General features: G+C 51.7%; 58 protein-coding genes and 1 rRNA gene (1 of these 59 only partly in view). 39 read left to right on the top strand and 20 right to left on the bottom strand.

What is annotated here, in order from left to right; translation table 11 throughout:
- From WG891_RS13905 to WG891_RS13880, 6 genes are all read left to right on the top strand, one after another.
- Window positions 1-296: the final stretch of a YicC/YloC family endoribonuclease gene (locus WG891_RS13905; protein WP_076943941.1), read on the top strand. 568 nt of this gene lie to the left of the window's left edge; the window shows 296 of its 864 coding nt (coding positions 569-864); the start codon falls outside the window, past its left edge; the stop codon is at window positions 294-296.
- Between the two features lie 175 nt (window positions 297-471).
- Complete coding sequence (locus WG891_RS13900) at window positions 472-1,731, top strand: tyrosine-type recombinase/integrase (protein WP_337263264.1); 1,260 nt, start codon at window positions 472-474, stop codon at window positions 1,729-1,731.
- A gap of 31 nt (window positions 1,732-1,762) precedes the next feature.
- Window positions 1,763-2,554: a hypothetical protein gene (locus WG891_RS13895; RefSeq protein WP_337263265.1), complete on the top strand. Its 792-nt coding sequence runs from the start codon at window positions 1,763-1,765 to the stop codon at window positions 2,552-2,554.
- 117 nt (window positions 2,555-2,671) lie between these two features.
- On the top strand, window positions 2,672-2,887 hold the full coding sequence (locus WG891_RS13890; RefSeq protein WP_337263266.1) for a helix-turn-helix transcriptional regulator: 216 nt from the start codon (window positions 2,672-2,674) through the stop codon (window positions 2,885-2,887).
- Window positions 2,887-3,036, top strand: a complete 150-nt coding sequence (locus tag WG891_RS13885) for a hypothetical protein (RefSeq protein WP_337263267.1) — start codon at window positions 2,887-2,889, stop codon at window positions 3,034-3,036. The genes WG891_RS13890 and WG891_RS13885 overlap by 1 nt, the downstream gene beginning before the upstream one ends.
- 14 nt (window positions 3,037-3,050) lie before the next feature.
- A complete protein-coding gene (locus tag WG891_RS13880; RefSeq protein ID WP_337263268.1) occupies window positions 3,051-3,482 on the top strand; it encodes an antA/AntB antirepressor family protein in 432 nt (143 codons plus the stop codon).
- A gap of 63 nt (window positions 3,483-3,545) precedes the next feature.
- Here the strand turns inward: WG891_RS13880 and WG891_RS13875 are convergent, their stop codons facing one another.
- Window positions 3,546-3,734 carry a YlcI/YnfO family protein gene (locus WG891_RS13875; protein WP_337263269.1) on the bottom strand — a complete coding sequence of 63 codons (189 nt, stop codon included), beginning with the start codon at window positions 3,732-3,734 and terminating at the stop codon, window positions 3,546-3,548.
- Window positions 3,735-3,911: 177 nt separating this feature from the next.
- On the opposite strand from WG891_RS13875, the gene WG891_RS13870 reads away from it, so the two are divergent.
- The 12 genes from WG891_RS13870 to WG891_RS13815 all read left to right on the top strand — a co-directional run bounded on the left by WG891_RS13870 (window position 3,912) and on the right by WG891_RS13815 (window position 13,505).
- Window positions 3,912-4,091 (top strand): host cell division inhibitor Icd-like protein, encoded by a 180-nt coding sequence (locus WG891_RS13870; RefSeq protein WP_337263270.1) that lies wholly within the window; start codon window positions 3,912-3,914, stop codon window positions 4,089-4,091.
- Window positions 4,084-4,446, top strand: a complete 363-nt coding sequence (locus tag WG891_RS13865; protein WP_337263271.1) for a hypothetical protein — start codon at window positions 4,084-4,086, stop codon at window positions 4,444-4,446. Before WG891_RS13870 ends, WG891_RS13865 begins: the two co-directional genes overlap by 8 nt.
- A complete protein-coding gene (locus WG891_RS13860) occupies window positions 4,439-4,897 on the top strand; it encodes a hypothetical protein (RefSeq protein WP_337263272.1) in 459 nt (152 codons plus the stop codon). Before WG891_RS13865 ends, WG891_RS13860 begins: the two co-directional genes overlap by 8 nt.
- 15 nt (window positions 4,898-4,912) lie before the next feature.
- Window positions 4,913-5,236 carry a DUF4222 domain-containing protein gene (locus WG891_RS13855; protein WP_337263273.1) on the top strand — a complete coding sequence of 108 codons (324 nt, stop codon included), beginning with the start codon at window positions 4,913-4,915 and terminating at the stop codon, window positions 5,234-5,236.
- Window positions 5,227-7,368, top strand: a complete 2,142-nt coding sequence (locus WG891_RS13850; protein ID WP_443006157.1) for a DUF927 domain-containing protein — start codon at window positions 5,227-5,229, stop codon at window positions 7,366-7,368. The genes WG891_RS13855 and WG891_RS13850 overlap by 10 nt, the downstream gene beginning before the upstream one ends.
- A 324-nt stretch (window positions 7,369-7,692) precedes the next feature.
- Window positions 7,693-8,166 carry a ProQ/FinO family protein gene (locus WG891_RS13845; protein ID WP_337263275.1) on the top strand — a complete coding sequence of 158 codons (474 nt, stop codon included), beginning with the start codon at window positions 7,693-7,695 and terminating at the stop codon, window positions 8,164-8,166.
- Window positions 8,167-8,205: 39 nt separating this feature from the next.
- Window positions 8,206-8,379 carry a hypothetical protein gene (locus WG891_RS13840; RefSeq protein ID WP_167370523.1) on the top strand — a complete coding sequence of 58 codons (174 nt, stop codon included), beginning with the start codon at window positions 8,206-8,208 and terminating at the stop codon, window positions 8,377-8,379.
- A complete protein-coding gene (locus WG891_RS13835; RefSeq protein ID WP_337263276.1) occupies window positions 8,376-8,654 on the top strand; it encodes a hypothetical protein in 279 nt (92 codons plus the stop codon). The genes WG891_RS13840 and WG891_RS13835 overlap by 4 nt, the downstream gene beginning before the upstream one ends.
- A 77-nt stretch (window positions 8,655-8,731) precedes the next feature.
- On the top strand, window positions 8,732-9,253 hold the full coding sequence (locus tag WG891_RS13830) for a hypothetical protein (RefSeq protein WP_337263277.1): 522 nt from the start codon (window positions 8,732-8,734) through the stop codon (window positions 9,251-9,253).
- 370 nt (window positions 9,254-9,623) lie between these two features.
- Window positions 9,624-10,739 (top strand): AAA family ATPase, encoded by a 1,116-nt coding sequence (locus WG891_RS13825; protein ID WP_337263278.1) that lies wholly within the window; start codon window positions 9,624-9,626, stop codon window positions 10,737-10,739.
- On the top strand, window positions 10,732-12,933 hold the full coding sequence (locus tag WG891_RS13820) for a S8 family peptidase (protein WP_337263279.1): 2,202 nt from the start codon (window positions 10,732-10,734) through the stop codon (window positions 12,931-12,933). The genes WG891_RS13825 and WG891_RS13820 overlap by 8 nt, the downstream gene beginning before the upstream one ends.
- Before the next feature lie 344 nt (window positions 12,934-13,277).
- Window positions 13,278-13,505: a hypothetical protein gene (locus tag WG891_RS13815; RefSeq protein WP_337263280.1), complete on the top strand. Its 228-nt coding sequence runs from the start codon at window positions 13,278-13,280 to the stop codon at window positions 13,503-13,505.
- Between the two features lie 54 nt (window positions 13,506-13,559).
- On the opposite strand, the gene WG891_RS13810 is transcribed toward WG891_RS13815, so the two are convergent.
- On the bottom strand, window positions 13,560-13,898 hold the full coding sequence (locus WG891_RS13810) for a hypothetical protein (protein WP_337263281.1): 339 nt from the start codon (window positions 13,896-13,898) through the stop codon (window positions 13,560-13,562).
- Between the two features lie 900 nt (window positions 13,899-14,798).
- On the opposite strand from WG891_RS13810, the gene WG891_RS13805 reads away from it, so the two are divergent.
- Window positions 14,799-14,987 carry a hypothetical protein gene (locus tag WG891_RS13805; RefSeq protein ID WP_337263282.1) on the top strand — a complete coding sequence of 63 codons (189 nt, stop codon included), beginning with the start codon at window positions 14,799-14,801 and terminating at the stop codon, window positions 14,985-14,987.
- A 500-nt stretch (window positions 14,988-15,487) separates the two neighbouring features.
- On the opposite strand, the gene WG891_RS13800 is transcribed toward WG891_RS13805, so the two are convergent.
- Both WG891_RS13800 and WG891_RS13795 read right to left on the bottom strand, forming a co-directional pair.
- Entirely contained in the window at window positions 15,488-15,790 is a 303-nt protein-coding gene (locus tag WG891_RS13800; RefSeq protein ID WP_337263283.1) for a hypothetical protein, read from the bottom strand.
- Window positions 15,791-16,145: 355 nt separating this feature from the next.
- Window positions 16,146-17,009: an SIS domain-containing protein gene (locus tag WG891_RS13795; protein WP_337263284.1), complete on the bottom strand. Its 864-nt coding sequence runs from the start codon at window positions 17,007-17,009 to the stop codon at window positions 16,146-16,148.
- Window positions 17,010-17,215: 206 nt separating this feature from the next.
- Between WG891_RS13795 and murQ the strand changes: the two genes are divergently transcribed.
- The 3 genes from murQ to WG891_RS13780 all read left to right on the top strand — a co-directional run bounded on the left by murQ (window position 17,216) and on the right by WG891_RS13780 (window position 20,873).
- A complete protein-coding gene (murQ, locus tag WG891_RS13790) occupies window positions 17,216-18,142 on the top strand; it encodes an N-acetylmuramic acid 6-phosphate etherase (protein ID WP_337263285.1) in 927 nt (308 codons plus the stop codon).
- Window positions 18,129-19,574 (top strand): PTS N-acetylmuramic acid transporter subunit IIBC, encoded by a 1,446-nt coding sequence (murP, locus tag WG891_RS13785; protein WP_337263286.1) that lies wholly within the window; start codon window positions 18,129-18,131, stop codon window positions 19,572-19,574. The genes murQ and murP overlap by 14 nt, the downstream gene beginning before the upstream one ends.
- 114 nt (window positions 19,575-19,688) lie before the next feature.
- Window positions 19,689-20,873: a NupC/NupG family nucleoside CNT transporter gene (locus tag WG891_RS13780; protein WP_337263287.1), complete on the top strand. Its 1,185-nt coding sequence runs from the start codon at window positions 19,689-19,691 to the stop codon at window positions 20,871-20,873.
- Between the two features lie 44 nt (window positions 20,874-20,917).
- Here the strand turns inward: WG891_RS13780 and WG891_RS13775 are convergent, their stop codons facing one another.
- A complete protein-coding gene (locus tag WG891_RS13775) occupies window positions 20,918-21,355 on the bottom strand; it encodes a DUF3574 domain-containing protein (protein WP_337263288.1) in 438 nt (145 codons plus the stop codon).
- A 239-nt stretch (window positions 21,356-21,594) separates the two neighbouring features.
- Between WG891_RS13775 and WG891_RS13770 the strand changes: the two genes are divergently transcribed.
- Complete coding sequence (locus WG891_RS13770; RefSeq protein WP_337263289.1) at window positions 21,595-22,212, top strand: trimeric intracellular cation channel family protein; 618 nt, start codon at window positions 21,595-21,597, stop codon at window positions 22,210-22,212.
- An 11-nt stretch (window positions 22,213-22,223) separates the two neighbouring features.
- Here WG891_RS13770 and ligB read toward each other — a convergent pair whose 3' ends face one another.
- Entirely contained in the window at window positions 22,224-23,954 is a 1,731-nt protein-coding gene (gene ligB, locus WG891_RS13765) for an NAD-dependent DNA ligase LigB (protein WP_337263290.1), read from the bottom strand.
- Window positions 23,955-24,238: 284 nt separating this feature from the next.
- Between ligB and gmk the strand changes: the two genes are divergently transcribed.
- From gmk to recG, 5 genes are read left to right on the top strand one after another with little or no spacing between them, the layout of a single operon-like run.
- The gene (gene gmk / locus WG891_RS13760) at window positions 24,239-24,862 is read left to right on the top strand and encodes a guanylate kinase (protein ID WP_156293266.1); all 624 of its coding nucleotides are present in this window, start codon (window positions 24,239-24,241) and stop codon (window positions 24,860-24,862) included.
- 54 nt (window positions 24,863-24,916) lie between these two features.
- A complete protein-coding gene (gene rpoZ / locus WG891_RS13755) occupies window positions 24,917-25,192 on the top strand; it encodes a DNA-directed RNA polymerase subunit omega (protein WP_024482945.1) in 276 nt (91 codons plus the stop codon).
- Between the two features lie 18 nt (window positions 25,193-25,210).
- The gene (gene spoT / locus WG891_RS13750) at window positions 25,211-27,325 is read left to right on the top strand and encodes a bifunctional GTP diphosphokinase/guanosine-3',5'-bis pyrophosphate 3'-pyrophosphohydrolase (protein ID WP_337263291.1); all 2,115 of its coding nucleotides are present in this window, start codon (window positions 25,211-25,213) and stop codon (window positions 27,323-27,325) included.
- A 5-nt stretch (window positions 27,326-27,330) separates the two neighbouring features.
- Window positions 27,331-28,029, top strand: coding sequence for a tRNA (guanosine(18)-2'-O)-methyltransferase TrmH (gene trmH / locus WG891_RS13745; protein WP_337263292.1), 699 nt, complete (start codon window positions 27,331-27,333; stop codon window positions 28,027-28,029).
- Window positions 28,026-30,107 (top strand): ATP-dependent DNA helicase RecG, encoded by a 2,082-nt coding sequence (gene recG, locus WG891_RS13740; RefSeq protein ID WP_337263310.1) that lies wholly within the window; start codon window positions 28,026-28,028, stop codon window positions 30,105-30,107. The genes trmH and recG overlap by 4 nt, the downstream gene beginning before the upstream one ends.
- A 36-nt stretch (window positions 30,108-30,143) precedes the next feature.
- On the opposite strand, the gene gltS is transcribed toward recG, so the two are convergent.
- The gene (gene gltS / locus WG891_RS13735; protein ID WP_337263293.1) at window positions 30,144-31,346 is read right to left on the bottom strand and encodes a sodium/glutamate symporter; all 1,203 of its coding nucleotides are present in this window, start codon (window positions 31,344-31,346) and stop codon (window positions 30,144-30,146) included.
- Window positions 31,347-31,417: 71 nt separating this feature from the next.
- Between gltS and WG891_RS13730 the strand changes: the two genes are divergently transcribed.
- The 3 genes from WG891_RS13730 (at window position 31,418) to WG891_RS13720 (ending at window position 34,787) form a co-directional block, all read left to right on the top strand.
- Window positions 31,418-31,603, top strand: a complete 186-nt coding sequence (locus tag WG891_RS13730; RefSeq protein ID WP_337263294.1) for a hypothetical protein — start codon at window positions 31,418-31,420, stop codon at window positions 31,601-31,603.
- A complete protein-coding gene (locus tag WG891_RS13725; protein WP_076943926.1) occupies window positions 31,584-32,978 on the top strand; it encodes a nucleobase:cation symporter-2 family protein in 1,395 nt (464 codons plus the stop codon). Before WG891_RS13730 ends, WG891_RS13725 begins: the two co-directional genes overlap by 20 nt.
- A 144-nt stretch (window positions 32,979-33,122) precedes the next feature.
- On the top strand, window positions 33,123-34,787 hold the full coding sequence (locus tag WG891_RS13720; RefSeq protein ID WP_337263295.1) for an AsmA family protein: 1,665 nt from the start codon (window positions 33,123-33,125) through the stop codon (window positions 34,785-34,787).
- A gap of 155 nt (window positions 34,788-34,942) precedes the next feature.
- Here WG891_RS13720 and fabY read toward each other — a convergent pair whose 3' ends face one another.
- From fabY to typA, 5 genes are all read right to left on the bottom strand, one after another.
- The gene (fabY, locus tag WG891_RS13715) at window positions 34,943-35,881 is read right to left on the bottom strand and encodes a fatty acid biosynthesis protein FabY (RefSeq protein WP_337263296.1); all 939 of its coding nucleotides are present in this window, start codon (window positions 35,879-35,881) and stop codon (window positions 34,943-34,945) included.
- A 104-nt stretch (window positions 35,882-35,985) separates the two neighbouring features.
- A complete protein-coding gene (gene dtd / locus WG891_RS13710) occupies window positions 35,986-36,423 on the bottom strand; it encodes a D-aminoacyl-tRNA deacylase (protein WP_337263297.1) in 438 nt (145 codons plus the stop codon).
- Window positions 36,420-37,298 (bottom strand): virulence factor BrkB family protein, encoded by an 879-nt coding sequence (locus WG891_RS13705; protein WP_337263298.1) that lies wholly within the window; start codon window positions 37,296-37,298, stop codon window positions 36,420-36,422. The genes dtd and WG891_RS13705 overlap by 4 nt, the downstream gene beginning before the upstream one ends.
- A gap of 174 nt (window positions 37,299-37,472) precedes the next feature.
- Complete coding sequence (yihX, locus tag WG891_RS13700) at window positions 37,473-38,063, bottom strand: glucose-1-phosphatase (RefSeq protein ID WP_076943919.1); 591 nt, start codon at window positions 38,061-38,063, stop codon at window positions 37,473-37,475.
- Window positions 38,064-38,229: 166 nt separating this feature from the next.
- Window positions 38,230-40,053 (bottom strand): ribosome-dependent GTPase TypA, encoded by a 1,824-nt coding sequence (typA, locus tag WG891_RS13695; protein ID WP_076943917.1) that lies wholly within the window; start codon window positions 40,051-40,053, stop codon window positions 38,230-38,232.
- A gap of 372 nt (window positions 40,054-40,425) precedes the next feature.
- On the opposite strand from typA, the gene glnA reads away from it, so the two are divergent.
- From glnA to WG891_RS13675, 4 genes are all read left to right on the top strand, one after another.
- Entirely contained in the window at window positions 40,426-41,835 is a 1,410-nt protein-coding gene (gene glnA, locus WG891_RS13690) for a glutamate--ammonia ligase (protein WP_076943916.1), read from the top strand.
- 307 nt (window positions 41,836-42,142) lie between these two features.
- The gene (gene glnL / locus WG891_RS13685; protein ID WP_076943915.1) at window positions 42,143-43,192 is read left to right on the top strand and encodes a nitrogen regulation protein NR(II); all 1,050 of its coding nucleotides are present in this window, start codon (window positions 42,143-42,145) and stop codon (window positions 43,190-43,192) included.
- A gap of 8 nt (window positions 43,193-43,200) precedes the next feature.
- On the top strand, window positions 43,201-44,613 hold the full coding sequence (glnG, locus tag WG891_RS13680; RefSeq protein WP_156293271.1) for a nitrogen regulation protein NR(I): 1,413 nt from the start codon (window positions 43,201-43,203) through the stop codon (window positions 44,611-44,613).
- Window positions 44,614-44,726: 113 nt separating this feature from the next.
- Window positions 44,727-44,849 carry a YshB family small membrane protein gene (locus tag WG891_RS13675; protein WP_143555413.1) on the top strand — a complete coding sequence of 41 codons (123 nt, stop codon included), beginning with the start codon at window positions 44,727-44,729 and terminating at the stop codon, window positions 44,847-44,849.
- Between the two features lie 35 nt (window positions 44,850-44,884).
- On the opposite strand, the gene hemN is transcribed toward WG891_RS13675, so the two are convergent.
- Entirely contained in the window at window positions 44,885-46,258 is a 1,374-nt protein-coding gene (gene hemN / locus WG891_RS13670; RefSeq protein WP_337263299.1) for an oxygen-independent coproporphyrinogen III oxidase, read from the bottom strand.
- Between the two features lie 250 nt (window positions 46,259-46,508).
- Complete coding sequence (gene yihI / locus WG891_RS13665) at window positions 46,509-47,054, bottom strand: Der GTPase-activating protein YihI (RefSeq protein WP_156293273.1); 546 nt, start codon at window positions 47,052-47,054, stop codon at window positions 46,509-46,511.
- A 741-nt stretch (window positions 47,055-47,795) separates the two neighbouring features.
- On the opposite strand from yihI, the gene yihA reads away from it, so the two are divergent.
- Window positions 47,796-48,446: a ribosome biogenesis GTP-binding protein YihA/YsxC gene (yihA, locus tag WG891_RS13660; RefSeq protein WP_337263300.1), complete on the top strand. Its 651-nt coding sequence runs from the start codon at window positions 47,796-47,798 to the stop codon at window positions 48,444-48,446.
- Window positions 48,447-48,710: 264 nt separating this feature from the next.
- Here the strand turns inward: yihA and WG891_RS27050 are convergent, their stop codons facing one another.
- Window positions 48,711-48,758, bottom strand: coding sequence for a spot 42 RNA, inhibition of DNA synthesis (locus WG891_RS27050; RefSeq protein ID WP_071892919.1), 48 nt, complete (start codon window positions 48,756-48,758; stop codon window positions 48,711-48,713).
- A 199-nt stretch (window positions 48,759-48,957) separates the two neighbouring features.
- Window positions 48,958-51,753, bottom strand: coding sequence for a DNA polymerase I (gene polA, locus WG891_RS13655; protein WP_337263301.1), 2,796 nt, complete (start codon window positions 51,751-51,753; stop codon window positions 48,958-48,960).
- Window positions 51,754-52,241: 488 nt separating this feature from the next.
- Between polA and WG891_RS13650 the strand changes: the two genes are divergently transcribed.
- Window positions 52,242-53,138: an acyltransferase gene (locus WG891_RS13650; protein ID WP_337263302.1), complete on the top strand. Its 897-nt coding sequence runs from the start codon at window positions 52,242-52,244 to the stop codon at window positions 53,136-53,138.
- A gap of 41 nt (window positions 53,139-53,179) precedes the next feature.
- Here the strand turns inward: WG891_RS13650 and dsbA are convergent, their stop codons facing one another.
- The 3 genes from dsbA to WG891_RS13635 form a co-directional block, all read right to left on the bottom strand.
- The gene (gene dsbA / locus WG891_RS13645; protein ID WP_337263303.1) at window positions 53,180-53,803 is read right to left on the bottom strand and encodes a thiol:disulfide interchange protein DsbA; all 624 of its coding nucleotides are present in this window, start codon (window positions 53,801-53,803) and stop codon (window positions 53,180-53,182) included.
- Between the two features lie 29 nt (window positions 53,804-53,832).
- Window positions 53,833-54,819, bottom strand: coding sequence for a serine/threonine protein kinase (locus WG891_RS13640; RefSeq protein ID WP_337263304.1), 987 nt, complete (start codon window positions 54,817-54,819; stop codon window positions 53,833-53,835).
- A gap of 94 nt (window positions 54,820-54,913) precedes the next feature.
- Window positions 54,914-55,183, bottom strand: coding sequence for a YihD family protein (locus WG891_RS13635; RefSeq protein ID WP_037400383.1), 270 nt, complete (start codon window positions 55,181-55,183; stop codon window positions 54,914-54,916).
- Window positions 55,184-55,333: 150 nt separating this feature from the next.
- Between WG891_RS13635 and mobA the strand changes: the two genes are divergently transcribed.
- Complete coding sequence (mobA, locus tag WG891_RS13630) at window positions 55,334-55,927, top strand: molybdenum cofactor guanylyltransferase MobA (protein WP_076943903.1); 594 nt, start codon at window positions 55,334-55,336, stop codon at window positions 55,925-55,927.
- Window positions 55,920-56,444 carry a molybdopterin-guanine dinucleotide biosynthesis protein MobB gene (gene mobB / locus WG891_RS13625; RefSeq protein WP_337263305.1) on the top strand — a complete coding sequence of 175 codons (525 nt, stop codon included), beginning with the start codon at window positions 55,920-55,922 and terminating at the stop codon, window positions 56,442-56,444. Before mobA ends, mobB begins: the two co-directional genes overlap by 8 nt.
- Window positions 56,445-56,514: 70 nt before the next feature.
- Here the strand turns inward: mobB and rrf are convergent.
- Window positions 56,515-56,619 (bottom strand): 5S ribosomal RNA (rrf, locus tag WG891_RS13620); the annotation flags it as partial.

Below are 56,619 nucleotides of genomic sequence, written 5' to 3'. Positions count from 1 at the left end.
AAGAAGCACAGGTGCAGTTAGAAAACACCCGTCTGGAGCAAGAGCTGGTGCTGATGGCACAGCGTATCGACGTTGCTGAAGAGCTGGATCGCCTGGAAGCACATGTAAAAGAAACACATAACATCCTGAAGAAGAAAGAAGCCGTTGGCCGCCGCCTCGACTTTATGATGCAGGAGTTCAATCGTGAATCGAACACGCTGGCTTCAAAATCCATTAATGCCGATATCACCACCTCTGCCATTGAGCTGAAAGTACTGATCGAGCAAATGCGCGAACAGATTCAGAATATCGAGTAAATATTCAGGAAGAATCAAGAAGCCGCAAAAAACCAGAGAGCCCGCTAAATAGCGGGCTTTTTTGTTGTTATGAGCTAGCATAAAGAATCAAGAAAGCGCATCATTACCGTGTACATAGTGACATTTATAGGAATGGCTTTATGTACACGCCCTATTCAATATTCAGGTATACACGATGCCAAAGCTAACAGATATGCAGATCCGCGCCTGGATAAAGGCCGGGGAACGTTTTGCAGGCCGCGCAGACGGTGGTGGGTTGTATCTGTGCTTCCCTGAAAACTACACATCCCCCTTCTGGCGCTTCAGGTATAAATTCGCTGGAAAGGCTCGCGCAATGGTTATCGGCTCTTATTCGGAGCTATCACTTGCCAAAGCACGTGAAACCACCAAAGAGCTATCGGCACGGGTTTCTTTGGGGTATGACGTGGCCGGAGAGAAGCAGGAACGCAAATCCGAAGCGCTGAATAAGATGGAGCAGGAGAAACACGCGCTGCGAGTTTCAGCACTGGCCGCTGAATACTTTGAGCGCCAGATCCTGCCACGCTGGAAGCACCCAGACATACTGCGCCGCCGTATCGACAAAGACATAAATCCGTCGATCGGTCACATGAAGGTTGAGGACGTAAAACCCCGCCACATTGATAGCATGCTGAAAAGCATTGTTGACCGTGGAGCGCCAACCATAGCAACGGACGTTCTACGCTGGACGCGCCGCATTTTCGATTACGGCATTAAGCGGCACGCACTGGAGATTAACCCTTGTTCGGCCTTTGAGATTTCCGACGCAGGCGGCAAAGAAGTAGCGCGGGACAGGTGGTTAACCCGTGAAGAACTGATCCGGCTGTTCCAGGCCATGCGCACCGCCAAAGGCTTCAGCAGACAAAACGAACTCACGTTTAAGCTATTGCTGGCGCTGTGTGTGCGCAAGATGGAGCTGTGTGCGGCGCGGTGGGAAGAGTTCGACCTGGACGCGGCCATCTGGCATCTACCAGAAGAACGCAGCAAGAACGGTGACGCTATCGACATCCCATTACCGCCACCAGCGGTTGAATGGTTGAGAGAGCTTCACACGTTCTCATGTAATAGCGCCTGGGTACTGCCAGCCAGGAAGATGCAAAACCGCATGATCCCCCACATCCAAGAAAGCACCCTACCCGTGGCGCTGGCAAAGGTGCGGGCAGAAATGCCGGATGTACCGAACTACACCATTCACGACTTCCGGCGTACCGCACGCACCCATCTTGCAGCGCTGGGGATTGACCCAGTAGTGGCTGAACGTTGCCTGAATCACCGCATAAGGGGCGTTGAGGGCATTTACAACCGGCACCAGTACTTCGATGAGCGCAAAGCTGCGCTGGCACAGTGGGCGGCGTTGCTGGTGGCCTTGGAGCATGGCGAGAAATATAACGTTACGCCGATTAAGAAAGTAAAGTAGCAGGACTGATTTAGCGCAAAAAGGTGATGCGATGGTCAAGATTAAAACAAAAAAACCATGTGAAACTATCTGGAAGAAAAATAAAATAGCCCCTCTAGAATATTGTTCACTTGAACGTGCTGCCCGCCTTTTGGGCTGTGAGGTTGAAGATATTCTTCATTGGCAGGAAACTAATAAAATTAGAATAGCTGAAAGGATTACAGGGGAATTCACAGGGTTTTATCGTTTCGATCTGCCACTTGCCCCTAATGTAACCACAGAAAAAGTTAATCAGCACGTGTATAAAAGAATGCTAAGCATTGGAATTGAAGCAGTTATCACTGAATCGGAAATATCCCGTGACAGGCAATCTTTGATACTAGTTTGTGAAATAAATGGCGTGCTTGATATTTTAGAAAGAATACAGCATAGCAAAAAAGACTATATAGCAAGTTATTTCATGTCTGTACCACAAGAGGATTCAAGGAAAAGACCTCACGCGCTTTTATTAGCATCACCTTCGGGCAATCGACGAGAGGTATCGGATAACTTTCTTATTACCAGGATGAATATTGAGGCCATCCACAATGCTATGCATAACGGTTACTTTGACCACAATATTGAGGTTCCTACCTCTGATGAGGATATGCCGAGGCCTACTGTACATCAATTTACTGTGATGTTCGCTTTGTTAAGGCTTGCTGGTCTCTCCGAGGATGAAATAAGGAATATTTCGCCCAGTGAACTAAACAAAAAGCTTCGAGAAGCAGGGGAAGGTAAGGGGATCAATATCCCTCAACCAGATAAAAAAACCTGGGCAAGCTGGCGGGAAAAATTTCACTAATCGGGGAAAGGTTTAAAAATCCCTGAGACTTTTAAAAAGTCCCCTTCGCTGGCGAAAAATATTCTGGTTGAATTACCCCGTAACGACGCAACAACCACCTACAAAAGGTTACGGGCTATGACAGCAACACAGAAGACGCAAGTCGCAATCCCCACTACAGGCTATATCCGCCGCTTTCGCTTGGCTGAAATGCTGGGCGTTAGCGTTGCCACTATCGACCGCAAAGTTAAAAATGGCACATTGCCGCGCCCGGTTAAATTGGGAGAAAAAATCACGGCTTTCGACGCTGTGGAGATCAATGCCTGGTTAGCTTCACGGCGGGAGATTGCATAATGCAAAAGAAAATCCGCACAGAGGCTGGCATCGTTAAACAGGTTAGCGCCTCTCATCACGCCAAGCCAACGCCGAAGAAGCACAGCACACGCAGCTTTACGCTATTCAGCGATTTGAATGGTCATCCAGACGCACCTGCCGCCGCCTAACGAAGCCTGACAATATGAATATGAAAAATACGGCCAACGCTGGCCGGGGCAAAACTCACCCCAAAGAAAGCCACAGTGTTATTAACGGCATTGACTTTGCCGCAATCGTGCCAATTATTCCGGGCCAGATTGGCGGGCGTAAAACTGGTGTTGCAAGTGCTCGATCATTCCATGAGGCGCTCGGCGTTGGGCGTGTATTTACGAGCTGGTTCAATGTCCGTGTAGCTCAATATGGTTTTGTTGAAGGGGCTGATTATGTTCGTGTTGAAAATTTGAGCGCACCCAAACGGGTGTCCTCAAAATCGCGCCAGCAGATTGAATATGACTACCAGATAACCGCTGATATGGGTAAAGAGTTGGGACAGGATTACCAGCAGCGCAAAACCGAACTGAGCTGCCTCTCTCAACGCTGGATGGCTAAGCGCTTGGGGGCTGGTTATGCATAACCACATTTCCAGCCAGAAAGAAGCATTTGCCCTGGCAGGCATCTGTCACTGTACTGATGGTAGTCAGCCTTTTGGTTCGATCTTTTCGCGCTCTAATCTTTGGCGGCAAGCATCTAAAACCCAGGCAGAAAAATTGGCGTGGGGCTTTTTGGGCTTCTCACGTTCCACACAGGAATCTATTTCGTCGATCAGTTCGTGGGGAAAGCGGATTTTTTTCTGTGCTGACTTCGCGTTGACGGCCTTTGTTGCCATGTTATTCCCTCATGATGTTAATGGCTCACAATACTCTAAAAAGCGGTTGACGTGTACCCCCACCAATAATAAAGTGGGGCCACACCATGACTTTATTCATGGTGTTGAAAACACGAAGCCCGGCAGTGTGGGGACACTAACCGGGCCTCTTACCACCACGTTAGAGGAACTAACGCTATGGCTACGTCAAAGTGTACCTACATCTTTGCGGCGATCAACCGCACCCAAAAGAAAGTTAAACCCATCATGTTACGGGTTACCGCGCTGGATGAACAAACCGCCCGCCGCCGTTATGCACCCGATTATGTCCTGCTGTTCGCTGGCCGTCTGCCGGTGCAAGGGGGTGAGCATGTCTAACCTCGTTGATAAAACCCCGCTCACTGCCGCAGAGTTGGCGTTTCAGTGCCTGGCGCTGACCCATGCCGCCTTATTTTCGGATGAGCCCGCCATAAAAGAGTCGCTGCTGTTCGTCCTGCTGGACAGGGTAGACGCGCTGCATGAGATGTTGCCGGAAAAATGCCCGACCTGTAGCGACCTGCCAGCGGTAGGCGATCGCTATGTGCAAAATGACGATGGAATGACAGCTATTGTTAGACGCTGTGCAGGAAAGCGCGTGGTGTTTTCCTACGAGCCATACCCCGCAGCCAGCCATGATTATTCACTGGAGGCATTCATGCGCGAGTTTACCCGGCAGGGGGGCCGCCATGCGTAACAGTTTCGATATTTCAGCCGAAGCCGCCATCATGGCGTTAGTGAATGCGCTGGTTGAAATCGGCGCGATCGCCAAAGAAGCCGATAAACACGTAGCCTGCAAAACCAAATATTCAGGTGCAATCACCCCGCAGGCACTGGCATGTATTGAATTACGCGCCATCGAGGCGATCAAACAGGTCGGCTCCATGATGGAAGCTGAAATACGGGCAAGCGATGAGGCAGAAATGCGCGGCCTGGTGCCGATGCTGAATGAAAATCAGCCTGACTTTTTAAAGAGGCTGGGTATTTATCCCTCCACAACCGGCCGGGTCATGCTCTACGTAGAAAGCGGCCGCATTACGGCGAATACGCCAATACCGGACGATCACATCACGACGAATTTCGATGGTTTTGTTCATCTGGCGGCTCGCGCCGGCTACCGCGTCGATCCCTTGAAAGCAACCGCATAACCGGAGCTTAAAATCATGAATAAAAAATTAGCCGGCCACCCGCCGGAGGCCAAACTCACCCCAAAAACGGGATCGGTGGATATTACGCCTTACCCTGGCCAGCGCTGGAAGGATAATCGTGGGCAGTGTGTCACGGTGACCGGAGCCAGTGTTTACCAGGTGAAATTTGTCCGTGATGGGTATGAATTTCCCTGCGAAATGCCGACAGCGCGTTTCTGCAGTGAATTCACCCTTGTTGAAACCAGAACGTTCACCGAATGGCGGGATGCGGCAAATCCGTTGGAGAAAACCCGAAAATTGAGAGAAATGATTGCTGCGCGCCGGGAGGGATCGAAATGAGATCCGCACCAAATGTGAAGGCACTCCCGAAGGATAAAAACACCGAGGCGATTATTTTCGTGGGGGCCGATGCTCGCGCCCACGCGCAGCACTGGATCGAGAGTGAAGGCCATCGGCATGGTGACGATGTGCCGCCGATCTACCTGGAGAAAAGGGAGCTGGCGGAGCTGCATAACCTGCGCATTATCGACAAAGGGCGGCGATATGCCCGCGTTTATCTGGCCGGTGATATCGAGCCCATTCAGATTAATGCCGTTGCTGAAAAACTGGCACTGGCGGGTATACAGGAGGCGAAACTCTACAAAGGGATCCCCGATCGGAAACCAGAGAACTGGCGGGAATATTTAGCCAGGCTGCGTGACGAAGCCAAGCGTGGGGAAAGTCTGGTTGAAGAAATGCGCAAGGCGAGTGGAAAACGCGCCCCCGTAGACGAACTGGCCCCCCGCGTAGAATCCCGTTCTGGCGGTCTGTATTGGGTCACGCCCAAAATCGACAAGCAATCCGGCGAGGTGATACACCCCGGCCAATGGTTGTGTGGTCCGGTTAATGTATTGGGTGCCGGTGAAGGTGATGGCATCGATTTTGTGATCCTGCGCTGGCAACCGGTTGGAAATCGCCCGAAACGCACAGAAGCTATCCCGGCGGGGGATATCGGCAATCGTGATGGCTGGTCACGTCTGAGCAACCGGGGGTTGCGTATTACGGCAAAACCTCACTTGAGAGCCATTCTTGCCGATCACCTGACCGACAGCCACAGCGGGGAGTTGTGGAGTGTGGCCACGCTGTCGGGCTGGCAGCACGGCGTTTACATCATGCCTGACGGGGAAATCATCGGTGATGCAAAAAAGCGCGTTGTATTCCATGGTCGCAGCGCCACGGCGTCGGGCTATACCGTAGCAGGCACGGCACAGAGCTGGCGCGACAACGTGGCCGCGCTGGTGGAAGGTAACCCGTCAATGATGCTGGGCGTGGCGGCTGCACTGGTTGCGCCATTGGTCGGGCTGGTGGGTGCCGACGGCTTCGGTGTTCATTTCTTCCAGCAGTCCAGCGCAGGGAAAACCACCACGGCCAACATTGCCAGCAGTCTTTACGGTAACCCCGATATGCTGCGCCTGACGTGGTACGGCACCGCGCTGGGGATTGCCAACGAAGCACAGGCACACCATGACGGGCTACTTGCGCTGGATGAGGTCGGCCAGGGGGCCGATCCCAAATCGGTCGCCACCTCGGCTTACACGCTGTTTAACGGTTCGGGAAAACTGCAGGGCGCTAAAGACGGCGGCAACCGGGAGTTGAAACGCTGGCGAACGGTGGCGATCAGCACCGGCGAAATGGACATTGAAACCTATCTGTTGAGTCACGGCATCAAACCCAAGGCCGGGCAACTGGTGCGTCTGCTGAACGTGCCGATGGAAAAGGCAACGGTATTTCATGGCCTGCCATCAGGCAAGGCTCATGCTGATGCCCTGCGTGATGCATGGACGGCGCACCACGGCGCGGCGGGGCGTGAGTGGGTGCGATGGCTTGCCGACCACCAGCAGGAGGCGCAGGAGGCCGCAAGCGCTGTGCGGGAACGCTGGCGCGGGCTTATTCCCGACAGTTACGGGGAGCAGATCCATCGTGTGGGGGAAAGATTTGCGCTGATGGAAGCGGCGCTGGTGCTGGCAACCCCGATTACCGGTTGGGATGCGCAGGCCTGCCGGGATGCCATCCAGCACAATTTTAATGCCTGGGTAAAAGAATTCGGTACCGGGAACAAGGAGCATCAGCAGATTATCGATCAGGCGGAAGAATTTCTTAATGCGTATGGCATGAGCCGGTTTGCGCCCATTGAATATGATCCGCGCGATTTTCCCATAACCGAACTCATGGGATACCGGGATAACGGGGAACGGTTTGATGATCCCATGCTGTTTTACGTGCTGCCTGCGCCGTTTAAAAAACACGTTGCAGGTACTCACAACAAAGACGTCGCTGCCAGAACACTGCATGAGGCCGGCATGCTCAAAAGGCCCGCCAGCGGTAAAAACTGGCAGATAAGAACGCCGCGCCTGAAGCACCTGAACAATGCCCGCCCGTGGACTTATGTTTTGCTCTTTGCACCGGAATCAGAGGAAAGCGAAACCGAATAGCCTACATGTGCGCGTAAACATACTTATCCCACTTATCCCAGACGTAGGTGATATTAGTTAACTTATTGTTATATATGTCTATGTGCATTCCATTCTGGGATAAAAGTGGGATAAGTCGAGGGCTTTTTGGGACAAGTCGAGGCCATTTTGGGATAAGTCACCCGCTGCCGATGCCTGGGACAACTCAAAAATGGGCCAACTTATCCCAAAATGAGGGTGACTTATCCCAGAAATCAAACAAGAAATCAATTAAATCAATTATTTATGAAGATTGGGATAAGTGGGACAAGCGTTTTTGTATACCTATAGAGGAATTTTTTGAAAATGACGAAAAAGGAGGCCATTCAAAAACCTACTTCATCCGGTACGGGAAAAAAATCCCAGTCCGGCGCGGGTGGCTGGAGGTCGGTCTACATACAGCGTGTGCAGGCCCATTATCCACGGGTATTCAGTCACCGTGAGGTCAAACCGTTAAAGGTCGGGATCCGTGACGACATGTTGGCCGATGCTGCAGCGCGCCGTTTGCCTTTGCCCCCAAAACATCTTGTGCTTGCCTTGAGCAAGTTGACCAAAACACCGCGCTATCTGCGTGCGCTTGTGGCGGGTGGCCCTCGTTATGACCTAAACGGCCAGCCCTGCGGTGAGGTAACTGCAGAAGAACAGGAAAACGCCCGGATGCTATTGGCAAACCTGAAATCACACGGCAAGAAAAAGCGATTTACCGACCAATCAGACGCGATCGCCACACCTGATTATTTCATTTTGTGCAACGTAAACTTTTATCGTTGCGTATTATGAAATAAAATAAACCTGTATGAACATACAGAGAGGTGATACATGGCCTATAACCCCAACTTCAAGCCGGTGCTGCTGACCAAAGAGCAGATGCAGGCGGTAAAGCGCATTCAGGACAGCGAGCGGGCAAAATCCCCGTATCAGGTGGCCCCTACCCTTAACGCGATCGTCCGTGGAATTATCGATAAGGCACTCAAACAGGAAGGATTGGTATGAAAATCAATATTCGGGTTGATAAGCGTCAGTTATGGCAAGGGTACGGCACCAACAAAAACGAGGCATTTCGCCGGGCGTTGGTGGAGGCTATCACTCATCGATTTGGTGGTGAATTGCCGGATGCCATGGGAAAAAAACTTGAAGGATTAACGGTTGAAGTCGGTGACTGTGGTTTCACCCAGGTAGAAAGCAGTTCGGCAAATGTCGATCTGGTGAAACAGGTTGTCAGAGATGTTATCGCCTCCACCGTCAGTCAAGAATCGTGGCGGCGCTGATCCGCTGGCCATCGTCACAAGAAAACGCTTCCGGACGGGCTATTGTCTGGAAGCGTGCACTCCACCAGGAAAAAATCATGCTGATGAGCAAAGCGGCCTATGCCAAATACTGCAGTGTCAGTCGCCAGACTGTCTACGACTGGATAGCCAAAGGCGACGTTGTGATGTCCGGTTCCAAAATTGACGTTGAAGCCACCGAACGGCAGCGGAAAGGTGGTGATGAGTCAGGGCCGGAAATCACCACTACCGACCCGCAGGAAAGCAGAACGCACGAAATGACGTGGGGAGAACTCTGGAAGGCGGTGCAGGCTGGCGACAATAAGACACCACCAGCCACCGATGAGGAAATACAGCAATGTGTGAGGCTTGCCGCTGGGGAGCTTAATTGGACGGTAGAGTTTCTGGAGGATGATGGTATTTATCTGGATGATGGCGACGCAGAGCATTATGTTGTTCGATATGACCTAAAAACCAATGCAGGGGTAGCCATCGGCATCCTCAGGCAAGAATTACGTTACACCGCCAGCTTACGCCCGGATGATTTGGCTGATTGGAGCCAAGAGGGATTGAAGGCCTTGTCCGAGTGGGCGAAAGGGTGATCTTCAGCAGCCTGGCAGGAAAAGTGTGAAGTTGTCCAACGCATTCAGGATTCAGTATACAGTTTTATACATGCCAATTACCGGAATCCCCCGCTTTTACGAAAAAGTGTCAAGTCGTTCGTTTCGTATAGAAAACCCAATACAAAACTCCACTCTCTGGATGAGTTGCTAGGACTTAAATGGGTTCAATATGTGAAAAGGTGACGTGGCCTATATGATAGATATCACACTGTAAAAAAATACAGTAACTACTGACTTGCGCCACCATTATGGCTATAATGCATAAAAATAATCAAATTGGTCATTATTGAAAATTAATTTTTAACATTAAAATCAATAACTTAATTTAATGCTTGTCCAAGGTGAACAAATGGAACTCGATTTGGTCAGTATAATCAGGCTATCCCTTGAAGGTAGTGAGAAAGACTTAAGGCTCTATCTAGCCAAGCATGTTCGATCTCTGAGAAAGAGCGATCCGCAACTGGCATTAAAGATTGAAGAGTTGCTTAAACTAAATCCAGCACGATCTCATGATGTTATGCGTAAAGAGTCGTCTTCGTTCGATTTCCCGAGCAATATAGTTGACGATACTGCACCTCAAACGTTGTTGAAAGTGTCACAGGGGATGTCCAATGCGGACACACCTCTATTGCAGGACAAAGTCAAAAAGCAACTTGAACAAGTTCTGCTGGAGCGAGAAAAAAGCGAACTGCTGGTCCGTCATGGCCTGATGCCGACTAAGTCCTTAATTTTCAGTGGTCCGCCTGGCGTGGGTAAAACCATGACTGCTCAGTGGTTGTCACAAAGACTTGAGCTCCCACTTTATACACTGGACCTGACAACCGTGATGAGTAGCTTCTTAGGTAGGACCGGCAGTAACCTTCGCAGCGTCATTGATTTTGCTAAATCGCACCCGTCCATATTGTTGTTAGATGAAATTGATGCCATAGCCAAAAAACGCACTGATGAATCGGATGTTGGCGAGCTCAAACGTCTCGTCACTATTATGTTACAGGAATTAGAGGACTGGCCTTCCAGCGGTTTGCTGGTCGCTGCAACTAACCACCCGGAGTTACTGGACCCGGCTCTCTGGAGACGCTTTGATCTGGAGGTCACCTTTCAACTACCAGACGATGAGCAAGTTGCAGAAGCCATACGTCTTTTCGCGGGGGATGATTTTGACGTTCTGGCACCTTGGTATGATCTCCTCAAGGAGAGCTTGCTGGGACAGTCGTACAGCAACATAAAGCGCGAAATATCTCAATTGCGCAGACTTTATATTCTTCGCCCAGAGAGTTTTGAAACAGACCTGATTGCACAACTCGATTTTGATGCTGCAGGCAAAACAAAAGCTGAAAAAATCAACTTCGCAGTTAGACTAGTTCGTCAGTATGGACTACCTCAGCAAAAAGCAGCAAAAATCGCTCATGTCAGTAGGGAAACTATTCGAAAGCGCCTTGCGGCAAAGGAGATAATCAATGACTGAAAAGCGTAATTATATCATCGGTAAGGCGGAAGTATTAGCATCTCACACGCCGCCTCCGAAAATAAATCCTAAGTCTGAGCCGATTTACACCTTTCGCGAAGTAATGAGGAGGTTAAAACCTCAATTTGAGCATACTGTCAGTAAGCTGAATGAGTTGGATAATAAGCTCTGCCCTAAAGATTTTGCTGTTGCTGCTATTACTCTTCATCCGTCATACATAGCCAAAGGCCATTTTCCGCGCGCACTTTTTAAAGAAATGGCTATTCGCTCGATCGGCAGCAAAGGCGTGGAAGTACTCCCTGATCGATGGACTCGTACAGGGCGACCGGTAAAGTCACCAACGACAAAAATCTTCGTAGCAGGCAAGCGCACACGGCTAACAGAATTTAGTAAAGAACTGGCTCATTTTACCGAAACAAGTCGGGGTGCTTCCGACTTGTTTCGGGTTTGGAGTATTTCAGAACCTGACAATAGTGAAAAAATTAAACACAACGCTGATGCCTTTGAAGGTTACTGGGAAGTTGGATTACAACTGATGCCGGTGGGAAACAATGAATTTATCAAAACAGCATTCATTAGTTATGCCCACGAACTGGGATTTGAAGTGAAAGAACAAATGGCCATTGAGGTAGGTAACCTCTGGTTCATGCCTGTTGTAGGCTCAGAAAATCAGCTAACCAAGCTTGCGTCTTTCTCGTTCCTGCGTGTAGTCAGGCCATTGCCTGCAATGCGGTCCTTTCGGCCCATTACCCGGGGAGTTCCGGTAGGTGCCAACATAAATCTACCAGATGCTCAGCCCTATGCCTCAGACGTTCGAGTTGCCATTCTGGATGGCGGCCTGCCAGAAAAGCATGTACTGGAACCATGGGTCACCAACTACACGCTTGCTGACTCTGCAGCAGACGATCACCCAGACGGCACTTCTCATGGACTGGGTGTTACCTCTGCATTTCTTTTTGGCCCCCTTTGGCCAGGAGAAAAAGCCAGTCGCCCTTTCTCGTATGTGGACCACCACCGCATCCTCGATAACAACATTGACGGCGAAGATCCTTACGAGCTTTATCGTACCCTGTCAAATCTTGAAGACATTTTGCTGTCCCGTCAGTATGAGTTTCTAAACTTGAGTCTTGGTCCCGCGCTGCCTATTGATGATGATGAAATTCATCCGTGGACGTCACTTATTGATACCTACCTTGCCGACGGCGATACATTCTTAACTATCGCTGCCGGTAATAATGGTGACAGTGAGAGTTCACTTGGCCTTAACCGAATTCAGGTGCCATCAGACTGTGTGAATGCAGTGTCTGTGGGTGCCACCGATCAAATTGAAGCCGGATGGAAACGCGCGCCATACAGTGCTGTCGGCCCTGGACGTTCACCGGGGCTAGTCAAACCCGATCTCGTTGCGTTTGGCGGCACACCGCGCCAGTATTTTCATGTGCCAAGCGCTTTGGATCCTGGCAAACTGGTGCCAACCTGCGGAACCAGCTTTTCGGCCCCTTATTTATTGCGCTACGCAGTGGGTATTCGTGCCATCCTTGGTCATGAGATCTCGCCGCTCGCAATCAAAGCACTACTGATCAATGCAACAGACCGCGCTAACCATGAAAAAGGAGATGTGGGGTGGGGCAAAGTGCCTGATTCAATCAGTCAGGTCATCGAATCACCAGTAGGGACCGCACGAATCCTTTATCAAGGTGAACTTGCCCCCGGAAAATACTTGCGAGTTCCTCTGCCAATCCCTGAGACAGGTATTAACGGCAAAGTGAAAATCCGCGCAACTTGCTGTTTTTCAAGCCCTGTAGATCCCCAGGACACTTCTATGTACACGCGCGCAGGCGTGGAAATTACATTCCGCCCCGATCCAGAAAAAACCCAGTCCTTCTTTAAGCAGAAAACGGTCGCAACGGAAGCTGAACTTCGCGCAGATGCTGGTAAATGGGAATCCGTTCTTAGTGCTGAACTGAATAAAGTTGGCAGTACCTTAATCTGTCCCTGTTTTGAGATTCATTACATGGCACGCGAAGGAGGGGACCAAATTGATGGAACCAAAGCAGCTATTATCCGCTATGCTTTCGTGGTTTCACTCGAATCGCCAAAAACCCCGAATATATTCTCCGGCATCCTCCAGTCTGATGCACGCTTGGTTGAAATACAGCCTCGTATCCCCGTTCCAATCCCGATCACGCTTTAGGCATCAAATGGCCCCATATGGGGCCAGCATTATTTGAGTGGAATTAATAAGTAATTCATGAATATCCCTTGAGCTGAAGACATCGGTAACCTGCAAGAAAAGTGTCAAGTTGATGGCCATACTTGACACTTTCATGGTCGGACTTTACACATTCTCTGCAACCAGCGTCAGCACTGAGGTTAGTCGATATTAGCGGGCGGTTTTTTCACGATTGATGTACAGAAATGATAAGGTTTTTCACGCTTGGTACGCAAAAGTGTCAACCCAACCTAACGAATCCTAACGGTTTATAACGGCTGGGCGGGAATTACCGATTTTCACGGTGGTAGGGCGATGGGCGCATTGTGGCAACGCTGCCGGGCGATCATTACGTTACCGTGGCGCTGGTGACCACCAACCCGAAATATGGTGGCGTTCGCTGGTGGTATGTATGCCCGGCATGTAAAACCCGCAAGGCTACGTTGTATCTTCCCGGCACGTCTTTGCGGTGTCGCCAGTGTGCCAACATCCATTACGCCAGCCAGAGCAAAAGTAAGTCCGTGGCTAGTAATCTCATCAACGCTGATGATTAAAAGCAATGGTAAATAGGGAGACTGATTACCCCCTATTTATTTTTAACGTGATATTTAATCTTTCATAAAACTATCGTACTGTGCTGCCAGATCATTGGCCTCATCACGACAGTGCTCGCAAAGAAGCGAATCGAAATTGCATTCTTCTTCATAGGCTTCAAGCAGCTCCGCCCCAGAAAGTTGAGATGTGCAGGCGTTATGATAACCACCAGGATCAGTAACCCCTTCGCATGGCTGGGTTAAGAAAGGTTTTAAAACAGCCTTTTGTCCATCGCTCAGAGTCTCATAACCATTATCTACAGCGCGTTTTGCAAGACCAGAAACCTTCTTTTCCTCATGACTAAAAATGTCACTTCTCAACTGTATAGCCAAAATATCGTCTTCAACTGCCATAACTATTCCCTCTTTAATCGTATTGATATTTCAATATCTAACTCTTATGGCGAAATATCAACCATGCCATTTCCATTAAATTCTTTTTCGGTTCGATAGAACAAAGGCATATCTTATTCCAGCCCGATATATGCTAAGGCTGGCGCTGGTACGGGCAAAACTACACCTTGCACAAACGAAAGCCGCAATACGTTCAAATAGGAACAAGTAGTAACGCTGCAAGCGTTTCACTGTGTCCGGTCATGCCGCGCCACCAGCCAGCAACGCGTCACCCTGGGCGGAAAAACCGCGCGGCGTCACTGACCACCAAGGAACGCCACCGAAAGCGTAAAATTCAGGACAGGTCAGGACGGAATGAGCACCAGTCGCAGCAGCATAAACAGCAGCTACCCCGCTCACCACATGGCACAGGCTTGCTTTTGGCCCGTTGAAAATGGCTAAGCCCGTCCTGAATGAAACAGGCGTAAATTTTAGACAGGTATAGACAGAATGGAAATCATGCGCGACCGCATCAATAACGGTTAACCCGCTTACTGTCTGGCGCTAGCTCGCTTTGCCCCCTCAAAAACTGGTCAATCTCGTCTTAAATGAATTTGGCCTGATGGCAACGCACCATCAAGATTGAAAACTTTTGGGGTGGTTCGCAGAAGAGAGGTTCGCACTGAGGTTCGCACCGGGACAGTAGTATTTTTAGCGCGAACCTCGATTTATGGATCCTGCCTCATACCGGAGTTTTATTCTGTAAAATGACCATGGCCGCAGCGGGAAAATAACAAAAAACTCTGAGGGGTGGTATCAATGCGAAAGAATCAGCGGGAAAAGGCCGCGCAGCACACGGCAACGATCACCGGCGCAATCACCAAAGCACCCAGGCGCATAAAGACACGAACGGGCCGAGTTATGGCCGCAGCCACAGTGCTGGTGGAGTCGGAAAGGCGTAGCCCGTACCCGATGCAGGTAATCGGTTTTGACCTGCTGGCGCTGGAGTTGATGATCCACCAGCGGGGTGGGCGGTTAACGGTGACCGGTTCGGCGGGTTATCACAATGGCTACCAGATAACAGCGCGTGAGGTGGTGGCCGGTAAGTAGGTTTTACCCTGGACGGCGATGTGACGGTGGGAAGGTGAAAAATAGTCTAAATGGTAGAGCACTCCGTTTTACCGTGTACACATGGGTGTACACAATCGAAAAACGTATTATAAGAAATCCAGTAGCCACAAGGATTTGACACCGATACTCAATGAATAGATTCAATTGCTAGGTAGCAATAAAACCTAAAGCCCGCATTGCACTCAGCGGGCTTTTTTTGTTGCTGTAGGTTAGCATAAAGAATTTTTTATTAATTTTAATAATAAAAAAACCATCTATTAACGCTTGTCGCGAAAAGGCATTATAACTTTTATATCCAGTAATTCATTTCGGGTGCTGATATATCTTTATCATTAACATCATATAAGTGTTACTGCCGTAAGTATAAAATGGCACATGCTTTACATATCATAGGTCATTACTTACCATCGAGTAACCACAGTTAAACGCCTTGGCATAGGCTAATATACAAAAAGTTATTCTCTTTACACACGCCTATTTTATGGGGCAATCAGCGTGCGCAGATACGCCAATGCACTCTGGCTGTAACTCTCGTCTTGGGACAGTTTTGGGATAAGTCCCTGAGCCTCCAGAACCGTACCAATGCGGTGCAATTCTTGGTGCTGTGGGAACACATCGGCGAAAGCATTGAGCAGGATAATTGATGGCATAATCTTGTCAGCACAGGTACCGACGGCTCCAGGCTCATCGCCTCTGGCTGGGCAAGGAAGATTATCCGCATTACGACGCTGGCATGCCTGTAACAAAGTAATTGCCTGCTGAATCTCATGGCTCCATGGCATAAGAACATTCCTCTGAATTTATCTCTATACAAACAAGTGTAAAATAAACTCATAATTAACATGCGTTTATTTTCCATAACAGAATAACAACTTTTAAACCAAGCTGACTTCAGATGACAAGATAAATATTTCTAAGAATCACACATTGATGTAGGTCACATTGCATAACGATAGTTAAGGCCTTTCTATTAACTCATCCTAACCTTTATATACCTTATTTATCTATTAACCCAATAAATCAACTTCATGTGATATGATTTTTATCATTAAATTCATATCATTATAGAACACCGGAACCAACAATAAACAACCAATACTTTATCTCTCAGGCAGCTATTGAGGAGGGTTAAAGCCTCTATTTATTACTCAATTGCTCAACCAGCGTCTGACTCTGCTGAATGAAATGACGGCTCTCCTCGCTGTTCTGCTGCATAAGGCTGACAAACAGCAGGTCGATAATAGTATTCTGCGCCGTTCTGGCGGCGATCGAGGAACTGCGCCAGCGCGTCTCATCAGCGATAGTATCCAGCGTATAGTCAGCCAGTTCCCTTAGGGGATTGTGCTGCAAGGAAGTGATGGCAATCAGTGTGGCCCCCCTTTGCTTGGCGACCTCTGCAGCAATCAGTATTTCCCGGCGCTTACCGGAAAACGAAATGATGATCTGCACATCCGCCGGGCTCAAGGATTGAGCCACCGTGATTTGCACGTGGCTGTCCAATTCATTCATAACCGAGTAGCCAATCTTCATCAGCTTATAAGCGAGATCTTTAGCAATTAGCGAGGAGCCCCCAACCCCGATAATCTGGACGCGTTTAGCGGCCTGAATATGTGACACCACTTGCTGCAACTGGCCAAAATCAAGGCTGTCGGTGGTATCACGCAACGCTTGCTGTTTTTCCAGAAATAACTTCTCGGCGATATCAGGCAGGCTATCATTACTGTTGATGCCATTATGAATGTGCGAACTTTGCAGTTTCTGCTCCGATGCCTGCTGCCCCCACTCCTCAATGAGAGCCATTTTTAAGTGAGTAAAACCTTTCATTCCCAGCTTCTGAGCAAACTTAATGATGCTTGATTGGCTCCCCCCCAGAATCATCGCCAAACTCTGAGAGGAAAGCTGCTTCAGCTTATCGGGGTTCTCTAACACATAATCGGCGATTTTACGCTCGCCAGGGGTGAATAACTCTTTGTTATGAATTATTTTCTGCGTATGTCTCATCGCGGTGGTGACTCACATTGTCAGCAAAAAGCAGCATCTACTTAAGCTATCTTACGCTGCCAGTGCCTAAAAACAACCTGGGTATAAATAGGGGACATGGTAAGTTGATAACGGTCACACAATCACCATAAAAATAAAATATTTGTTGATTTAGTTATTGTTGGAATTAATTATTCCAAAATATTCGAATATACACTGAGAAAACAATGAAAATTGATTTATCTACTCTGGTCACCGAGAGCCGAAACCCAGCAAGTAAGAATATTGATACCTTGTCGACGCTAGAGATGCTCAAAGTGATTAATCTCGAAGACCAAAAGGTTGCTTTCGCGGTAGAGCGCGTGTTGCCACAGGTGGCGCAAGCGGTAGACGCGATAAGCGCTGCCTTTGCCCAAGGTGGCCGCTTGATTTACTGCGGGGCGGGGACTTCAGGGCGTTTGGGCATTTTGGATGCCAGCGAATGCCCGCCAACTTACGGTACGCCACGCGGGCAAGTGATCGGCCTGATCGCGGGGGGGAATACCGCCATTTTACAGGCCGTAGAAAACGCCGAAGATAACGGAGCGCTAGGAGAACAGGATCTGCGCGACCAGCACTTTAACGCCAACGATGTCCTGGTTGGCATCGCCGCCAGTGGGCGCACACCTTATGTTATCGGGGCCATGCGTTATGCCCGCGCTCAAGGTGCTACCGTGGTATCTCTGACCTGTAACCAGAACAGTGAAATGAGTCAGTTGGCCGATATTGCTATTGAGCCGGTGGTAGGGAGCGAAGTGGTTACCGGTTCATCACGCATGAAGGCGGCAACGGCACAAAAACTGGTCCTCAATATGCTGAGCACCGGGGCGATGATCCGCATCGGCAAAGTTTATGGCAATCTGATGGTGGATGTTGAAGCCACCAACGCCAAACTGGTTCAACGCCAGATTAATATCGTCATGCAGGCAACGGCGTGCAGCTATCAGCGTGCCTCCGAAGCCTTAAACGCATGCGATCGCCACTGTAAAACGGCGATCGTCATGATACTGGCCGATCTTTCGGCCACCGAAGCCAGCACAATTTTAAAACACAATAACGGCTTTATCCGCGCAGTCTTATCAGGAACAGGACGTCAATCCGATGGCGAAAATTAATGAAGCAATGATCGAACAAATTTTGGGTCATGTTGGCGGTAGCAATAACATTGCTATTTGCGGTAACTGCATGACAAGGCTGCGCCTGACCCTCAGGGACAGGGAGCGGGTCGACCGCGATGCGCTGAAAAAAATCGCAGGCGTGATGGGGGTTATTGAAGGGGACGATCAGTTGCAAATCGTCCTAGGCCCCGGTAAGGCACAAACGGCGGCTGAAATGATGAACTCTCTGCTGAGCCGCGCAGAGCAGAATACGCCGGATATGCCGAAGGATCTGAATGCGATCGCATCAGAGAATAAAAAGCAGCTCAAATCGAAGCAAAGCAGCGCTGTTCATCAATTTTTCAGCAAGTTTGCCACCATCTTCACCCCGTTGATCCCTGGCTTTATTGCCGCAGGACTGTTGTTAGGGATTGCGACACTGCTCGAACAAAGCATGGTGATTGGCATTGAATCCCCTAATCCCTGGCTGATCAGCACCATTGGTTATATGAAAATATTCAGTAAAGGCCTGTTTGCCTTCTTGAGTATTCTGATCGGCCATAATGCACAAAAAGCCTTTGGCGGCACCGGAGTGAATGGGGCCATTATCGCTTCGCTGTTTGTGCTGGGCTACGTACCCGATGCCAAGGTGGGTTACTACTCCGGTATCGATAACTTCTTTGGCCTGCCAATCGATCCTAGAGGCAGCATAATCGGCGTGCTGATCGCCACGATTATGGGAGCCTGGGTCGAGCGGACAGTACGAAAATTTATTCCCGATAACCTGGATATGATACTGACCTCGGTCATCACCCTGCTGATTATGGGGGCGGTGACGTTCGTGGTCATCATGCCGGTTGGCGGCGAGCTGTTTAAAGGGATGTCATGGCTGTTTTTACACCTAAATGGTAACCCGTTCGGCAGCGCCGTTCTGGCAGGCCTGTTCTTGCTTGCGGTCATGTTTGGCATTCATCAGGGGTTTGTTCCGGTCTATTTCGCCTTGATGGATGCCCAGGGTTTCAACTCACTGTTCCCCATTCTGGCCATGGCTGGCGGCGGCCAAGTTGGAGCCTCGATGGCACTGTTCGCCCGCGCAAAAGCAGGCTCGGTACTGCGCACCCAGATCAAGGGCGCCATCATTCCAGGTATTCTTGGCATTGGTGAGCCACTGATTTATGGCGTGACGTTACCCAGAGTGAAACCTTTTATTACCGCCTGTTTTGGGGGGGCCGTTGGTGGGTTCTTTATTGGGTTGATCGCTTATCTGGGATTGCCCATTGGCCTGAATACCGTCTTTGGTCCTTCTGGTATCGTATCTATTCCGCTGATGACCTCCGCGCAAGGCATTTATGCCGGCATCATGGTCTACGTTGCCGGGCTGTTAGTGTCTTACACCGCTGGTTTTATTTTCACCTGGTTCTTCGGCAGCAAAAATGTTGATTTGAGTTAACAACCAGTGACCGGGGGACGGACCCACTCTCCCCCGGTTACCCTCATGCTGACGAGCGGCAGCAAATTAGGTATAAGTAGCTCTTTTCTAGCCTACATGCTCCTCGGACTGTTTATGTCGCAAATTCTGCACTTTATTTTGGCGTTGGTCGTTATCATCGCCCTCGCGTTATTGACCAGCAACGATCGCAAGAAAATCCGCCCGCGCTATATTATTCAGCTTTTGATGATTCAAGCGGTTCTTGCCTATTTCCTTCTGCATTCGGAAAGCGGTCTGGGCGTGATTAAGCACGTAGCCGGTTTCTTTGAAACCCTGTTATCCTTTGCCGCACAAGGCTCTGACTTCGTGTTCGGTGGCATGAGCAAAGCGGGTTTATCCTTTATCTTCCTCGGCGTTTTGTGCCCGATTATCTTTATCTCTGCCTTGATCGGTATTTTGCAGCATTTCCGTATTTTACCGCTGATTATCCGCGCAGTGGGAACGCTGCTCTCCAAAGTCAACGGGATGGGCAAGTTGGAGTCTTTCAACGCTGTCAGTACCTTGGTGCTTGGTCAATCTGAAAACTTTATTGCTTACAAAGGCATTATTGCGGATATCTCTCCGCGCCGGATGTACACCATGGCCGCCACGGCCATGTCGACAGTATCAATGTCGATCGTCGGCGCTTATATGGTGATGATCGACGCCCAATACGTAGTCGCTGCGTTAATCCTCAACATGTTCAGCACGTTTATCATTCTTTCCATTATCAACCCCTACCAGGTTGAGGATGAACCGGAACTGAAGCTGAACAAGCTGCATGAAGACCAGAGCTTCTTTGAGATGCTGGGGGAATACATCCTGGCGGGTTTCAAAATCGCCATGATTATTGCCGCCATGCTGATCGGGTTTATTGCGCTCATCGCGGCGGTAAACGCCATCTTTGCAGCCATTTTCGGCATCAGCTTCCAGCAGATCCTGGGCTACGTGTTCTATCCGCTGGCCTGGTTGATCGGGATCCCGGCAAGCGATGCGCTGCAGGCCGGTAGCATTATGGCCACCAAACTGGTTGCCAATGAATTTGTCGCGATGATCGAACTGAAAAAAATCGCAGCGGAAATGTCACCACGCGGATTGGGTATTCTCTCAGTCTTCCTGGTCTCCTTCGCCAACTTTGCTTCCATCGGCATCGTTGCCGGTGCCATCAAAGGCCTGAACGAGCAACAAGGCAACGTTGTTTCACGCTTCGGCCTGAAGCTGGTTTACGGCTCAACGCTGGTCAGCCTGCTTTCGGCGGCAGTTGCCGGGCTGGTGCTCTAAACCGAGTTTCCGGCTTGTTGCACCCGCGACAAGCCGGAAACTCATCAAAATGCCACACACACCGGCGTATCAACACGCATCACGGAATCCTGTACAAACTGCTGTTTATAGTGGGTACGCAACGCTTCAATCTTCTGTTCAGCTTCCGTGCCCGGAGTATGAATCAACATCAGCGCTTTGCTGTTTTCTCGCGCTAATTTGCCGTCGTTCCCCAGCCATTGCCCTTTGGCATCAAATACCGATAGCCCATCCTTAAAGCGTGGAGTGACCTGCTGATCGACAAAAGATTGCCACTCCACTGCGCTAATCGTCGGCCCCACAGGGCGATTCAACCCGAAATAGAGCGTGGTTTGCACCATCGGATCACCGGCGTTGCATGGTGATGCCGACTTTGGTGGTGTCGCTTGCTGGGCTGGCGCAACACAGCCGTTCAACATCAAAGCGACTAAAGCAACCGCTGCCAGCATTGAGATGTTTTTCATCGTACTTTCATTTTCCTTCATGTGGTGATTAATCATCATGCGAAATTATCAATGATTATCTAATCCATTCTTCGCATGCTATAAAAATTAAAAGCCAATAAACAAGTCATATAAATATGTGAATCATTAGGTTAACTAATTCGAAGCAAGCTCCTTTAGAAAAATTCAGTAGCCCATTCGCCGCTCGAACATTACCCTCTGGCGATTGCATCCTTGATTTCCCACCTTGTGAAGATCCCATGTTACTGCTCGTTCTTTATATCATTGGCATCACTGCAGAAGCGATGACCGGAGCACTGGCCGCTGGCCGTCGTCAAATGGATATGTTTGGCGTAATCTTTATCGCTTCAGCCACCGCCATTGGCGGCGGTTCAGTGCGCGATATACTGCTGGGGCATTTTCCTCTGAGCTGGGTCAAACATCCCGAATATATTGTCATTGTGGCTATCGCCGCAATTGTCACTACCTGGCTCGCCCCCTTAATGCGCCATTTGCGCCGCCTGTTTCTGGTGTTGGACGCCATCGGGCTGATTGTCTTTTCCATCATCGGTGCACAAGTGGCACTGGATATGGGCCATGGTCCAATCATTGCCGCTATTGCCGCAGTGATTACCGGCGTCTTCGGCGGCATACTGCGTGATATGTTCTGTAACCGCATTCCGCTGGTTTTCCAGAAAGAAATCTATGCTGGCATTGCTTTCGCCGCCGCCTGGCTGTATATCGGCCTGCAACACCTCAACCTGCCACATAACCTGGTGGTAATCATCACGCTGGCTGCCGGCCTTAGCGCCCGTCTGCTGGCTTTGCGCTTTCGCCTCGGCCTGCCGGTATTTAACTATCAGCATCCAGACCATTAATGCACATCAGGTTATTCACCCTGGCTCATATTGGGTAACGGCTCGAACCCGTTGATCCCTTGCTCGGCCAGGGTGTTCGCCAACTCGAGCATCGCAGGCGATTGCAGAAAACTGTGGATTTGCTTAGCCCTTTTAACGCCAATGCCGGCCACTTCCTGCCATTTCTCTGGCGCGAACCGCTGCATTTGTTGCCAATTTTGCGCTTGCGCCCCAGTAACCTGAGCGGATGAAAGCGGTACCCCAAGGGCGATCAGCCAGCGCTCAAAAGGTTGTTGCCGCGCCAGGAGAAACCGCTGATACAGAACCTGTGCGCGCTTATTCCCGATGCCCGGAATGCCGTTTAACTGTTCCGGGGTGAGTACCAGCCAGTCAAGTAAATCATCAACCAGCCCTTGATCGATAAGCGATTGCCACCCGGCTTCATTCAGGCCCCCGATATTTAATCCACGAGCACCGCTCAACCATACCAGACGAGCCAGAAACTGCTGACGACACCCTGCAGGCTGCAAGGTAAAACAGCTCAACGGATGGTAATTCTCAGGATTGGGGGCCGTAGGCGCCTGGCGCTCCGCCGCACGCCACACAACGCCGTTAAGATGCGGAATACCATGCCCCATCAGGCTGATAGCAATATGGTCGCCCGGCGCAATGTCCCATTTTTGCCACAACGACAGTGAACCAACGTTTACGCGCCGGATCCACTTATCATCCATCCGTACCGGATCCAACAGCAACACCACGGCAATTTTTCCGGTACGGCCTACGGCAAACTCAACGTCCGTCACTCTGGCTACCTGCTGAGCGGGCGGGTATTTCCAGGCAACCGCCCAGTCGCCGGGTTTGGCCTGCCAGTAGCGCCCCTCTGGGGCCCGCCCCTGATGGATCACAATACCGTCAGTCACAAACGGCAAAGAATGACGATGCCAGAATGTTCGCCACCGCTCCACTTCATCCAGCGTTTTGACCGGTTTTGAGTATTGTGGAGAAAGTGCAAACCCCATGGCAGTAAGCTGCCGCAAACGTTCTGCCATATCTGGCGGGCCATCGGGCCATGCCCAGACAAACAGACCAAGCTGTTTCAGCTCGGGGGGAAGCTGCTTGCGCATCAGCATTCCGGCAACTTTTGCCCGCGCATTGATCCCACCGACCGTTTGTTGCTGGTGATCGTTCACCATCAGGAACAACTCGCCCTGTAACACCAACTGAGCAGGGGCTTGCGGCAATGCCTGGGGAACCGCAGGAATGGCTTTAACCTTATCCAGCCAGTCTTCGCCTTGCTCCCCGTTGCCCCTACTGATGGCGCTAATCAGTTTCCCCTGCTGATAAACCAGCGTAACGGCCACACCATCAACCTTGGGCTGAACCCACAAATCACGGCGACCTTGCATCCACTGAGCCACCGCAATGCGATCAGGCAATTTACGCAGGCCGGTCTGAGCAACAGGATGCGGCGTTTTACCTGCGGGTAAAGCTTGCCCGGCATCAGCCAATGGTGCCTTACCCGCGCAATGTCGCCAATGTTGCAGTTGCAGCAGTGAGCTGTCGTAAATCTCATCATTAACCAAGCTAAGGCCTTGACGGTAATAAGCTTCATCCCAGCGTTCTAACTGGCTATTTAAAGCCGTTATCTCCAGTTGCAACCTTTCTGGCCGCCAATCCGGGCAGGTTTGAGCCCATGCCACGCTATACAAACACCCTACGGCTACCAGCACATTCCTGATGTGATTGCAGTATCTCGACATCGTGCACCTCCTTGGTACACGGCAGTAAAAACATAAGCTGCAGTATTGGCGATGGTTAAAACGCAAAAGTGCAAAGAGGTTCCAGAAAAGAATGTGCATTTACAGAAAACAGCGAAAATTTCCAGATACACTGCGCAAATCGGTTTTTTTCCTCTGTTTTTAACAGAAAGCGGCGGCCAAAATGCGACCCAACGCTGCATACCGAGCTTTAGCCGTGTATACTGTGCGGAGAAAATACACATCTGCTGTTACTGGCTTATCAACCGCTACCAACGAACATCATCATGGCTCAAGGCACGCTTTATATTGTCTCTGCACCTAGCGGCGCAGGGAAATCAAGCCTGATTCAGGCTTTGTTAAAAACGCAACCGCTGTACGACACGCAGGTTTCGGTTTCACACACCACGCGCGCAAGCCGCCCGGGTGAAAATCATGGCGAGCATTATTTCTTCGTCTCCAAAGACGAGTTTCGCCGTATGATTGAGCAGGATGAGTTTCTTGAGCACGCCGAAGTGTTCGGCAACTATTACGGTACGTCGCGCGCGGCTATTGAGCAGGTGCTATCGACCGGCGTCGATGTTTTTCTGGATATCGACTGGCAAGGGGCGCAACAGATCCGTGCCAAAATGCCGCAGTCACGCAGCATCTTTATCCTGCCGCCCTCCAAGGAAGAATTGGGCCGCCGTTTAAGGGGCCGTGGGCAAGACGCTGATGAAGTGATCGCCAGGCGCATGGCGCAAGCCGTTGCAGAAATGACGCACTACGCAGAGTATGATTATTTAATCGTGAACGATGATTTCGATCTGGCGCTGTCCGATCTGAAAACCATCATTCGCGCCGAACGCCTGCGTTTGGGCCGACAAATGCTGCGGCATGACGCTTTAATCAGCAAACTATTGGCAGACTGAAGACAGTTTCAGTATTATGCCCAGTCTTTTCGTCACCTGTGGAGTAGCACAAATATGGCACGCGTAACTGTTCAAGACGCTGTAGAGAAAATTGGTAACCGTTTTGACCTGGTGTTGGTCGCTGCTCGTCGGGCGCGTCAAATCCAGACCGGTGGTAAAGATGCTCTGGTACCTGAAGAGAATGATAAGTACACCGTTATCGCTCTGCGCGAAATCGAAGAAGGGCTGATCAACAGCCAGATCCTCGATGTGCGTGAGCGCCAGGAGCAGCAAGAGCAGGAAGCCGCAGAGATTCAGGCGGTTACCGCGATTGCTGAAGGTCGTCGTTAATTAGACTGCGAGTCTGCCTTGTACCTGTTTGAAAGCCTGAATCTGCTGATTCAACGTTACTTGCCTGAGGAGCAGATTAAACGCCTCAAACAGGCATACCTTGTTGCACGTGATGCTCACGAGGGACAGACACGCTCCAGCGGTGAGCCCTACATTACTCACCCGGTTGCCGTGGCCTGTATTCTGGCGGAAATGCGTCTCGACTATGAGACGCTGATGGCGGCCCTGCTGCATGACGTCATTGAAGACACCCCGGCCACCTATCAGGATATGGAACAACTGTTTGGCAAGAGCGTTGCCGAACTGGTTGAAGGCGTATCCAAGCTCGACAAGCTGAAATTCCAGAATAAGAAAGAAGCGCAGGCGGAAAACTTCCGCAAGATGATCATGGCGATGGTGCAGGATATCCGCGTCGTGCTGATCAAGCTGGCTGACCGTACCCACAACATGCGCACTCTCGGCTCGCTGCGCCCCGATAAACGGCGGCGTATCGCACGTGAAACGCTGGAAATCTACAGCCCGCTAGCCCACCGCCTGGGTATTCATCATCTGAAAACCGAACTGGAAGAGTTGGGTTTTGAGGCGCTCTATCCGAACCGTTACCGGGTAATCAAAGCCGTGGTGAAAGCCGCGCGTGGTAACCGTAAGGAGATGATCCAGAAGATTCTTTCCGAGATTGAAGGGCGTTTGACCGAAGCGGGGATTCCCTGCCGCGTCAGCGGGCGGGAAAAGCACCTCTATTCCATCTACTGCAAGATGCACCTGAAAGAACAGCGTTTCCATTCCATTATGGATATTTACGCGTTCCGGGTGATCGTGAAAGAAGTCGACACCTGTTACCGGGTTCTTGGGCAGGCGCATAGCCTGTATAAGCCACGCCCAGGGCGGGTGAAAGACTATATCGCCATCCCCAAAGCCAATGGCTATCAGTCGCTGCACACTTCGCTGATCGGCCCGCACGGCGTGCCGGTTGAGGTCCAAATCCGCACCGAAGATATGGATCAGATGGCCGAGATGGGGGTAGCTGCGCACTGGGCCTATAAAGAAAGGGAACCGGGCGAAACCACCGGCACCACCGCACAAATCCGCGCTCAGCGCTGGATGCAGAGCCTCCTGGAGCTGCAACAGAGTGCTGGCAGCTCGTTTGAGTTTATCGAAAGCGTAAAATCCGATCTGTTCCCAGACGAGATTTACGTTTTCACCCCGGAAGGGCGCATTGTTGAACTGCCTGCGGGCGCCACGCCGGTCGACTTTGCCTATGCGGTGCATACCGACATCGGCCATGCCTGCGTTGGCGCACGCGTCGATCGCCAGCCGTATCCACTGTCGCAATCGCTGTCCAGTGGTCAGACGGTGGAAATCATTACCGCGCCAGGTGCACGGCCTAACGCAGCCTGGCTGAACTTTGTTGTCAGTTCAAAAGCGCGCGCCAAAATCCGCCAGATGCTGAAAAACCTCAAGCGTGACGACTCTGTTAGCCTGGGCCGCCGTTTGCTTAACCATGCACTGGGTGGCAGCCGTAAGCTTTCTGAGGTACCGCAGGAAAATATCCAGCACGAACTGGAACGCATGAAGCTGGCCACGCTGGATGATTTGCTGGCAGAAATCGGCCTTGGCAACGCCATGAGCGTGGTCATTGCGAAGAATTTACAGGGCGATCACTCCAGCCTTGGGGTCTCTTCCGGCGTGCGTAATCTGGCCATCAAAGGAGCCGATGGCGTTCTGATTACCTTCGCCAAGTGTTGCCGGCCTATTCCGGGCGATCCCATTATCGCCCACGTCAGCCCAGGCAAAGGGTTGGTGATCCACCATGAATCCTGCCGTAATATCCGCGGCTACCAGAAAGAGCCCGAGAAATTCATGGCGGTAGAGTGGGATATGGAAACCGAGCAGGAATTCATCGCTGAAATCAAAGTGGATATGTTCAATCATCAGGGTGCGCTGGCCAACCTGACGGCGGCTATCAATGCAGCCGAGTCTAATATTCAAAGCCTGAATACCGAAGAGAAAGATGGCCGGGTCTACAGCGCCTTTATCCGCTTAACCACGCGCGATCGCATCCATTTGGCAAACATTATGCGCAAGATCCGTATCATGCCTGATGTGATCAAAGTTAACCGCAACCGAAACTAGCGCTTATGAGCCCCGAACGCTATGCGCGGATTTGTGAAATGCTGGCCACCCGGCAGCCCGATCTGACGGTCTGCCTGGAGCAGGTGCACAAACCGCATAACGTCTCCGCAATTATTCGCACCGCCGACGCGGTTGGCGTGCATCAGGTGCATGCCGTATGGCCAAGCGCGCGGATGCGCACGCTGGTTTCTTCCGCCGCCGGCAGCAACAGCTGGGTGAATGTTAAAACCCACCCGACCATTGCCGATGCTGTCGCACAGATGAAAAGCCAAGGGATGCAAATCTTGGCTACCCACCTTTCCACCCGGGCCGTTGATTTTCGCGCGGTGGACTATACCCGCCCGACCTGTGTGCTGCTGGGGCAGGAAAAAACCGGTATTACCGAACAAGCGCTGGCGCTGGCCGATCAAGACATCATTATCCCGATGATCGGTATGGTGCAATCGCTCAATGTTTCCGTGGCTTCGGCATTAATCCTGTATGAAGCCCAACGTCAGCGGCAAAATGCCGGCATGTACCGCCGCGAGCGCAGTGCACTGAGTGAAGAGGAGCAGCAACGCCTGTTGTTTGAAGGCGGTTATCCGGTGTTGGCCAACGTGGCCAAGCGCAAAGGGCTGCCACGCCCGCATATCGACGAACAGGGCCAAGTGATTGCCGATGCCGAATGGTGGGCAACCATGCAGGCAACTACGGTACGCCGATGAAAGGCCGCCTGCTGGATGCCGTCCCTCTTACAACACTTTCCGGGGTTGGAGCCAGCCAGGCAGCGAAATTAGCCAAAATCGGCCTGAATACGATTCAAGATTTACTGCTGCACCTCCCCCTGCGTTACGAAGATCGCACCCGCCTTTATCCCATCAACGATCTGCTGCCCGGTATTTTTGCCACGGTGGAAGGGGAAGTGCTGCGCAGCGATATCAGTTTTGGCCGCCGCCGCATGCTGACCTGCCAGATCAGCGACGGTACTGGCCTTTTAACCATGCGCTTCTTCAACTTCAACGCAGCGATGAAAAACAGCCTGGCAACTGGCCGCCGCGTAACGGCTTACGGCGAAATCAAACGCGGCAATCACGGCGCCGAAATCATTCACCCTGAATATCGTATACAGGGTGAAAGCAGCGAAGTGGAACTGCAGGAGGCCCTGACGCCGGTCTATCCCACCACCGAAGGGGTCCGCCAGGCCACGCTGCGCAAGTTGACCGATCAGGCACTGGAGTTGCTGAATACCTGCGCCATCGCCGAGTTACTGCCTGCAGAACTGAGCGGTGGCTTGATCAGCCTGCCGCAGGCGCTGCATACCCTGCACCGCCCACCGCCGGATATCCAACTGGCCGATCTGGAGCAGGGTAAACACCCGGCACAAAGACGCCTGATTCTGGAAGAGCTGCTGGCGCATAATCTCAGCATGCTGGCAGTCCGGGCAGGCGCGCAAAGCTACAAAGCATTGTCACTGACGCCAGACGATCGGCTGAAAAACCGCTTTCTTGCCCAATCGCCCTTTGCTCCAACCGGTGCACAAAAGCGGGTGGTGGCCGATATCGAAGCCGATATGCAGAAAGGTTTCCCGATGATGCGCCTGGTGCAGGGGGATGTGGGTTCAGGTAAAACCCTGGTCGCCGCACTGGCCGCCCTACGTGCCATCGCGCACGGTAAACAGGTGGCACTGATGGCTCCGACCGAACTGCTGGCCGAGCAGCACGCCAATAACTTTCGCCAGTGGTTTGAACCACTGGGAATTGAAGTGGGCTGGCTGGCTGGAAAGCAAAAAGGCAAAGCACGCATCGCACAGCAGGACGCGATCGCCAGCGGGCAAGTCTCAATGGTGGTAGGAACACACGCCATCTTCCAGGAACAGGTGCAGTTCAACGGCTTGGCACTGGTAATTATCGATGAGCAGCACCGCTTTGGCGTGCACCAACGGCTAGCCCTGTGGGAAAAGGGCGAAGAACAAGGGTTCCATGCCCATCAGTTGATCATGACCGCCACGCCGATCCCCCGTACGCTGGCTATGACCGCCTATGCCGATCTCGACACTTCCGTTATTGATGAACTGCCTCCGGGCCGCACCCCGGTAACCACCGTGGCGATCCCCGATACGCGCCGCGCCGATATCATTCAGCGCGTAAAAAGCGCCTGCATAGAGGAAAACCGCCAGGCGTATTGGGTTTGTACGCTGATTGAAGAGTCCGATCTGTTGGAAGCTCAGGCAGCAGAAGCCACCTGGGAGGAGCTGAAAACGGCCTTGCCGGAGCTGAAGGTGGCGCTGGTGCATGGCCGCATGAAGGCACAGGAGAAGCAGGCGGTGATGCAGGCCTTTAAGCAGGGTGAATTACAGCTACTGGTGGCTACCACGGTGATCGAAGTGGGCGTGGATGTACCGAATGCCAGCCTGATGATCATCGAGAACCCGGAGCGGCTCGGGTTGGCACAGTTGCACCAGCTACGCGGCCGCGTTGGCCGTGGTGCCGTCGCCTCTCACTGCGTGCTGCTGTATAAAACGCCGCTGAGCAAAACGGCGCAAAAGCGCCTGCAGGTGCTGCGCGACAGTAACGACGGCTTTGTGATCGCCCAGCGTGACCTGGAAATCCGTGGGCCGGGTGAGCTGTTGGGCACGCGCCAAACCGGCAGCGCAGAGTTCAGAGTGGCCGATCTGTTGCGCGATCAGGCGATGATCCCAGAAGTTCAGCGCGTGGCACGCCACATCCACCAGCATTATCCCCAACATGCCCACGCCTTGATTGAGCGCTGGCTGCCTGAAACCGCCCGTTACTCCAACGCCTGATACTTTCCCCCTCCTCATTGAAGAGGGGGAAATCACTCATCCAAACATCGGCAACATCAAGTACAGCTTGATCACGATGGCATTGGCGATATCGATAAAGAACGCCCCCACCATCGGCACCACCAGAAACGACAGGTGCGAAGGGCCAAAGCGATCGGTAATCGCCTGCATATTGGCAATGGCTGTCGGCGTTGCCCCCATACCAAAACCACAGTGCCCCGCCGCCAGCACCGCAGCATCATAGTTTTTGCCCATCACGCGATAGGTCACAAAGATCGCATACAGCGCCATCACCACAGCCTGCACCACCAGGATCGCCAGCATCGGCAATGCCAGAGAAGCCAGTTCCCACAAACGCAGGCTCATCAGCGCCATCGCCAGAAACAGCGACAGGCTGACGTTACCCAACACCGAAACGGCACGTTCGAACACCGTATAAAAACCGGTGGCCGACAGCGTGTTACTGAGGATCACCCCGACAAACAGCACGCAGACAAACGTGGGTAGTTCGAAGGCACTGCCGCTCAGTAATCCAAAAATAAACTTCCCGAGGCTCAGGCAGATAGCGATCATGGCGATGGTTTCGATCATCACCAGTGAAGTGATCAAACGGCCACTTTCCGGTTTTTCAAACCCGCTCGGCTGCACGCTGTCTTCCGGCGTTCCTTCCGGCGTTGAAGAGTGCTTCACCAGATACCGCGCCACCGGGCCACCGATCAGCCCCCCGAGTACCAGGCCAAAAGTCGCGCAAGCTATCGCAACTTCGGTAGCATTCTCAAAGCCATAGCGTTCAATAAACACTTTACTCCAGGCGGCACCGGTGCCATGGCCACCAGAAAGCGTAATCGAACCGGCAATCAAGCCCATCAGCGGATTCAGGCCCAGTATTTTCGCCATGCCGATACCAATGGCGTTTTGCACCAGCAGTAAACCCAGCACCACAAACACAAAGACAAACAGCGCTTTACCCCCTGCACGCAAACGCGCCAGGTTAGCGTTCAAGCCAATGGTGGCGAAAAAAGCCAGCATCAGGGGATCTCTCAGCGACATATCAAAGCTGACTTCCCAATCAACGGTTTTTTTCGCCAGCAGCAGAAGTAATGCCACCAACAAACCGCCCGCAACCGGGGCCGGAATAGTATATTTTCTCAGCCAAGGGATGGAACGGACACATTTGCCCCCGAGGAGCAAAACCAGCGTGGCAGCAACTAAAGTGCCATAGGTATCGAGATGGAACATCTCAAGTACTCCATGTAAGAATCGATATACAATAAATTATAAACCATAAATTTCGTCAGGTTTTTAACTCGATGAGCAGAGAATTATTAGTGGAAGCAACTAATAAAAAAAGAAAAAATGAACAAAAATGTGACCTCCATAAGGTTAGAGCTGACAAAAATATTCGCGCGCAACCGTTTGCTTTTGTGAAGCGGATCATTAAAATGCCTGCTTTGCCGCTTCAGGGAGCGCCACACCATGTCCATTCAATCCGCTGAGCTCGATGCCATACAAAAAACATCAGCAACCGCACCACGCACTAGTGAACTGATTTATCACTTGGAAGATCGCCCGCCGCTGCCGCAGACCCTGTTTGCCGCCGGTCAACATCTGCTGGCAATGTTTGTCGCCGTGATCACCCCAGCCCTGCTGATCTGCCAGGCTCTGGGTTTGCCCGCGCAAGATACACAGCGCATTATCAGTATGTCGCTGTTTGCTTCAGGCCTGGCCTCCATTCTGCAAATCAAAACCTGGGGGCCGGTGGGTTCTGGCCTGCTGTCCATTCAGGGCACCAGCTTTAACTTTGTCTCGCCGCTGATTATGGGCGGGTTGGCGTTGAAAAACGGCGGTGCCGACGTGCCAACCATGATGGCGGCGTTGTTCGGCACGCTGATGGTGGCTTCCTGTACTGAAATTTTGCTCTCCAGGGTGCTGCACCTGGCGCGCCGCATTATTACCCCGCTGGTATCCGGTATTGTGGTGATGATTATCGGCCTGTCGCTGATTCAGGTTGGCCTGACCTCCATCGGCGGTGGCTACGCGGCCATGAACGACCATACCTTTGGTGCCCCGAAAAATCTGTTGCTGGCTGGCGTGGTGCTGGTGGTGATTATCCTGCTCAATCGCCAACGCAACCCTTACCTGCGCGTGGCCTCACTGGTGATCGCCATGGCCGTCGGCTATCTGTTGGCCTGGGCGATGGGCATGCTGCCAGAAACCCAGCCGGTCACCAATACTGCCACGATCAATATCCCAACGCCGCTGTATTACGGCCTGGGCTTTGACTGGAACCTGCTGCTGCCGTTGATGCTGATCTTTATGGTGACCTCGTTGGAAACCATTGGCGATATCACGGCAACCTCCGACGTTTCCGAACAGCCGGTCAGCGGCCCGCTCTATATGAAGCGCCTCAAAGGCGGCGTGCTGGCCAACGGTCTGAACTCCATGCTGTCAGCGGTATTCAACACCTTCCCGAACTCCTGTTTCGGCCAGAACAACGGGGTGATCCAATTAACCGGCGTCGCCAGCCGCTACGTTGGCTTCGTCGTCGCCCTGATGCTGATCGTGCTGGGGCTGTTCCCTGCGGTTGCCGGTATCGTGCTGCACATTCCAGAGCCGGTTCTGGGGGGGGCCACCATTGTGATGTTTGGTACCATTGCCGCCTCTGGTGTACGTATCGTTTCCCGCGAGACGCTGAACCGCCGTGCGATCATGATTATGGCGCTGTCGTTGGCCGTCGGGATGGGCGTTTCCCAGCAGCCACTGATCCTGCAGTTTGCCCCAGACTGGCTGAAAACCCTGTTCTCTTCCGGTATCGCCGCCGGGGGGATCACCGCCATTGTGTTGAACCTGCTGTTCCCGCAGGAAAAATAACCGATTTCACGCAAAATGGTGAAACGGCCGATAGCAGAGCGCTACCGGCCGTTTTTTTATTGTCTTTCAGGCTATTGCACTTGAGCTGGCGGGATAATTGCGGCATAAACAGGGTATCTTTTCTGACCGCTACGGATTTGGACGATGAAATTTATCGGAAAACTGTTGCTGACGTTGTTACTGCTGGCGGTGCTTGCCGTGGTACTGCTATACGTCTTGGGGCAAACGCGCTGGGCTGCGGGCTGGATGAGCCGCTGGATCAGTAACAACAGTGAATACCGCCTATCGGTGGAGAAAATCACCCATTCCTGGAGTAAACCAGGGCAAATCACGCTGGAAGGGGTCGCCTTGGCCCAGGCTAATCAGCCACAGGCGCTGGCCGCCAAGCAGGTTGACTTGGCTTTCAGCTTACGGCAAATCACTGAGCCGCGTTACTTCGGCAGCGTGACGTTGCGCGACGGGATGCTCAACGTAAAACCACAGCAGGGCATGAGTTTGCCGCTACAGGCCGATACGCTGCAACTGAGCAATATGGCATTGCAATCTAACGATGCAGGCTGGCAGTTGGACGCGCAGAAGGTGAATGCGGGAGTGACTCCCTGGCAGCCAAGCGCTGGTCATCTACTGGGGGAAAATAACCAGTTCCAGTTCAGTGCCGGTTTGATGGTATTGAATGGTATTCCCGCCTCGCAAGTGCTGGTACAGGGTGAAATCAAGCAAGATCAATGGATACTGAGCGATTTTGGTGCCGATCTGGCTCAAGGGGATCTGACCGGTGTTGCCAGCCGCGCTGCCGACGGCAGTTGGCTGGTAGAACGCCTGCGCCTGAGTAACGTACGCCTGCAAACCCCGCTGACGCTGGAACAGTTCTGGGAGCACTTCACCACTCTGCCACCGATTACGGTGAAACGCTTTGATCTGATTGATGCACGCCTGGAAGGGAAAGATTGGGCAATTAACGATCTCGATTTATCACTGCAAAGCGTCACGTTCCAACAAGGTGACTGGAGCAGCCAAGATGGAACGCTCAGTTTTAATGCGGGCCATATTATTCACGGCAATTTCCATCTGATCGATCCGATCATCAGTATGCAGCTTTCACCGGCCGGTATCACCATTCAACAGTTCACCACCCGTTGGGAAGGCGGGCTGCTACGCACCTCCGGCAATTGGCTGCGCGCCAATAAGCGGTTGCAGCTTGATGAAGTGGCCATGGCCGCACTGGAGTATACACTGCCCATCAATTGGCGCGCGCTCTGGCTGCAACCGCTGCCGAGCTGGTTAGCGCAAGTGTATATCGGCAAGCTGACGACTAACCGTAACCTGATTATCGATATCAATCCGGATTTCCCTTTCCAGATCACCGCATTGGATGGTTATGGCAGCAATCTGCTACTGGCAAACGACCATCAATGGGGCATCTGGTCCGGTTCGTTGAAGCTCAACGGCAGCGATGCCACCTTCAACAAGGTTGACGTACGTCGCCCTTCTCTGGCGCTGGATGCTGATGCGCAGCAGATCAACGTTACCGAGCTGAGCGCCTTTATGCCTGATGGCCTGCTGGACGCCAAAGCTAACGTCAGCCAGCAACCCGGCAAACCATTCACGCTGTCTTTTGATGGGCGCTCAGTGCCATTAAATACCTTACAGCATTGGGGATGGCAGCCGGTGCCGTTGGAAGGTGAAGGTAACCTGCAATTGCAGTTGAAAGGGATGTTGAACGGAGATGGGTCGTTCAAGTCTTCACTACAGGGCCACCTGCAGGCGACCAGTAAAGAAGGACAAACGCTGGAGCAGCAGTTGCCATAAGCGCAATACCGTTCGTTAAAGCTAACCTGTTAGGTGAGGGGCTCCTCTGCACAACAAGCCCCCTCACCCCGCCCCCTTCCACAGGGAGAAGGAGGCCGCACCTTCAGCCTTTGCTGCATCTTTATGCTGTTTTTCGCTTAGACGAGTATAGCTGGCTACGCTTCAGAACCGCCCTTGTCCAACGGTTCATCCGGTTCGGCAGGCAGCACCATATAGGTGCCCTCAAATATAGCCCCTTTATCCTCATCACCAAACAAATGGACCTCTGCCTGCACCCGTGCCCGGCGGCCGCGGGCCAAACGAGCGAGATCGCCACTGAGTGAGCTGAGATCCGCCACCGCACGCGGGCGGCCGGTGATAGGTTTGCTGTAACGAATATGGGCATCCGCCAGAATAATGGTGCCACCCAGATGGCGCTCACGCAGCAGCAGCCAGATCAATCCCCAGGCGGTCAGCGTCGCCAGCGAAAACAGGCTGCCGGCAAACAGCGTATGATGCGGGTTCTGGTTGCCCACCTCCGGCATGGTGGTGACAAAACGCTGCCCGGTATACTGGCTGATACGCACGCCCATCTTTTCGCTCAGCGGAATATGCTCGTACCAGGCCTGCTGCAGTTGCCCGCACCAGTCAGGGCGATGCAGGATATCATCCAGCGTGGCTACCGGCTTAATCATCAGATAGTGACGGATTGGCGTGGTTTGCGGGGCAGTGATCTCCCCCTGATTAATAAAGCCCAGCTTGGCAAAGAAATCGACGGCATCTTCACGCGCGCTACACACCACCCGCTTCACCCCTTCCTGACGCGCGACCGACTCCAGCGTCATCGCCACCAGCGTGCCCAGGCCTTTGTCTTGCACCGTAGGATCGACCGCCAGAAAGCGGATGGCGGCTTCATTGTCGGCATTGATATACAGCCGCCCAATGGCCACAATCTTGCCATTCTCGTCCACCACCATCTGATGGTGCGCCATGGCGTCGTAGGCATCCTTTTCCGAACCCACTGGCTGATGCAATGGCTTGCGCAGCATTTCCCAGCGAAACTGGTAATACGCTTTCAGTTCTTGTTCTGTTACGGGAACTCGTAGGTGATACATAGACGCCTTCTCTCTCGTGTACTCTACATAATTCGAGTTGCGGCTAGGCGGCAAGTGCACGTAGCCAACAACGCTGAAACTTGAAGTATGACGAGTATTAATGCTTACACTTGCAGCCAGAATGTTACCGGTCCATCGTTCACCAGTGCCACTTTCATATCGGCAGCAAACTCTCCGGTCTGGGTTTCCACCCCGCGCTCACGGCACTGACCAACAAAGTACTGATACAGCCGATCGGCATCGCTCGGCACCGCACCGCGCGAGAAGCTCGGGCGCATACCTTTTTGCGTGTCGGCGACCAGAGTAAACTGCGACACCACCAGCACGCTGCCACCGGCTTGCTGTACGTTGAGGTTCATCTTGTCGTTCTCATCGCCAAAGATGCGGTATCCCAGCACTCGCTCACACAGGCGTTCGGCTTTTTGTTCGTTATCGTCCGCCTCAACCCCCAACAACACTAACAAACCGGGGCCAATCTTGCCTACCGTCTGGCCTTCAACCACTACGCTAGCATTTAACACCCGCTGAATTAACGCAATCATAAATGCTCTTCCTGCTCCCATTTCTGCTGTTGCTGATAGACACGATATTCACTCAACGTAACGGTGATTTCAGCACCGAGTAACACGATACACCAGCTCCAATACACCCACAGGAATAAAATGGGGATCACCGCCAACACGCCATAGATCAGCTGATAAGACGGAAACATGGTGACGTAAAACGCAAAAGCCTTCTTGCCCAGTTCAAACAGCACCCCGGCCACCAGAGCACCGACCAGCGCATCCTTTGGCGGCACCCGCACTGTAGGGACGATACTGTACAGCAGCCAGAAAGATACCCACGACAGGAGCAATGGAAAAACCCGCAGTACTTCATCAATCAGGCCATTAACGCCGGTTTGTGCCAGCCAATTCAGCGACAACAGATAAGAGCTGATCGCCATGCTGGCCCCCACCAACAGCGGCCCCAAGGTCAGCACCATCCAATAAACCGCAAAAGAAAACACGATCGGGCGTTTATTCTTGCTGCGCCAAATGGTGTTCAGCACGGTATCCACCGAGGATATCAGCAACAGCGCGGTAATTATCAGGCCGCAGGTCCCTACCGCCGTCATCTTGTTGGAGTTGGCAACAAACTGCTCGAGGTAACGTTGGATCACGTTACCAGCAGCAGGCATAAAATTAGAGAAAATAAAGCTTTTCAACTGGACGCTGATGTCAGAAAACATCGGGAAAGCAGCAAACAGCGCAAACACCACGGTAATCAGCGGCACCAGAGAAAGCAAAGAAACATAGGCCAGATGGCCTGCCAACATGCTTAAGCCATCGTGATCGATACGTTTCATCAGCAACCGCCCGAAGGTCACTCCGGGTTTAAACGGCGCAGACAGCTTTTTTCGGCGGAAAAACGACATATCCACTCCTTGAGATCGAGCCCTACGCCTTAAGCTTATACCCAAAATAATTCGAGTTGCTTGTAGGCGGCAAGCGCTGGGGAGCCCAGGAGCATAGATAACTATGTGACTGGGGCGACAGCGCGCAGCCAACACCCAAGCAGCTTGAAGTATAACGGGTATAACGCGCGGTGTTTATTGAGCAAAATAAGCCGGAATCACCTGCCGATCGGTCACCTGCACCGCTTTGATACCCAGCGCTTCGGCCGCTGCCACATTGGCGGCAACATCGTCGAAAAACACCGCATGCTCTGGCGGGGTATTTTCCGCAGCCAGCACATGCTGATAAATGCTGGCATCGGGTTTGCGCATACCGATATCTTGCGACAGGTACATATGATCGGCCGCTTCAGCCACCTGCGGGTAGTGCTGCGGCCAGTAGTTGCAGTGCAGGCGGTTGGTATTTGACAACACCACCACGCGATGCCCCTCAGCGCGCAAGCGATGCATGATGTCGATCACCTCCGGGCGCAGGGCGACAAACACCGCCTGCCAGCCGGTGGCGAATTGTTCGAAACTGAGCGCAATCCCCATCTCCTCACAGAGTTTGGCAGCAAAATCTTCGTCGCTGATTTCACCGCGTTCGTGCTGCTGGAAGACTTCGCCCATGCTGAAACGATCGGTCAACATTGCCAGCGGTGTACCGCTCAAATTACTCCACACCCCCAGTACACGTTTGAAATCGATATCGACGATCACATTACCTAAATCAAAGATATACAGCATAGTCCTCTCCTGATGGGCCAGTGAGATTTTACTGTAACGGGAAAAGTTAAGGCTGAACAGGGAACAAAGGTGAAAAGCGCACGACAAGGCGTAGAAACGGGGCTCAGGGGAAGAAAAACTCAGGGCGCCTTAACGCGCCCTAAGCATTGCGGATTAAATCGGTTGATTAACCTTCTTTAGGACCGCGGTTCGCACGCTTACGATCGTTTTCCGTCAGGTGACGCTTACGGATACGGATCGAGATTGGCGTCACTTCTACCAGTTCGTCATCATCGATAAATTCCAGAGCTTGCTCCAGAGACATCTTGATGGCGGGAACCAGGGTAGTCGCTTCGTCAGTACCAGAAGCACGCATGTTGGTCAGCTTTTTACCGGTCAGGCAGTTCACGGTCAGGTCGTTAGAGCGTGAGTGAATCCCGATGATCTGGCCTTCATACACTTCTGCACCGTGGCCCAGGAACAGCTTACCGCGATCTTGCAGGCCGAACAGGGCGAATGCTACCGCTTTACCCTGGCCGTTGGAGATCAGCACGCCGTTCTGACGCTGGCCCACTTCGCCTGGACGCACGTCGTCGTAGTGGCTGAAGGTGGAGTACAGCAGGCCAGTACCGGAAGTCATGGTCATGAATTCGTTACGGAAACCGATCAGGCCACGGCTTGGGATCACATAGTCAAGGCGGACACGGCCCTTGCCATCTGGATCCATGTTTTTCAGGTCGGCTTTACGCTCGCCCATCGCCTGCATCACAGAACCCTGATGCTGCTCTTCGATGTCCAGAGTCACGTTTTCGAATGGCTCCTGCTTGCGGCCATCGATTTCGCGGAAGATGACTTTCGGACGGGAAACCGCCAGTTCGAAACCTTCACGGCGCATGTTTTCGATCAGTACCGACAGGTGAAGCTCACCACGGCCTGAAACGCGGAATGCATCAGCATCTGCCGTTTCTTCCACGCGCAATGCCACGTTGTGTACCAGCTCTTTGTTCAGGCGCTCAAGGATCTGACGTGAAGTCACATACTTGCCTTCTTTACCGCAGAACGGTGAGGTGTTGACGTTAAAGAACATGCTGACGGTCGGCTCATCAACCGACAGAGCAGGCAGTGCTTCTACCGCATTCACATCACAGATGGTATCGGAGATATTCAGTTCGCCCAGACCGGTGATGGCGATGATGTCGCCTGCTTCAGCCACGCTGGCTTCGATGCGCTCCAGACCCATGTGGGTCAGTACCTTACCGATTTTACCGTTGCGGGTTTTACCTTCGCTGTCGATAACCGTGATCTGCTGGTTAGGCTTCACTTTACCGCGCTTGATGCGGCCAATGCCGATAACGCCAACGTAGTTGTTGTAATCGAGTTGGGAAATCTGCATCTGGAACGGGGCATCCAGCTCAACCTTCGGCGCTGACACGTGGTCAACGATCGCCTGGTACAGCGGGGTCATGTCTTCGGCCATATCGTTATGGTCGGAACCCGCGATCCCCAGCAGAGCGGAAGCATAGATGATTGGGAAGTCGAGCTGTTCGTCGGTGGCATCCAGGTTAACGAACAGATCGAAGACCTGATCAACAACCCAGTCAGGACGCGCACCAGGGCGGTCAACCTTATTGATAACCACGATCGGTTTCAGACCGTTAGCAAAGGCTTTCTTGGTCACGAAACGGGTTTGCGGCATTGGGCCATCCATCGCATCCACGACCAGCAGCACCGAGTCGACCATTGACATCACTCGCTCTACCTCACCGCCGAAGTCGGCGTGTCCTGGGGTATCTACGATGTTGATGCGGTAGTCTTTCCAATTAATGGCGGTGTTTTTTGCGAGGATGGTAATCCCACGCTCTTTCTCCAAATCGTTGGAGTCCATTACACGTTCAGTTGCTTCCGCACGCTCTCCGAAAGTACCGGATTGTTGCAGCAATTTGTCAACCAGGGTGGTTTTACCATGGTCAACGTGGGCAATAATGGCGATGTTACGCAAATTTTCGATCACAGCTTTGCCTCAGGCATTAGAAATAGCGCGCTATTGTACACGTATTAAGCGAGGGACTAAACAAGATCACAACACTCTCTTATAAACAACTGTGTACAGGTCAGTTTGTGATCTCATTCACGGTGCAAAAAGCAGCAATCAGTCGCGTTTTGCACCATTTAAGTGCCCCAGGCGGCATTATTTGCACCATACCAGTGCATTGCTCCACCCGTGGTGCATACTACGGGTGGGTAAAACCCGCGCAAAAAGGCGATTATTTCGCTTTTAAAAAGTTGGCACAGTTTTCGCTTTAGTCTACACAAGGCGAAATCAAGCCAGTTTCCACAGATTCGTTCCACGACGACGACAACGATAAATCCGGGAGAGTTAAGTATGTCCGCTGAACACGTTTTAACGATGCTGAATGAGCATGAAGTGAAATTTGTAGACCTGCGCTTCACTGACACCAAGGGTAAAGAACAACACGTCACCATCCCTGCTCATCAGGTAAATGCCGACTTCTTCGAAGAAGGTAAAATGTTTGACGGCTCCTCAATCGGTGGTTGGAAAGGCATCAACGAATCTGACATGGTACTGATGCCAGATGCCAGCACGGCGGTTCTGGATCCGTTCTTTGAAGAATCTACGCTGATCATTCGCTGTGACATCCTCGAGCCAGGCACCATGCAGGGCTATGACCGCGATCCGCGTTCTATTTCCAAGCGTGCAGAAGACTTCCTGCGTTCTTCCGGCATCGCCGATACCGTGCTGTTCGGGCCAGAGCCAGAGTTCTTCCTGTTTGACGACGTGCGTTTCGGCAGCAGCATCCGTGGTTCCCACGTGAGCATTGATGACATTGAAGGCGCCTGGAACACCAGCACCAAATACGAAGGCGGTAACAAAGGCCACCGTCCAGCGGTGAAAGGCGGTTACTTCCCAGTACCACCGGTTGATTCTTCACAGGACATCCGCTCTACCATGTGTTTGACCATGGAAGAAATGGGCCTGGTGGTTGAAGCTCATCACCACGAAGTGGCTACCGCCGGTCAGAACGAAGTGGCAACCCGCTTCAACACCATGACCAAAAAAGCCGACGAAATCCAAATCTACAAATACGTGGTGCACAACGTGGCTCACGCATTTGGTAAAACCGCAACCTTTATGCCAAAACCGATGTTCGGTGATAACGGTTCCGGTATGCACTGCCACATGTCGCTGTCCAAGAACGGGACCAACCTGTTCGCTGGCGACAAATACGGCGGCCTGTCCGACATCGCGCTGTTCTACATCGGCGGTATCATCAAGCACGCCAAAGCGATCAACGCCCTGGCAAACCCAACCACCAACTCTTACAAGCGTTTGGTGCCGGGTTATGAAGCACCGGTGATGCTGGCTTATTCTGCCCGTAACCGTTCAGCGTCTATCCGTATCCCAGTGGTTGCCAGCCCGAAAGCGCGCCGTATTGAAGCTCGCTTCCCGGATCCAGCGGCTAACCCATACCTGTGCTTCGCCGCACTGCTGATGGCTGGCCTGGACGGCATCATCAACAAGATCCACCCTGGCGATGCCATGGATAAAAACCTGTATGACCTGCCGCCGGAAGAAGAAGCCGAGATTCCAAAAGTGGCTGGTTCTCTGGATGAAGCCATGGCTGCACTGAACGAAGACCGCGAGTTCCTGACCCGTGGCGGCGTGTTCACCGACGATGCGATCGATGCTTACATCGAACTGCGTAAAGAAGAGATGGACCGCGTTCGCATGACGCCGCACCCAGTAGAGTTTGAATTGTACTACAGCGTTTAAATGAGACCTTGCGCCATCTGTCGATGGCGCACCGGTTCAGTTGCCGTTTTTTTGTTGCCGTGGAAACTTTTTAGCCCATCTCTGATGGGCTTTTTTCTCCACTGTATTTTCTAAACTATTTCATACCGCGATAGTGCAGGATGGAGTAGGATGGATGCACTAAAAAGGTGCAGAAGTCTGCTGTACCCAAGGAGTTTCATGGGGCCAGACTGGCAACCGAGCACATCCCCTGAAGCTTGGTCAGCAAAATAACCGCGGTGAACAAGGCCGGCCAACAACGCTGTGCCTTGAAAGATGAAGGGCATATATGGCAACTGGCAAGCTACCCGACGCTGGGCAGATCCTCAATTCTCTTATCAATAGCATCCTGCTGTTGGACGATCGGCTTGCTGTTCATTATGCCAACCCGGCGGCACAGCAGCTGCTAGCCCAGAGTTCCCGTAAACTTTTCGGTACGCCACTGCCTGAACTGCTGGGCTATTTTTCGCTCAACATCGAGCTGATGCGTGAGAGCCTCAATGCTGGCCAAGGCTTCACCGATAATGAAGTCACCTTGGTGATCGACAGCCGCGCACATATTCTCTCTCTGACCGCCCAGGCACTGCCGGAAGGCTTTATCCTGATCGAGCTGGCACCAATGGATAACCAGCGTCGCCTGAGCCAGGAGCAGCTACAGCACGCTCAGCAAGTGGCAGCGCGCGATCTGGTGCGCGGATTGGCACATGAAATCAAGAACCCACTCGGCGGCCTGCGCGGCGCAGCACAGTTGCTGGCCAAAGCGCTGCCCGACCCGGTGCTGACCGAATACACCAAGGTGATCATTGAACAGGCCGATCGGCTGCGTAATCTGGTGGATCGCCTGTTGGGGCCGCAGCGGCCTGGGCAACATATTACCCAAAGTATTCATCAGGTTGCAGAACGCGTTTGCCAGTTGGTGTCGTTGGAAAAACCGGATAACGTCACGCTGGTGCGTGATTACGACCCCAGCCTGCCAGAGCTGGCGCACGATCCGGATCAGATAGAACAGGTTTTGCTCAACATCACCCGCAACGCTCTGCAGGCGCTGGGTCAAGCAGGCGGCACCATCACGCTGCGTACGCGCACCGCGTTTCAGATCACTTTGCACGGTACGCGTTATCGGTTGGCAGCACGCATCGATATCGAAGATGACGGCCCCGGCGTCCCGGCGCTGCTGCAAGATACCCTGTTTTACCCGATGGTCAGTGGCCGCGAGGGGGGGACCGGCCTGGGATTGTCTATCGCCCGTAATCTTATCGATCAGCATTGCGGAAAAATTGAATTTAACAGTTGGCCAGGACATACCGAATTCTCGGTCTACCTGCCTATTCGCCAGTGAGGTTTGCTATGCAACGAGGGATAGTCTGGATCGTCGATGACGATAGTTCCATCCGCTGGGTGCTTGAACGCGCGCTCACTGGAGCCGGCGTTAGCTGCGTCACCTTCGAAAGTGGCCATCAAGTGCTGGAACAGCTTGCCACGCAAACTCCCGACGTACTGTTGTCTGATATCCGTATGCCGGGTATGGATGGCCTGGCGCTGCTCAAGCAGATAAAACAGCGCCACCCAATGCTTCCGGTCATCATAATGACCGCGCATTCGGACCTGGATGCTGCCGTCAGCGCCTATCAGCAAGGCGCGTTTGATTATCTGCCGAAACCCTTTGATATCGACGAGGCCGTTGCGCTGGTAGAGCGCGCCATCAGCCATTATCAGGAACAGCAGCAACCGGCACGCAGCCAGCCGATCAGCGATCCGGCAGCCGATATCATCGGTGAAGCGCCAGCGATGCAGGACGTGTTCCGCATTATCGGCCGCCTGTCGCGTTCATCCATCAGCGTGTTGATCAACGGTGAATCGGGAACCGGTAAAGAGCTGGTCGCCCATGCGCTGCACCGCCACAGCCCGCGCGCTAAATCCCCGTTTATCGCCCTGAATATGGCGGCGATCCCTAAAGACCTGATCGAATCCGAGCTGTTCGGCCATGAAAAAGGGGCGTTTACCGGTGCCAACCAGATCCGCCAGGGGCGCTTTGAGCAGGCTGACGGCGGTACGCTGTTCCTGGATGAAATCGGTGATATGCCGCTGGATGTACAAACCCGCTTGCTGCGCGTGCTGGCAGACGGCCAATTTTATCGCGTTGGGGGCTATGCTCCGGTCAAGGTGGATGTGCGCATTATTGCCGCCACCCACCAGAACCTGGAGCTACGGGTGCAAGAAGGTAAGTTCCGCGAAGATCTGTTCCATCGTCTGAACGTGATCAGGGTGCACCTGCCGCCGCTGCGCGAGCGCCGAGAAGATATTCCCCGCCTGGCCCGCCATTTCCTGCAGGTCGCCGCCAAAGAACTGGGCGTGGAAGCAAAAAATCTGCACCCGGAGACCGAAACCGCCCTCACCCGCCTGCCATGGCCAGGCAACGTGCGCCAGTTGGAGAATACCTGCCGCTGGTTAACGGTGATGGCCGCCGGGCAAGAGGTGCTGATTCAGGATCTGCCAAGCGAGCTGTTTGAAACCAGCGCGCCAGAATCGGCTGGCCACAGCCTGCCGGACAGTTGGGCGACTCTGCTGGCACAGTGGGCCGATCGCGCGCTGCGTTCCGGGCATCAAAATCTGCTGTCAGAAGCTCAGCCCGAAATGGAGCGAACCCTGCTTACCACCGCCTTGCGCCATACGCAGGGGCACAAACAGGAGGCCGCCCGCCTGCTGGGATGGGGTAGGAATACGCTAACGCGGAAATTGAAAGAATTGGGGATGGAGTAATCCGTGCGCTTGATAGTAAAAACATAATCGAGCGCACAAAAAACAGCCAAATTGAGACTTTACAGAGCATGCGACAGCAGTATGATCGAGTCGCAAACTCAGGAGGTTGTTTGATGTTGGATTCTCTTATCGTTTTTATTACCCATGGCGCAGACGTCAGTTCTGCCGTCAGCCACACGCCGCAGGCAGCCTTTGCCGCGGTACTGTGCGCCGCACTGATCAATTTCTTCAATTAAAATAACAGCCGCAAATGCGGCTGTTATTTTAAACATCAAATCACCCGAGAAAACTGCTGAGTACGCGCCTGCTTGCGCAAGTAAATATCAAAACACATGCAGATATTGCGGATCAGCAAACGCCCGCGCGGCGTGACACGGATACCCTGTTCATCACGCACCACCAGCCCATCGCGTTCAAACGGAGCCAACAGCTCTAGATCTGGCGTGAAATAATCCGCAAATGTGATCCCATACTGCTGCTCAATCGGCTGATAGCTTAGTTGGAAATTACAGATCAAAGTTTTGATCACATCACGACGCAGGCAGTCGTCTTCCGTCATTGCCAAGCCACGCCAGAGCGCATTGCCACGCTCTTGCACATCGGCGTAATACACCTTGAGCTCTTTCTGGTTCTGCGCGTAGCTGTCGCCAAGCATACTGATGGCAGAAACCCCCAGGCCCAGCAGATCGCTGTCCCCCTGAGTGGTGTAGCCCTGGAAGTTGCGGTGCAACTTGCCTTCACGTTGAGCGACCGCCAGTTCGTCATTCGGCCGAGCAAAGTGATCCATACCGATAAACTGGTAACCCGATTCGGTCAGCGAAGCGATGGTTTGCTGCAAAATGTCGAGTTTCTGCTGCGCACTCGGCAAATCAGCATCTTTGATTTTACGCTGCGCGGCAAACAGGTTCGGCAAATGTGCGTAGTTGAATACGCTCAGGCGATCCGGGTTCAGTTCCGCCACGCGCTGCAGCGTGAAGGCAAAGCTTTCCGGCGTCTGCTTTGGCAGGCCATAAATCAGATCGATATTGGTGGAGTTGAACCCCAGCGCTTTAGCACGAGCGATCAGCGCGAAGATAAAGTCTTCGTTCTGTTCACGGTTCACCAGGCGCTGCACTTCTTTATTGAAGTCCTGCACCCCCATGCTCAGGCGATTGAATCCCTCAGCACGTAAATGATCCAGCACATCCAGCTCAATTTCGCGCGGATCAACCTCGATCGACATCTCCGCATCCGGCAGGAAATCAAAATGCTGGCGCAACGTGGCCATCAACCGGCTGATTTGCTGTTTGCTGAGGTAAGTTGGCGTTCCCCCGCCCCAGTGCATCTGATTAACCTTACGGCCTGCAAACAGCGGCGCACGGGCAGCAATCTCGCGCGCCAACACCGCCAGATATTCATCCGCCTTGTGAGTTTGGCGTGTCACCAATTTATTGCAGCCGCAGAAATAGCAGAGCTTGTGACAGAAAGGAATATGCACATACAGCGACAGCGGGCGCTCAGGATAACGCGCGGCGGCGCGTTTAAACGCCACGTCGTCGTAGCTCTGGTTAAACTCCAGCGCTGTAGGGTATGAGGTATAACGCGGCCCCGAGTAATTATACTTTTGGATCAGGGCCAAATCCCAGACTATCGCCTGTTCTGACATGCTCGCTCACTCCTTCCGATCACCCCTTCATCTTTTAAGCTGCAGGGATTTACCGCCCACCTGTAACTTAAAATCTATTGGGTCTCTTTTTCCTACCGGGCCGGGAAATGGGCAGTGATCTACGCTGTCTGGCCACGGAAGCGCTGCGAAAACGCGCTTTGCGCTTCGACAACCGCCATAGTTTACCGAATAACCACAGTAGATAACATGTCAATAGTAGGGCTATTACCAGGATCAACCACATGTCACGTTAAAATACGTCTTTTGGGTTACCGCTTTTCAGCAGCTTCAGGATGTCTTCCTGCTTCTCTTCCACTTCATCATCTTCATCGCCTAATTCGATGCCTAATTGCTCCATCAGAGCATCGATACGATCCAGCGTTTGTTCAACATATGCCTGATCTTCTGCATTCAGGGTGTCACCATCATCCAGGCGATCCAGCAATGCATCCAGACGTTCGTCATTTTCCAGCTTCGCCAATTCTTCTTCTGGCGTCAAACGAGGCTTGGCTGCAGTCTTGGGTTTTGGCTGCGGTTTAGCCTTCGCTTTAGCATCAACCACCAGTGCGACTGGCACTTTGCTGCCAATACGTGGATCTTTGGGCTGCTCCGCTGCTTTGTTTTTCTGGTTGGCAGATTCAACCTGGGTGCGTGAACCAGAAGCATGACCACGGCGTTTTTTCAGACGCTTGCGCTCACGAGCTTCCTGATCGAGCTCCACACGGCTTTTCTTTTTACTTTTTGGCGTCGCCGCGCTGCTGCGTGGGGCGCGAGGTGCTTTTGATGGTTGGTTCATGGCGTGTGCTCTTAGGTGGGTAGATTCAGTATAGAATTGCTATACGATTGCGGCGGAATCTAGCAGAAAGTAGACAAAGAAAAAAGGCGGCAGGTTAAACCTGCCGCCTATTTCGCACCTTCAATTGAAGGATATTCCTGCTACGCGCTCCGTGCGTACACTCAACGTCCCGGTTTTTCCATCTGCTATAACCGCATTCCCTGCAACTATGCCTTCATCCTGAAAAGGAAATTCGTCCCTAGTGCAATCCGTTAGCCTTCGCCCTTCCTGAGCGTGCTTCCCGCATGCATCCAAATTGCAGTTACTTCACCATCCATATGCTATTCGTACACTCCGGTACAAATAGTTCAATTCCATCTGAAATCATCCTGATACTCATTACACGCCCTGTGTATTCCATGAGATTTATCACCCTTCCTGGATGTTCCTGTTTCCTTCGCGTCCTGCGTTGAGAGCTACTTTACGCCTTTAGGAATTGTACTCAAGGTACCTACAACAGACTTACAGTGATATTTTCGCCATAAAATAACTAACAATTTGTTTTTTAAACAAAAAAAATAAATGAACATTTAAATAAAGAGACATTACCCTCTATTGGAATGGCAAATGTCTTACACGGCAGGAGCCAATTTGCTGGAATGGACTACTCGCTAAACGCATTAAAACCGAGAAAAACACCATTTTGATACCGATGCAGTTATAATCGCCCACCAGATAGCCATCCTCACGGAGACGAAAACGTTGACCAGCAAGAATTACAATTATCATATGACCCACTTCGTCATCAGTGCGCCCGATATTCGCCACCTTCCGGGGGATGAAGGTATTGAAGTCGCATTTGCCGGCCGTTCCAATGCCGGTAAGTCCAGTGCGTTGAATACCCTGACCAATCAGAAAAGCCTGGCTCGTACCAGTAAAACCCCTGGTCGTACCCAATTGATAAACCTGTTTGAGGTGGAAGAAGGCATTCGTCTGGTGGATTTGCCTGGCTATGGCTATGCAGAAGTCCCTGAAGAGATGAAACGCAAATGGCAGCGGGCACTGGGCGAATACCTGCAGATGCGCAACTGTCTGAAAGGCTTGGTGGTACTGATGGATATCCGCCACCCGCTGAAAGATCTCGACCAGCAGATGATTCAGTGGGCCGTTGATGTCGGCACCCCGGTGTTGGTGCTGCTGACCAAAGCCGACAAACTGGCGTCCGGGGCGCGTAAGGCGCAGCTCAATATGGTGCGTGAGGCAGTGCTGCCATTTATGGGGGATATTCAGGTTGAAGCGTTCTCATCACCGAAAAAAATCGGTGTCGACAAACTGAGCCAAAAGCTGAACACTTGGTTTAATGAGATCCCACCCGAGGTTCTGCCTGAAGAAGACGACACTAGCGGGGAGTAACCGCTGATTGTGGGTAAAAAGCCGATGCTGAGACATCGGTTTTTTTATGTGCGCCATTCACTACTTGTTATCCAGTTACATTTCTGACTAAAAGCCATCAGAAACACTTATGGCTCATTGAGTAACGAATACAGACAGAAGCAAATGGTGAGAGAGAGTTGGCAAAGAAGGAATAAGCGGAGAAAGCTAAGGGAAGAATCTATGCGGGCCTTTGTTTATACAATAAAAAACGCCCCAGTCAAAACCGACTGGGGCGGCTAATATTCAGCCAAATCCGATTACGTGAAGTAAAAGGTCTGAAAGATAGAACATCTTACCTCTGTACCCTACGCCTGTAACTCTACATCATTTTTTCACGGTGCAAAAGAATTTTTTGTAGTTTAGTTACACGAAAAAAGGACTAAGAACGGCGATATTAAAGAAACAATCGCCGTATATTGTAGCTTAATTACGAAAACTGCTTAGGTTATCGCCAGTTAGGCGTACACCTCTGACAAACGCGATAACGCAATCAGTGGGCTTCATCCCAGTTTTTCCCGACGCCGATATCCACCTTCAGTGGCACAGCCAGCTTCATGCTGCCCTCCATCAGCTCGTGAATGCGCAGGCTCGCCTCTTCAATGGCTGACTCGTGCACTTCAAACACCAATTCATCATGTACCTGCATGATCATGCGCACTAACGGTTTTTCCTGCGCCTGCAACCAGGCATCCACTTCAATCATTGCCCGCTTGATGATATCCGCGGCAGTACCCTGCATTGGGGCATTAATCGCCGCCCTTTCGGCAGCCTTGCGGCGCATCGCATTACTGGAGCGTACGTCCGGCAGATACAGCCGACGGCCATCCAGCGTGCTGACATAGCCCTGCTCGGAAGCCTGGTGGCGTGTGCGTTCCATATATTCCAACACACCCGGGTAGCGTTCAAAGTAGAGATCCATATAGCGCTGTGCTTCGCCACGCGGGATCCCCAACTGACGCGCCAAACCAAACGCACTCATCCCGTAAATCAGACCAAAGTTAATTGCCTTAGCACTGCGGCGCTGTTCGCTGGTCACTTTGTCGAGTGGCAAACCAAACACCTCTGCGGCTGTTGCACGGTGAATATCTTTGCCCTCAGCAAAAGCCTTCAGCAAACCCTCGTCCTGCGACAAGTGAGCCATGATGCGCAACTCAATCTGCGAGTAGTCGGCAGCAACAATGCGATAACCTTCTGGCGCAATAAACGCTTGGCGGATACGCCGGCCTTCATCGTTACGCACCGGGATGTTCTGCAGGTTCGGATCGCTGGAAGAAAGACGCCCCGTTGCCGTCACCGCCTGATGATAAGAAGTATGCACCCGCCCGCTAACCGGATTAATCATCAGCGGTAGTTTGTCGGTATAGGTGGTTTTCAGTTTCGCCAAGCCACGATATTCCAGCAGCACTTTTGGTAACGGATAATCAAGCGCCAGCTCGGCCAAAACCTCTTCATTAGTCGAAGGTGCACCACCGGGGGTTTTCTTCAAAATGGGTAATTTTTGTTTTTCATACAAAATGGCCTGTAGCTGCTTGGTTGAAGCCAGATTAAATGGCTCTTCAACCAATTCATGCGCTTGCACTTCAAGCTCGGCCAGGCGTTTGGTCAGCTCTTTGGAATGCGCCGCCAGAATGTTTTGATCAATCAGTACACCGGTTCGTTCGATATGGGAAAGCACCGGCAGCAGTGGCATTTCAATTTCATTGAATACCCTCAGCAGGTCTTCACTTTCCTTCAGTTTTGGCCACATTGCCAAATGTAGCTGTAGCGTAACGTCAGCATCTTCAGCGGCGTAAGGCCCCGCCTGCTCAAGGGCGATCTGATTGAAAGTCAGCTGATTTTTGCCTTTACCAGCAATCTCTTCAAAGGTGATGGTTTTATGACCAAGGTAGCGATCGGCCAGGCTGTCCATATCATGACGGCCACTGACGCTGTCCAGTACGTAGGACTCAAGCATAGTGTCATAAGCAATACCACGCAGATCGATTCCATAGCGCGCCAGAAGGCTCTTATCAAACTTCAGGTTCTGCCCGACCTTCAGCGCCTTGTCATCTTCCAGCAGCGGCTTCAGGGCCGCCAACACCTGGGCACGATCCAATTGAGGGGGAGCATCAAGGTAATCATGTGCGACCGGCAAATAGGCCGCTACGCCCGGCTCAATGGCAAAGGATAAACCAATCAGATTGGCAGTTAAGGTATCCAGGCCATCAGTCTCGGTATCAAAAGCAAATACGTCCGCTTTTTTCAGGCGCTCGATCCAATCAGCAAAGGTTTCCTCATCGAGGATCGTGACATAGCCCTCTTGCGATAGCGTGGCTTCACTTGCCACCTTAGGTGTATCAGCGACTGCAGCCGGTTTGGCTCCGCTAACGGCTTTACGTGCGCTACCTTTGTTTTCCAGCCAGGTACCCGCTTCAACATCAGCCATCCAGCGCTTGAATTCGTATCGCTTAAACAGTGCCTGCAATTGATCTACGTCCGGCTGGCTCACCTGCAGTTCACCACAGCTGAGCTCCAGTTCAACGTCGGTTTTAATCGTTGCCAACTGATAAGAGAGGTACGCCACCTCTTTATTCTGCTCCAGTTTCGCAGCCATGGTTTTGGCACCACGGAAACTCAAGGTGGCAATGCTGTCGAGGTTAGCATAGAGCGCATCCAGCCCTCCTAGCCCTTGCAGCAACGCCTGAGCGGTTTTCTCACCCACACCGGGCACTCCAGGTATGTTATCTGACGAGTCCCCCATCAGCGCCAGGAAATCGATAATCAGCTCAGGAGGAATGCCGTATTTTTCACGCACTTCCTGCGGGCCAAGGATCGTATTGTTCATGGTGTTGATTAGGGTGATATTCGGCGTTACCAACTGCGCCATATCTTTGTCACCCGTGCTGATCAAAACCGCATGACCGGCCTTTTCCGCCTCTTGTGCCAAGGTTCCAATCACGTCATCTGCTTCTACGCCAGGCGTTACAATCAGCGGCAACCCCATGGCTTTCACCATTTGGTGCAGGGGCTCGATTTGCGCCCGCAAATCATCCGGCATCGGTGGCCGATGTGATTTATAAGCGGCAAACAGATCATCACGGAAGGTTTTACCTTTGGCATCGAATACTACCGCTACGTGGCTCGGAGTGTACTGCAAAAGCAGGCTGCGCAGCATATTCAGCACCCCGTACATCGCCCCGGTCGGTTCGCCAACGGAGTTAGTCAGCGGTGGGAAAGCATGATAAGCACGGTAGAGGTAGGAGGAACCATCTACCAGGGTGAGTGGGTTTTCTGCAATCTGGGCCATGAGCGTTTCTTTATTCGTGAAAAGACTGCGGTAAGCATGCCATAGCTAGCCGCTGCTGACGAACCTTAGCGTGCATTTTTGATGAGATTATGCGAAGCGATCCGCAAGATCCTGCCTGTGGATAACTTTGTGCATAGAAAAGATAGCGAATTATAACAACAGATTTGTTGTTATAATTAAAAATAAAAATTACAATTAAATCATTGCGTTAAAATAAATTTTTTTATGCTTTGATATTAATCATCTTTCAAGCAATTTGTGGATATAACTTAAACCAATTTTTAACAGCACAAATAATCAATTTAAATGCCTCAATAACCATAGTACAAGATTAAAAATCTGCACGGGCGAGACGCACACCGCTATTTCTTCGTGGCCAAAACGCTGACTTTCAGCAGCGTTATCTTCCTTCAGTTTCTGTTAAAATATTTATTTCATGCGTACCAGCATATGTAACGATGTTCTCATTAACCGTCAGCACTTAACTCATGCCAAAATTGTTATCCACTGTAATTTTTATCATTTCTTCACTGCTTGCCATCCTGGTGACGGTGTTATGTTCCCTTCCTATCGTTCTAGCCGGTGTTATTAAACTGTTGGTTCCTGTTCCCGCTCTCTGGCGGCGAATCTCCACGTTTGCCGATAGCATGATGTGGTGTTGGTGCCAAAGCCTAGCGTTGCTACTCAGAGTTAACCCAGATATACAATGGGATATTAACGGCCTGAAGGGGTTGGAAAAAAAGAATTGGTATCTGCTTATCGGTAATCACCAAAGTTGGTCTGACATTGTTGTGCTGTGCGTGATCTTCCGTAATCACATACCGATGAATAAGTATTTCCTCAAACAACAGCTAGCCTGGATCCCCTTCGTTGGCCTGGCATGCTGGGCATTGGATATGCCATTCATGAAACGCTATTCGCGCGCCTATTTGTTAAAGCATCCGGAAAAACGCGGGCAGGATATCGAAACCACACGTCGCTCCTGTGAGAAATTTCGTCAACGCCCGACAACGATTGTTAACTTCGTTGAAGGCTCACGTTTTACCGAAGCGAAAAGAATCAAAACGCAATCTCCTTACCGCCATTTGCTGGCCCCCAAAGCCGCGGGTATTGCCTTCACGCTCAGCGCGCTTGGTAACCAATTTGATAAAGTATTAAATGTGACGCTGTTCTATCCAGATAACCAGGCGCATCCATTTATCGATATGCTATGCGGCCGTATGAAACGCGTGGTGGTAAGAATTGAATGCCTGTCGGTGGATGAAACACTGCGCGGGGATTACTTCAACGATAAAGGGTTCAAGCGCAAATTCCAGCTTTGGCTGAATACATTATGGCTAGAGAAAGATCGCCAGCTTGATAAACTCAGGCGCCAATACCGCTAAAAAACGCCGGATTAACCGGCGTTCTTCAATGTATTTACAGATTATTTCTTTTCGCTCAGGAATTTCACGACTTCAGCAAATTGCTTCACGTAAGCCTCCATTGAGCTGGTATCCAAACCATCGGGCTTAACCATATATTTGCCGTTAACAAACATTGCCGGTACGCCACGCAGTTGCAGATCTTCAGCCGCTTTCTGTTGCTGAACCACCAAGGATTTCACAACAAAGCTGTTCAGAGCCGCATCATAATCCTCAGCACTAACCCCCGCCTTCACGAAAACATTACGGATATCATCTGGCGTTTGTACCGTTTGGGTTTTCTGTACAGCTTCAAACATCAGTGGAGTGATTTTGTCTTCCACACCTAAGGCCATCGCCACAGCCCATGCCTGAGTCATCTGTTTGCCCAATGGCCCCAGGAATTCGACATGGTACTTGGTCATTTTAGTGCCGGCTGGCAAGACTTTCTTCACGCTATCAGAAACGTGATAAACCTCTTCAAACTGGTAGCAGTGTGGGCAGTAGAAGGAGAAAAACTCCAATACCTGCGGCTCACCGGTCACTGGTTTGTCTAAGGTGACATACTGAGCACCATCACTGAACTCAGCAGCGGAAGCACTGAACGCCATCATCATGCCAATGAGTGATAACCATATTTTCTTCATAAAACTAAACTCTCCATTATGTTAAAGCTTCAATACATTGGCATCAGCTGCAGAGGAGGTTCCTGCAACAGCTTAACCTGTTCAGTAAATGCCGCAGTCTGAGATAACCAGAAATCAGACTCCGCCATCCACGGAAAACTTTTAGGAAACGCGGGATCCTGCCAACGACGAGCGACCCATGCCAGGTAGTACACCATACGCATCGCCCGCAATGGCTCAATTAACGCTAATTCACGCTGATCAAACTCGGCAAACTCACCGTAGGCCTCCAGCAAGATATCCAATTGCATCAACCGATCGCGGCGTTCACCGTGTAACAACATCCACAAATCCTGCACTGCCGGCCCATTACGCGCATCATCCAGATCGACGAACAATGGCCCATCGCGCCACAGAATATTGCCTGGATGACAATCCCCGTGCAAACGCAATGGCTGCCAATCTAATTGCCAATGCTGCTTGATGATAGCAATCAGATGATCCACGGCATTTAAAAAAGTATCGCGCTGGGCCTTGGGCACTAAAGTACAGTTCGCCAAAACCTGCCGTGGAGCAGTGAGATACTCTTCAATACCGATAGTGGGGCGCTCTGCAAATAGCCTTTCGCTACCCACCTGATGAATACGGCCAAGGAAGCGCCCAACCCACTCCAGTTGTTCAAGACTGTCTATCTCATATTGCCGACCGCCCACACTGGGAAAGACGGTAAAAAAGAAGCCATCCTGGGTATGTAGGGTATTACCCTGCAACACCAGTGGTGCAACAGCCGGGATTTCCGCTTGGGATAGCTCAAGGGCAAACTGATGCTCTTCACCAATTTGTTCCGCACTCCAACGCTCTGGCCGATAAAATTTAACCACGTAACGCTGGCGATCTTCATCCATAAACTGATAAACGCGGTTTTCATAACTGTTCAGCGCCGTCAGCCCGGAATCCACACGCAAACCAATCCCTTCCAACGCATCCATAATCAGATCGGGAGAAAGGGTTGCAAAATTAAAAGCAGAATTATTCATAACAGCCATTCAGTTCGCCAGATAACAGCACCGTGCCAAGTATGAGCAATAGTAGCATCAATCATCACCACTGGATGACTGCACCTGATGAATGCTAGTCTTTAATAACGCCACGGGCACGCAGCAATGCGGTTTTGAAATCTTCTTCGTAATCTTTCTTTAGGCCTGGGATCTGCTCGGTGCCAGCGCTACCGCGCATTTTAAGATGATAAATCAAAATATCATCGCTTAAATCTGCCAAGTCACCTTGAAAACCCGCCTCCTGCGCCAGCTTTTGCAGAAACTGAATTAGGTTGAGGTCCGGATCCTGTTGCCAGGCTGGGTGGAGCAGCTCAATCAACTCGTTTACGCGATGCGTTTTCATATCAATATCATCCAGTGAAGTGAATAAACTCACAAAGTAGCAGGCTTACTCACACAGTGAAAGAACCAGCTTGTCAATAAAAGTAAATCCCCCTATTCAAGCAGGTTTAGCGCTACAATCAGTGCATTAGGTGGAGCAGAGTGATGAACTATGCATAAAGAAATAACCGGCGTTATTCTGGCTGGTGGACGTTCTACCCGCATGGCGGGGGAAGATAAGGGGCTGATTCAACTGGGTGATAAGGCATTGTACCAGCACGTGTTGGTGCGGTTAGCTCCGCAAGTGGGTAACCTTATCATCAGCGCAAACCGCAATCAGCAACGTTACAGAGAAAGTGGCTTACCTGTAGTAAGCGACCTGACGGTAGGCTTCCCCGGCCCGTTAGCGGGCATACTGGCAGGGCTTCACTATGCCAATACCGAGTGGATAGTTTGTGCCCCCTGTGATGTACCAGAACTCCCCCATAATTTGGTTGAACAGCTATGGCAGCATAGAGGCACAGCCCTAGCGGCTTATGCCAGTGACGGCGAGCGGGCACACCCCACATTCGCATTACTGCATGCCAGCCTGTTGAATAACTTGACGGACTATCTGGCCCGTGGTGAACGTAAACTTATGCTGTTTATGGCAGCCATAGGAGCGCAACAGGTTATATTCAATAACCAGCAACAGGCATTTCGTAATTTAAATACGCCCGAAGATTGCCAACAATGGTTGCGAGAAAAAGGGGCCATTGATGGTTAGTTCATTACCGCCTTTACTCGCGATCGCCGCTTACAGTGGTACAGGAAAAACAACGCTGCTCAAGCAATTAATTCCTTTATTGAAACAGCAGCAGATACGGATTGGGCTGATTAAACATACTCATCATGATATGGATGTCGATACGCCAGGCAAGGACAGTTACGAATTACGCAAAGCTGGTGCAAGTCAGACACTGGTGGCCAACGATCGGCGCTGGGCATTAATGACCGAAACCCCCGAACAGAAACCACTGGATTTGGCATATTTGGCCAGCAGGTTTGACAGTAGCAAAGTCGATTTAATTCTGGTGGAAGGATTCAAACATGAACCTATCAGTAAAATTGTTCTTTACCGCGAAGAGGTAGGGAAACCGCTTGAAAGTATGCTGGATAAATATGTTATTGCCGTGGCTAGTGATAAAAAAATAGAGGGTATAATGCATCAATTGGATATCAATCAACCTGAAGAGATCGCCATATTTATTACTCAGTGGCTAAACAAACGAGGGAATAAGTAAGGCTGTTAAGCTTGAGGGCATCGTAAACGCAAAAAGGCCATCCTTACGGATGGCCTTCTGCTTGTTTGATGCCTGGCAGTGTCCTACTCTCGCATGGGGAGACCCCACACTACCATCGGCGCTACGGCGTTTCACTTCTGAGTTCGGCATGGGGTCAGGTGGGACCACCGCGCTA

The organism is Serratia sp. MMO-28, from assembly GCF_037199905.1.
GTDB lineage: Bacteria > Pseudomonadota > Gammaproteobacteria > Enterobacterales > Enterobacteriaceae > Chania > Chania oryzae.
The sequence above is the reverse complement of the archived record's forward strand: the minus strand, read 5'-3'. Positions and strand labels throughout refer to the sequence as shown.

Bases quoted from the DNA above. Each gene is read 5' to 3' on its own strand.
- WG891_RS13900 (WP_337263264.1), top strand. From the start codon at position 472: ATGCCAAAGCTAACAGATATGCAGATCCGCGCCTGGATAAAGGCCGGG.
- WG891_RS13895 (WP_337263265.1), top strand. From the start codon at position 1,763: ATGGTCAAGATTAAAACAAAAAAACCATGTGAAACTATCTGGAAGAAA.
- WG891_RS13890 (WP_337263266.1), top strand. From the start codon at position 2,672: ATGACAGCAACACAGAAGACGCAAGTCGCAATCCCCACTACAGGCTAT.
- WG891_RS13885 (WP_337263267.1), top strand. From the start codon at position 2,887: ATGCAAAAGAAAATCCGCACAGAGGCTGGCATCGTTAAACAGGTTAGC.
- WG891_RS13880 (WP_337263268.1), top strand. From the start codon at position 3,051: ATGAATATGAAAAATACGGCCAACGCTGGCCGGGGCAAAACTCACCCC.
- WG891_RS13875 (WP_337263269.1), bottom strand. From the start codon at position 3,734: ATGGCAACAAAGGCCGTCAACGCGAAGTCAGCACAGAAAAAAATCCGC.
- WG891_RS13870 (WP_337263270.1), top strand. From the start codon at position 3,912: ATGGCTACGTCAAAGTGTACCTACATCTTTGCGGCGATCAACCGCACC.
- WG891_RS13865 (WP_337263271.1), top strand. From the start codon at position 4,084: ATGTCTAACCTCGTTGATAAAACCCCGCTCACTGCCGCAGAGTTGGCG.
- WG891_RS13860 (WP_337263272.1), top strand. From the start codon at position 4,439: ATGCGTAACAGTTTCGATATTTCAGCCGAAGCCGCCATCATGGCGTTA.
- WG891_RS13855 (WP_337263273.1), top strand. From the start codon at position 4,913: ATGAATAAAAAATTAGCCGGCCACCCGCCGGAGGCCAAACTCACCCCA.
- WG891_RS13845 (WP_337263275.1), top strand. From the start codon at position 7,693: ATGACGAAAAAGGAGGCCATTCAAAAACCTACTTCATCCGGTACGGGA.
- WG891_RS13840 (WP_167370523.1), top strand. From the start codon at position 8,206: ATGGCCTATAACCCCAACTTCAAGCCGGTGCTGCTGACCAAAGAGCAG.
- WG891_RS13835 (WP_337263276.1), top strand. From the start codon at position 8,376: ATGAAAATCAATATTCGGGTTGATAAGCGTCAGTTATGGCAAGGGTAC.
- WG891_RS13830 (WP_337263277.1), top strand. From the start codon at position 8,732: ATGCTGATGAGCAAAGCGGCCTATGCCAAATACTGCAGTGTCAGTCGC.
- WG891_RS13825 (WP_337263278.1), top strand. From the start codon at position 9,624: ATGGAACTCGATTTGGTCAGTATAATCAGGCTATCCCTTGAAGGTAGT.
- WG891_RS13820 (WP_337263279.1), top strand. From the start codon at position 10,732: ATGACTGAAAAGCGTAATTATATCATCGGTAAGGCGGAAGTATTAGCA.
- WG891_RS13810 (WP_337263281.1), bottom strand. From the start codon at position 13,898: ATGGCAGTTGAAGACGATATTTTGGCTATACAGTTGAGAAGTGACATT.
- WG891_RS13805 (WP_337263282.1), top strand. From the start codon at position 14,799: ATGGCCGCAGCCACAGTGCTGGTGGAGTCGGAAAGGCGTAGCCCGTAC.
- WG891_RS13800 (WP_337263283.1), bottom strand. From the start codon at position 15,790: ATGCCATGGAGCCATGAGATTCAGCAGGCAATTACTTTGTTACAGGCA.
- WG891_RS13795 (WP_337263284.1), bottom strand. From the start codon at position 17,009: ATGAGACATACGCAGAAAATAATTCATAACAAAGAGTTATTCACCCCT.
- murQ (WP_337263285.1), top strand. From the start codon at position 17,216: ATGAAAATTGATTTATCTACTCTGGTCACCGAGAGCCGAAACCCAGCA.
- murP (WP_337263286.1), top strand. From the start codon at position 18,129: ATGGCGAAAATTAATGAAGCAATGATCGAACAAATTTTGGGTCATGTT.
- WG891_RS13780 (WP_337263287.1), top strand. From the start codon at position 19,689: ATGTCGCAAATTCTGCACTTTATTTTGGCGTTGGTCGTTATCATCGCC.
- WG891_RS13775 (WP_337263288.1), bottom strand. From the start codon at position 21,355: ATGAAAAACATCTCAATGCTGGCAGCGGTTGCTTTAGTCGCTTTGATG.
- WG891_RS13770 (WP_337263289.1), top strand. From the start codon at position 21,595: ATGTTACTGCTCGTTCTTTATATCATTGGCATCACTGCAGAAGCGATG.
- ligB (WP_337263290.1), bottom strand. From the start codon at position 23,954: ATGTCGAGATACTGCAATCACATCAGGAATGTGCTGGTAGCCGTAGGG.
- gmk (WP_156293266.1), top strand. From the start codon at position 24,239: ATGGCTCAAGGCACGCTTTATATTGTCTCTGCACCTAGCGGCGCAGGG.
- rpoZ (WP_024482945.1), top strand. From the start codon at position 24,917: ATGGCACGCGTAACTGTTCAAGACGCTGTAGAGAAAATTGGTAACCGT.
- trmH (WP_337263292.1), top strand. From the start codon at position 27,331: ATGAGCCCCGAACGCTATGCGCGGATTTGTGAAATGCTGGCCACCCGG.
- recG (WP_337263310.1), top strand. From the start codon at position 28,026: ATGAAAGGCCGCCTGCTGGATGCCGTCCCTCTTACAACACTTTCCGGG.
- gltS (WP_337263293.1), bottom strand. From the start codon at position 31,346: ATGTTCCATCTCGATACCTATGGCACTTTAGTTGCTGCCACGCTGGTT.
- WG891_RS13730 (WP_337263294.1), top strand. From the start codon at position 31,418: ATGAGCAGAGAATTATTAGTGGAAGCAACTAATAAAAAAAGAAAAAAT.
- WG891_RS13725 (WP_076943926.1), top strand. From the start codon at position 31,584: ATGTCCATTCAATCCGCTGAGCTCGATGCCATACAAAAAACATCAGCA.
- WG891_RS13720 (WP_337263295.1), top strand. From the start codon at position 33,123: ATGAAATTTATCGGAAAACTGTTGCTGACGTTGTTACTGCTGGCGGTG.
- fabY (WP_337263296.1), bottom strand. From the start codon at position 35,881: ATGTATCACCTACGAGTTCCCGTAACAGAACAAGAACTGAAAGCGTAT.
- dtd (WP_337263297.1), bottom strand. From the start codon at position 36,423: ATGATTGCGTTAATTCAGCGGGTGTTAAATGCTAGCGTAGTGGTTGAA.
- WG891_RS13705 (WP_337263298.1), bottom strand. From the start codon at position 37,298: ATGTCGTTTTTCCGCCGAAAAAAGCTGTCTGCGCCGTTTAAACCCGGA.
- yihX (WP_076943919.1), bottom strand. From the start codon at position 38,063: ATGCTGTATATCTTTGATTTAGGTAATGTGATCGTCGATATCGATTTC.
- glnA (WP_076943916.1), top strand. From the start codon at position 40,426: ATGTCCGCTGAACACGTTTTAACGATGCTGAATGAGCATGAAGTGAAA.
- glnL (WP_076943915.1), top strand. From the start codon at position 42,143: ATGGCAACTGGCAAGCTACCCGACGCTGGGCAGATCCTCAATTCTCTT.
- glnG (WP_156293271.1), top strand. From the start codon at position 43,201: ATGCAACGAGGGATAGTCTGGATCGTCGATGACGATAGTTCCATCCGC.
- WG891_RS13675 (WP_143555413.1), top strand. From the start codon at position 44,727: ATGTTGGATTCTCTTATCGTTTTTATTACCCATGGCGCAGACGTCAGT.
- hemN (WP_337263299.1), bottom strand. From the start codon at position 46,258: ATGTCAGAACAGGCGATAGTCTGGGATTTGGCCCTGATCCAAAAGTAT.
- yihI (WP_156293273.1), bottom strand. From the start codon at position 47,054: ATGAACCAACCATCAAAAGCACCTCGCGCCCCACGCAGCAGCGCGGCG.
- polA (WP_337263301.1), bottom strand. From the start codon at position 51,753: ATGGCCCAGATTGCAGAAAACCCACTCACCCTGGTAGATGGTTCCTCC.
- WG891_RS13650 (WP_337263302.1), top strand. From the start codon at position 52,242: ATGCCAAAATTGTTATCCACTGTAATTTTTATCATTTCTTCACTGCTT.
- dsbA (WP_337263303.1), bottom strand. From the start codon at position 53,803: ATGAAGAAAATATGGTTATCACTCATTGGCATGATGATGGCGTTCAGT.
- WG891_RS13640 (WP_337263304.1), bottom strand. From the start codon at position 54,819: ATGAATAATTCTGCTTTTAATTTTGCAACCCTTTCTCCCGATCTGATT.
- WG891_RS13635 (WP_037400383.1), bottom strand. From the start codon at position 55,183: ATGAAAACGCATCGCGTAAACGAGTTGATTGAGCTGCTCCACCCAGCC.
- mobA (WP_076943903.1), top strand. From the start codon at position 55,334: ATGCATAAAGAAATAACCGGCGTTATTCTGGCTGGTGGACGTTCTACC.
- mobB (WP_337263305.1), top strand. From the start codon at position 55,920: ATGGTTAGTTCATTACCGCCTTTACTCGCGATCGCCGCTTACAGTGGT.